Here is a 57,671-nt window from a genome sequence, read left to right on the forward strand (position 1 = left end):
TGGGTACCGGTGGGATCATCGTCCACAATTACCAGCGATACCTGCTGCTCCAGAAATACCTTCCTAATTTGATTGCTGTAGGGCCTGCTCAAGGAATCTTCAGTAGTCATCATTCGCTATTCTTTTTTATATCGGCCGGGCCAAAACCCGGGCAGGTGCTCCATCACCACCCGCAATTTTCAGGGGCATTACCATCAGTTCCACCGCATCCACCTGGATTTCGTCCAAATTACAAATCCCCTCAACAATAATGACCTGACCAGAAAACAAAATGCGGTGAATCAAGGTGACTTCTTGCAGGTCATTGACGTTGGCTACGGAGGGAGGTTCTACTGCCAAAATTTTTACCTTCTTTTCTACCAGCCAGTTTGCCAGCTCCTCACTGATTCTGGGCAGCTGGTTGCGGTATTTACCGGGATCTGAACGGGAGAATTTACTCCAACCCGTCTTGATTACCAGGCTGTCGCCGCTGTTCAAATGCTCCTCAAGGTGTCCCAGGTCCGCAATAGTGATCCGTGCCGAGGGTGCAATACCAGTCAGATCGAGGACTTTGGCAACGCCAAAGAGGCTTTCCAGAGGCATTTGATCAATGGTGGGCCCCTCCACCCCAAAATGAATGGGGGCATCCATGTGCGTGCCGGCATGGCTGTAAATCTCTAGGTTTACCGCATTCCACCCATCCCGCTCCAGATTTTTCGCTTCGCTCAGGGCCACACCGGGCATCCCCGGACCAATGATCTGTGTAAGGTCTATCCAATCCATCCTTACTGGTTCAGCGCCTGAATCACCTGCTCGGCAAACTCCTCCGTCCGCGCAGTACCTCCCAGGTCAACGGTTTTTATCCCTTGTTGAAATACGGCTTCGATAGCGCCTACAATGTCTCCCGCTGCCGCAGTTTCTCCCAGATGCTCCAGCAAAAGCGCCCCGGACCAAATGGTCCCCACGGGGTTGGCAATGCCCTTTCCCGCAATATCCGGTGCCGACCCGTGTATGGGTTCGAACATGGAGGGAAATTCCTTTTCTGGATTGATATTTCCACTTCCCCCCAGTCCAAGGCTTCCCATGATACCTCCTCCCAGGTCACTCAGGATGTCGCCAAACAAGTTGGTGGTGAGGATCACATCAAAGTATTCCGGGTGTAAGATGAAGTTGGCGCTGGCATTGTCGATGTACATTTTTTCCAGGGTTACGTCTTTGTACTGTTCTCCCACCTCGCTAATCACTGCATCCCAATATTTCAGGCTGTGAATCAGCGTATTGGATTTTGTCACGTTGGTGACTTTTTTACGCCTTTTTCGCGCAAGGGAAAAGGCAAAGTGGGCCACCCGTTCAATTCCTTTCCGGGTGAAAATGCTGGTATCAGTCGCCAACCCTTCGGGACTTTCGGGTCTGAAAAAGGCCCCCGATTGAACAAACTCCCCTTCGTTATTTTCCCGGATAACGACAAAATCTATTTCCTGAGATGTTTTGTTGCGAAGCGGGCTTTCCAATCCCTTAAATAGTTTTACCGGTCTGTAATTGACATATTGCTGAAAGGCGGTTCGTACCTTGAAGGTATATAACTTAGCGGGCAGGGTATCATCTACCGCTGTCAGCCCCACCGCTCCAAAAAACACGGCATCAAAGCCCTTGAGGGTGTCCAGGCCATCTTCGGGCATAAACGCCCCCTCTCTGAGGTAGCGACCCGCTCCCCAGTCATAAAACGTGTAAACCAGTTTAAAGTTAAATTTTTTAGCGGCCGCTTCCAATACCGTAAGGGCTGCGGGGATGATTTCATGACCAATGCCATCACCGGGAACAATTGCTAATCGATACGTTTTCATAAAATGTAGTTATGTATGGTATGTATTTCGTTACCTGGCAGCTCATTGCTGCTCTGGTATAAAATCAATGGTGCTTTTCCAACGGGCCCGGGCAAAACCGAACCCTTCCCCCTCCGGTACCAATCCGTTGGAATGCGGTAAAAACTCAACCTGAATCAAACTGCCTTTTTCAATGGCAACATCGGCTACCCGGACTTCATGTGGCGCGTACTCGGCGATGCCTTTTCCGTAAATGCGCGGGTTTTGAAACTCCATTACCTTTTTGTCGCCGATTCGCAGAATGTACGTACATTCTCCATCTGACTCCAACAGCGAGGTAAACCGGATGGTGTATATTCCGGTATCCTGGTCGAATACCGTAGCGGCGGCAGCCCACTGGTCGGTCGGTTGTTCGACGGTATTGATGGCAATGGCTCCCCTGACTTTGTCGTAGTAGGCCGGTGAGAACCCTTCTAGGGTCCAATTCCACTTCTCGGGCTGCTGACTATTATTGAAATCGGCCGGGAAAATACTAATTTCCTGACGCAAAATGTCAAAACCACCGTTTTTATCCCCGAATCGCCAGGGTGTTTTTGCCCAATCCGACGCGAGTACCAACGAAAAGAGTATAGCTAGTTGAACGGGTAATTGCTTCATTTGAATCCGATTTAGTTGTCTATCTTACAAGGGCTCCTCCAGGGAGCGACTACTGCGTTGCTCCGGTAATTTCCCGGACCAGGTTAAAAAAACCTTGTTTCCGTTCGGAATGGATGCCCCAATCTACGGGCACGCTTTGGAATCCCTCTTCGTACGGTTCTCCATCGCGTCGGTAGTCAAAGAAGCCCCAGGAAACATAGTTTTCTACGGCGACGGTAAAATTGTTTCGTTCCTGATCAAAATCGTAGTGATCGTCTTCGTTGATTACCACCGGCATGGGACGGTATCCCTCCACCTGCCGGGTATCCGCGATCAGCTTCTCCATTTTCTCCAGGGTATTCACGCCGTTTCCGTGTATCAAAATATAGTCGGAGGATTTGACGACGTTTGGCTTGGGAGGCGTATTCCCTTTGTAGCTGGTGCTAACCAATAAGCGGTTTCCTTCGTACTCCATGCTTTTGACCAGGTCAATGAGCTCGTGTACCCGGGCCGGTTTCAGTATCTCGTGATCGTAGGCATTGACATCGCATTCGTTGTTAACTTCGATCAACACGTTTCGGTACCCTTCCTGCAATACCCAGTTCACGGAATTTCTTACCGCCTCGATTACCGCAGCTTCGTCGTCCAGGTTTTGGTCCTGCCCAAAGTAGAAAATGCCCAGCATCACCACCATCTCCAACTCATCCGCCTTGTCCAGCACCAATTTCAACCGGTCCATGTATTCAGGTCGGAGCCGGCCGTCGGAAAAGAAGGCTGAATTGTACCAATCCTTATTCCCATATCCAATGGGACTCCCGCCCTGCAAGTTGATGGTAAATGCGTTTAGCCCGTAGGCGTTCCACTCCTCCATGGCGGCCACAAATTCGGCTGTATTTCTATCCGGGTCCCATTCGCCGGTATCCGGATATCCAAAAAGCGGGCGGGTTTCGGGATTCAAATCATCAAAAATTCCCTGCACCATCCTGGAGTTCATCAGCAATCCTTCGATGGTAGTACCCTTCCAGGTCCTTCCCTCGTAGGTAGGTTTTCCGTTCACATAAAAGGCCTCGCCTTCTATGGTGACCACCGTTCGTTGTTCCGCCGTTTCGCAGGCGACCAAGCCAAGCCATAGCAGGCTACAGGCATAAAACATAAAATAGGTTCTCTTTTTCATACGATTCGTTTTCTAACAGTTAATAATAAGAAACCGCCGCTTGCCCGGCATTCCTCACCGGATGCCGGTATTTTGCTCGTAGGGATGGTTTCCAGCCAGCGTCGGGTAAAGGGTAGCAATTATTCCTGGAACCCACACCCGCTGCTGAAGGAAATCCGCCCGGACTGCCTGCGCAGCTTCACCACGCATGTACCGGTACGGTAGGGCCGTGCCTCGTTATTTTTTTCGAACCAAAATCACCCAATCCTCTTTTGGATCTGCAGGAGGCATTCCGAGGTTTACCCAACCGGGTCCGGATACTTCGGTTACGTTTCCTCCCTGCACCCGAGGCTTTTTTATGGTAGGCAAGGCCGATAACACGGAGGCAGGCTCCCGGGAATACGTCTGCTCAATGACCATTTCCTTGCCTTTTTGAAGCGCTCCACCAGTCCGGGGATTGTACCAGTCCACCGTATACGTACCCGCATGCTCCTGCAGGTTAAGTGCGGCACCGCCGCCGGCCGGCAGGTAGATTACGTACAGCTCCCCGTTTTCCGCAAATACGAAATCCCGTTCACTCCGGGTTAGGGCGTTGGCATTTTCCATTTCCCAGAAAGGGATCCGGTTGGTTTTAAAGAAATCCATGGCATGCCGGGTATAGTCCCACAGGGCATCCCTGCTCCGCCAATCTTCCATGTTCAGGTCATTTTGTTCCTCGGCGTAGCCAAAGTACCATTCCACGCCGTCACCTCCTGCGGCGATGGTCGCCCAATAAGTAGCCCTGGCTTCGTCCTGGTTGTAATTATCGTCGTAATCATCGGTGGTGACCCCGAGCGCGCCAGTGCCCGCTTCGTCCATGGATACGTTCCACTTTCTACCCGTCTGCCGGGATGCGTTTACCCAATACGAAATGACCTCAAAGTTGTGCCAGGGACGCATGCTATTGGTCTGGATGGAAGGACCCTCAAAATACTCGTAACCCAACAAGGGGGTGTAGCTTTGTTGGTATTGATTGGGAAAGGTATGCGTCACGACGGGATGGTCGTAAGGATCCAGGCTATGTAGGTACATGGCATCCGCTTTGGCATTTAGTTGCTCCGGATCGTTCAATTCATCCCATAGGTCGTGCTCCTCACCCAAATTCCAGTTCAATGCGTGGTGGTGGGAAAAGCGGGCGATCAGCTCCCGGTAATACAGTTTTCTTTCAGGTCCCAGCTTTCCGCCGTTTAGCAGCTGATCGTTTTCATTTTCGTGGGTTTTAAAATGCAGAAACAATCCCAGCTTGTCCGCATGGGAAAACACGGTTTCCCATTGGTCCAACTTGGAAACATCGTATCGGTCTACCTCTGTATGGCTGATCCAGGGCCAGGTGTTTTTTCCATCCCCCCCGGCGGATAGGGTCAGAAAAGAGACGGCATTCATCCCTTTTGCTGACAGGTAGTTGAGCCCGCCGATCAAACCTTTTCCTTTTGTACCTTGCCAAACCGGGTCTCCCTCCTTCCAGTCCCGCACATGGGCTTCGTACTTTTTAAGCGGTGTCGCGCCCCGCCCGTCTTTGTGTTGGGTCGTTCCCCAAATTAAAACATCACCCGCATCCTTCGAAAGGCCGGTATGGGTATAGGTGCCATCAAAGTCTGTATACCCCAATAGCGTTTCCGGCGCATCGGCGCCTCCTTTCATAAACCATTCTCCATTGTCAAATCGCAGGTAATGTTCGCCAACGTACCTGAGAACCCCTTTCCCACGATGGTCTACGCCGGATTTATCCGTATCGGCAATAGAAAAGGTCCCGGTAGCTCCGTTGAAGGAAACCGGTTCTCCAGCGGTTGAGCTCGCATTTACTGCGATGTTTTCTCCCATTCGGAAAGAAGCCTGGTAGCTCCACTGCCCGGTTTGGGGCACATTGAAATGTACCCGCCATTTGTTTCCAGAAGTAGCGCTGGTCTCTCCGGCATTTCCATCTGCAGCGAAATATCCAGGCACCTGGTATACTAGTTCTCCGCCCTCGTGCCGGAAAGTAACGTTTAAGCGATAGCCCATAAACGGATTGTACGCATCGGTTTCACTGACCTCAGGTCCATCAAATGTAATCGATATGGGGTGCCATTTTTTAAGCTCTCCATCTATCTGGCCCGTCGTCTGTGCAACTAGAAAACCCTGATAGGTAAGTAGCAAAAGTACAACGTTGGTTATGCGTGTCATTTTTTTCATGGTTATTGGTTTTTATTGTTGCAATTCTGTTTTGTTTTTTCTCACATCCGATAATGCCTCCCCGATTTTCGCAATAAATTGATTGGAAATGGCATCGGTAATTACCCGATCGCTTTGGTCAAGGCCCAACCGTACGACAACCATGTTCCATTCGGGAATAACGAAAACGTAGTTGTTGTTATGTCCCCAGGCGGCAAAGGTACCGGTAGGTGCATCCGGCCATTTTCTCTCCCCAGTTGGACGAATCCCGTTCACCCACCAATTTAAGCCGTAGGCGCCACTTCCTGTCAGCACACTCCCGGTGTGGCCCAGGGGAAGCGTGGAGGGCACCTGTACGGAACAGGCCTGCCGAACCCATTCGCGGGGGAGTAGTTGTTTGCCCTCCCAGGCGCCGTGATTTAAAAATAACAGACCGAAGCGTGCGATTTCTCGCGCGGAAATAAAAACATGCTTACCGCCATTGCCAGCACCACCATTGATTCGGTATCCGCCGGTTTCACCGAAATCCCCCCAATGCCATTGATCCGGATTCATACCAATTGGATCCAGTAGGCGACGTTTGAGCAAGGCATCCAATGGCTCTGCTGCCATCTGGGTCAGGATGTAGGCAAACTGATTCATCGCCGAATCCCAGTAGGCATATTTTGACCCGGGAGGTGTAAACAAGGGCGGTCCCGGAATAAACGGGGTAGTGCTCGGTCCATGGGTATACAAACCACGGGGCTCATCCCCCTCTGCGCGGTATCCGGATGTCATGGTCGCAAAATGAGCAAGCGTGACCTGGGGGTAATGCTCGCCCATATCGGGAGCAATTTCATGCGCCAGGGTAGCTAGCGAGGCTTTTCCATCAGCGATCAGTAAACCCAATGCCGTACTGGTAAACGACTTGGTTACCGACCAAACGCCGTGGACCTTATCGACCGCCTCCCCTTCCCAAACCAGGTACCCGTTCCGGACGATTAGTAGCTCTTTTACACCATCGGATCCCGAGTTTTCCTCTAAATACCGAATGGCTTCCGTTAACCTACCCGAGTGAAGCCCCTGCGACTCCGGCGATGCAAGCGCCCAGTGCTCACCGGGAAAAACGGTCGTTGTTCGTTGTCCTGCCTCGCCTTGAACCAAATCGTTGACCTCCGGGAACCGATCGGTACCATTGCCTGATTTTTGACTCAGGGCCTGGGTAGAAATCATCAAAAAATGGCACAAAATCAGGTAGTACGTCGCAGAAATCATCAAGCCAGTAATTTAGTTAAACTCTCTATTCAAATACAATCGCCCTACTCTGGGCAGCGGTTGCCGACACAAACAGCAACCCACTCCGGGGACGTATAAACCAGCTAGTCTATTGGTTTAAAGGGTGCTTCAAGGCGTGCACGAATAAAGTTACTGATTTGTGTATGCCCCATTGACTTATCCAAAAACCCAAAAACAGCTACTGCATCGGTGTTGCGCAATGCGTGCTTATCGTCATCTCTTCCAAAACTAAATATCGCCATGTTATCCGGTTGGGCCCATCCCTCGTCTCCTCCCCCGCCAACACCACTGGCTCCTACATATAGGACCTGATCGGCATCTTCATCCAGGAAATAAAAGAAGGGAGAGGGGAAGTTGTTGCCAAATTCAGGATTGAGGTAACCCAGCCCCTTGCCGTGTTCAAACGGGCGTTTGACACCGTCCTCAAGCAGGTAATGCTGTTTCTCAATGGCCATTTTTCCACCGACGGGCCCTTCCCATAGAAAAGCGAATAAATCCTTCGCTTCGAGTACTTCAATAGCGGCATGGCTGCTAAAAAAGTGATAGCGGACCCGGTATTTCTCGTTGCTTGATTCCAGCATCAAGTGGTTTCCTCGAAGGGTATCGCCAATAGCTACCGGATCCCCCGTGGCGTCTATCCATCTGGAGGTCCCTCCGCCTCCCCGGCAGGGATGCCCAAATCCGTCCGAAGCAAAATTGGGCCATCCCCGCCATTCCCGATTGGCTACACAATCGTTGGCGATCCAATCAAGGCCTTGCTTGTCGATCGCCGAATTGAATCCGGTAGCGGTTTCACCCGTTTCGGCCTGGGCTCGTTGAAAGTGCCAGGTGCCGTTTGCTGCTTCAATCTTCCAGGTCAGGTAATCAAAACGCTGCGCCTCGGTGACGGTAACGTCCAAAAGCTGTTCCACACCTTCCTCGCAAGAGAAAAGTAATGCAACGATAAGAAGATAGTGTTTGCGAAATTTCATACCTGCTGGTTCCTGTGTGTTATTACTCTTGAACTTATCCATTCACGGCTATTCAGCGAATCCTTCGGTAGGAACCCGGTGGATCGTTTTGTGAATCATCTGGGTTAATTCGGTTCCGTCTTCCGTTGCGATCTGGTAGCTTATTGACATCACCCAGCCCAGTGAGGTTTCGATCATGTCCGGCAGTTCCTCCAGTGTACCAAGGGAAGCGTTCACCGCACCGGGTTTCAGGGAGGGGATCTCCAAAAAAACCACCTTCCCATCCGCCGACAAGCGGATAGATGCCACCTGTACCGCGTCGGGCTTGGTTTGTCCGGGGTTGTCCACCGAATAGACCTTCCCCCGGCTGCCGTACTGACTGGTCCAGGGATAGGTCCATTTCTGCAAGCGGAAATTGTCCATCGAGGTGGCGATCCCGGGATCCAGTTTTTGGTTAAAATGAAGTTCAATACCACCGGCCTTGGTGTTGACAGCCACCGGCAGGGTCAATGGTTGCCCGGTATACCTAACGCGATGAAACGAGCCCCAGTCTTCTCCTATGGATTGCCAGCTGGTCATCCCGGCTAGATACAGATGTCCATCTGTATGAAAGCGTCCGCGTTCCAGGCCGGATTTAAATACCAATGGCAGGTTTACGTGCGCTCCCTGCCAGACCCCATCCACCTCTTCTTTCAGTATCAGCGAAAGGGATGCACGCCCGTAAGAAACCAACAAGAGATCGTCCTGCAATTCTTTGGGCCAGTGCGTACTCCTGATGAAAAGGGGTTTGGCCGGAGAGTTATCGAGGTAATGCGGAGTCCAGATCATCGGAGGCTCAAAAGACTCCGGCGTTTCGGATTGGTGCGCAGCCGGGATAAATCCGTGGAATTTACCTTCTTTGATGCGGTGCACCTTGCTGGTAGGTACCCAGTTTCCTTCGTTATCTGCATAGATCATTTCCCCGTCCGGACCGATATCCAACCCGTTGGGATTCCGCAGACCCGTTGCGATGGTTTCCAAGCGTTCCCCATCCGGTGATAGCCGAAACAGTACCCCATGATGCGGGGTTATTTCCGCGTTGGCTGGAGGCCCGTTTCTTCGGAGATAGGGTGGCCAGGGAGTCGATTTGGCGAAATAAAAGTTTCCCTGTGAATCGGTTTCCAGGTTCATGGTAAAGGCATGAAAATTCGTGGATGCCATGATCTCATTGTTGAAATTCTCGTAGAAATCGGCAAATCCATCCTCATTCAAATCGTGTAACCGCGTGATTTGATCGCGGCCGGTCACGTAAATCTGGTCGTCGACTACCTTTACACCGCCTGGCTGAAACAAACCCGTAGCAAATCGATGCCAGTGTAGCGTACCCAACTTTTCGCCGATCCCTTCGACCAGCCAAACATCGCCACTAAGGGATACCACCACTGCCCTGCCGTCGGATAAAAAATCCACATCCATCAAGCGAATAAATGATTTCCAGGGATTGTCCGCCGGTAGGGCAAGCTCATCTACGGTAAACGGCCCCTCGTCCTTTCCCATCACCGCCTCTGTCTGCAGGGTTTCCCATAGATCAGGGCCGGGTTGGGTGTATTCGGACAGGTCTGGGAGGTCTTCCGCCTGTTCCAGGTAGGCCTGCATGTAGCTGGAGGTTTCGCCAGGCAGTACCGGCCCGATAGCCAGGCAAAACGTCAGTGGTTCGCCGATTTGGGGAAGATCCAGTACAAGGTGCCGGTTTTGGATGCGCCATTCTGCGGCTGAATCGAAAATTCCCTGTATGCCAAGCATGCGTGTGCTGCTACCCACCCGAATGCGCAGGTATCCCCGGGAATCGGCAAGCGGTATGCGTTCGATTTCCGCATTTTCCGGGACCTGTAGCACCCGCAAAGACAGGGTTTCTTCCGTGGGACTCAAAGTAAACGTCCGGGTAAAAACAGGCCGATCCTCCACCTGCGAAAATCCGGGTAGTTCAAGAACCTGACTTTTGCCAACGGTATAAGAAAAAAGAACCTTTTCTCCGTGCATATACAGTCCCTTGTAATGTGCTTGTTCCTTCGGGATGGGTCCATAGGGCCAGTTTCTTGGATCCTCAAACTCTCCATCAAGTGACCACCCAGGGGTTTTGCTGGTTTCGAAATGGGTAATTCCATCCGGACTGGGCCAATTCTCCAGCCCGTCCCGCTCCAGGTACCAATGAAGGAATCCTCCAGTCCAGGCGCTTGCAACACGCAATAAATCCGTATCAAAGGTAATGACGGCTTGCGGATCCCTTCCAACCTTGACGGCAATTCCTTTGTTTACAAACAGGCTACTCGCTACCAGCGGATCGTGCGTCATCGTGGACGTAACAAATGGCCCGTGATCCATTGGGTTCATGTTATCGGAAGGTTGAAATTGGGCCTGTAACGGCACATGGGTAAAAGAGCTCGCCGCGAGGGCAAACAAGAAACGAGATAAACGCTGTCTAATCAAATTTGTCATGGGTCTTGCGGTAATCTTCCTTGGATCAACTGCCAAAAAGATTCCCTTTTTCGCAGTTGTTTGGTTTTAGTTTTTAGTCAGTTGGTATGCCAGAAAGTAAGGGTAAACGCTTGCAGAAAGCAGCCCAGGTGAATTCCGGTAACAAAGGAGCACGGAAAGATGCATGTCAATCAAGAATCGATTTATTTTCAAGAAACAAAACAAAGGCTTTGCCCCCCAGCGCGTTGTCATCGGAAGGGCTCCAGGGCTTTCCAACGATATCTAGCATTCCGTCTCCCGTGACATCCCCAAATACAATCTCATGACCACCTAGATTTACGTCGGCAATTACATGCTCCTTCCACTCCACTTTCGGATTATTGGACCAGGAGGGACCTACGCCAAGGTTTTCCCAGAGGTAATACCGCGGGTTTTCCTCGCCCTTTGCTCCCGGGCGCGCCCGCTGCCAGTCTTGTTCCGCCGTGATGACATCAAGTTTGCCATTTCCGGTAAAATCCGCCACGCCAAGGGAGTGCAAACCGCCCATGATACGGTCCCATCCAGCGATTTCGTGCCGGAACCATTGAATCGTTCCCCCGGAATCGGGACCGAGGTTTTCCATCCACCATACCCTGCCACCGCGCATTTCCTCAACGGTCTGTACCACGTCCAGCCTCCCATCCTGGTTGATGTCCGCAACCCAGGACCTGGCTGCTTTATCCGCCCAGCTTGGTTCCCCCTCCGGCAACGGCATAAAGGGTCCCAAATCGTGTTTTTTCCACCTGGTGCCGCTGCCATCCAAATTTTCAAACCATACATCCGTCCGCACAATGTCTGTATCCCCGTCACCGTCCAGGTCGCCATGTCCCTTTGGCGCAACCCCACCGTGTACCGCAGCACCAATGTCCTGCCTTTTCCAGGGATCCTTCGGGTTATCAGGAATGGTGTACCAGCGAAGATTGTTTCGATCCGACATGGTAATCACGTCCATGTGCCCGTCTCCATTAACATCGGCGACTACCTGATCGTGGATGGAACCATCCAGGATGTCGTCATCGAATACAATCCGCTCGTAGGGAGTCTGCAGGTCACCGGAATTTCGGTACCAGGCGCCCCCGACAAGGTAGTCCGGCAATCCGTCACCATCTACGTCCAGTACCGCGCCACCGGCATCGGTGGGTGGGTTTTCACCCACAATGTACCGGGACCAATGGCCAGGCTCATGGTATTTGTAAACGTAGATTTTTCCCGTTCCGCGCGAACTCATGATGTACTCCAACTTTCCGTCGCCGTCCATATCGGCCAGCCCGGTATTCGAAAAAGCACCTCCTATCAGGGAATCGTCTATAATGTGCGTCCTAAATTGAATTGTTTTAACACTCCCCTGGGCCCAACTGGCATCCATAGAAACCGAAAAGATCACGAGCAGCAGGCAGGCCAGGCCAAACGAACTGCATAACGATTTATTCTTATTTTTTAACTTCATCTTTTGTCTGTTTGCGTAGTTTTCGAAATACACGATTCTTGCCGGCCAATTGACGGGCATATTAGCCGCTTACTCGGTTGAAATCAACCTCCCCTGCATTTGTGTCCAGTGCGCCGAATAAGTACATATGTACGGATAGGTACCCGGCGGAGGAACGTTGAAGGAAAGCACGACGGTATCCCCTGAATAGGCCAGATCGCTGTAGGCGAGGATCCGGTGCATTTCCTTTTCCGGGATCCAGTCCGTCGCCATGGCCTGAAGCGCGGCAATACCTACCGGTCGGATATCTGCTTCTTCCCGTACCAGGACGATATTGTGACTCATGTCGCTCTCGTTGATATACCGGATACGCAGCACCTCTCCCGCCTTGGCACGTATCTCTGACACCGAGTAACTTAGCTCTACTCCTTTGGAAACGATCTCTATTTCCGTGGTGTCGGCAGATGCGGTGTATTTTTCTCCCACCGATCCGGCGGAATCAACGAATGGGGCTATCCGAGCCCAACCGGAATCCGGAGGGACGAGGAAGAAAACGGTGATGAGAATACTACCTAAACATGCGAGAGCAATACCTTTCATAAAGCACAAATTACGTTACGGTGAAAATTAATAATTGCGGTCGTCCATCGGACTTGTTTTTTTTATTTTTGGTTCAGACCCCGTTTTGGAAACGTTTCCTCCATATTCGGCAGATCTTTCGTCATTTCCAAGAAGATTCCCCCCACAAAAGGTCCTACTTCTTCCGTTTCACCCCAATCCGATTTCGGATTGTTGTGGGAAATCGTACCCCGGGGCCTACCCGTTCCGGCATTGCATCGCGTTGCGGGTAGCCCGGGCGATTTATCCGTTTCGCGAAATTAAGGAGCCGGAATTACAATCGGCAGGCTATGGTTCCAATCCGTGGTTTGATCGGACCGGGCTGCAATGCGAATGTGTAAATTACCCCCTCCCCGTTCGCGGGACATTGCCAGGAGGTTGGCATCCAGTGTTACCGTCGCCGTACCCGAATTTTCCGGCAGCTCCAGCTCCCGGGTTTGCCACCGCGGACCATTCCCCGTATTGACCCCCACTTTTGCTACCGTGCTTACCAGCACTACCCTTTCCTGAACACCATGCCCTTGACTGGGGGAAATGGAATAATTGACCTGTACTTCTCCCCCGGAAACAGAGACCGTGGGTGGGGGAATGACGAGAAATGGGTTTACGGTAATGTGCTGCTCAACGGGACGACCCCTGAGGTCCACGGTCAGTTCCCCCTGTCCGGGACCATCCACCGGGCCTTCCACCCATACTGTGTAGTTTTGCGGATACAGGTGCAAATTCGCGTAAGAACCATCTCCATTGACCCGCAATTCCAGCGGTACCCGGTCCTCCTCTCCTAAAACGAATACCGTAAATGCCGGATTTGAGGCATCACCGGATACCGGATCTCCGTTTTGATCCAGAATCAGTCCGCTGATTTGCCCATCAAAACCGAAGTCCGTGACAATCTCTTCGCATCCCGAAAAGACCGCAAGGGAGACTGGCATTGCTACCAGCATCAAATATTTTTTAAATGCTAAACCATTCATTGTTATCGAATTTTAATATCAACTAATTTCATTTGAGCGTAAAACAACCCTTTCTCTAGTAACCGGGGTTCTCCACCAGGTCGCCATTGGTTTCGAGTCGGGCGTTCGTGATCGGATTGTAATAATGCTCCGGTCGAAACTCCCGCTGAACGGTTTCCCCGTCAATAACCAGGAAATAATACTGTCCGGAATCGTCGTGGTAAATCACACGAACGCCTTTTACGATTTGTCCGTCCAGGACATCCAGAGCCGTTCTCCACCGGCGTAGGTCGTCCCAGCGGTGCCCTTCGTAAATCAACTCGCTGGTTCGCTCGATGCGCACCCGATCCCGGGTGATGGTCCCTTCCGTCAAAGGAATGAGTCCCACCCGCTCACGGGTAAAGTTGAGGTACATGGCTGCTTCGGCTGGGTTACCCAACTCAAACTCGCTCTCTGCAACGATTAGGTACATTTCGGCCAGCCGCAATTCCTTCCAGTTGTTGGATTCCGTCCCGGCGGGTATCAGCGGAGTTTCTGCGATGTATTTCTCGAGTAAAAATCCCGTAGACGGAAAGAATTGATTGGCTTGTCTTCGGCTGGCACTACCTACCGAGTTTTTTCCGTTGTAGGTGACGCCCACCTCCGAAATGATTGCATCTGGATTGGTACCTCCGACGGTGGGGTCAATACCTTCGTACAATTCCACCAAATTCCCGGCATAAAAATCTCCCTCAAAGAGTACCGTCGCATACAGCCTGGGATCTTTGTTTGCCCAGGGACTGACTCCACTCGGGTACAGGTGGTCCGGACCCAAATCGGGCGCGCTAAAGGTACCGTCCAGGTTTTCGTACTGATTGACAAGTTCCAGTGTGGGGTTCATCTGCGATCCCTGCCCCTCAGAAAAAGGAGTAGGTTGATTCTGGTGCGCAAACTGATGCCGGATTTCAACGCCGTTGTAAATGCGTTCAAAGATGACTTCGTCGTTTGCGTCTTCAACGAAAACACTCCAGTACGTTCGCTCCGGGTCACTGCTTTGTAGCAAGGAATACCTTCCGGAATCAATCACCTGCCTGGCAGCTGCACTCGCTTTGCTGTAGAATTCATTGGCCCTGCCTGCGGGAATACCCGTTAGCCGGTTGTCTGCCAGTGTTCCAAAATGGGCAATGGAGGCCGACCAGAGATTTGCCCGGGCTTTGTAGGCATAGGCCGTCCATCGATTGACCCGACCGGTTTCTTCCGGATTTTCCGTCAACATTCCTGCCGCCATTTCCAATTCGGTGTCAATAAAGTCAGCAAGCGCTTCCTCACTGCTTCGAACCCGGTATTGCTCGGGAACATCCTCAAAAGGATCCAGCACCACGTTTACCAGCGGTACTCCACCGTAGCGTTTTTGCATCTTGAAGAATACAGCCGCCCGCAACACCCGAACCTCGCCTTCGCGCTGCCGTTTGAAGCTCTCGGATAAGGGGGATTCCCGGATACTTTCGATAAAGAAGTTCAGCTCCCGGATGTATTCGTAATCCCACAAGCCTTCACAATCGCTATTGATGTCCATTCCGCCGTGGGTTCGGCAGCTAGTGAAGCCGCCCCCCCGCTGGGTACCCAGATCGTGGTGACCAAGCATGCCGTCAAAATCGTCAAAGCTGGTAAAGGGAAATCCGGCATACAAGTCGGCAACCAATGCATCGGCAAACGCCTCATTCTGAAATACCTGATCCGCATTTACCAGGTCTCTTGGAACCTCATTGAGGTTTAAAAGGTCGTCGCAGGAAACCAATGACACCAGCAAAAGCGAGAGAAAAGGTGTCAAGGCACGGTATAGATAATTGCTTTGTTTCATAACTGAGAAAATAAATGTCGTTATCAAATGAATTTTGTCTTAGAAATCGATCTCAAGCCCAAGGTTGATCACCCGTGTCTGTGGATGGTAGTTTCCAAAAAACTGCCTGGGATTTTCGTCGATCTCCGGATCGAGAAAATCGATGTCCGAAAACGTCAACAAATTGGTCCCTCCGGCGTACAACTTCACCCTGCGCAAACCAAGACCGTCAATTAGTTGCTGCGGGAGGGTATACCCGAGTTGCAGCTGCTTGAGGCGCAGGTAGGTGCCGTCGATCAGAAACATATCGTAGTTATTATTGAACCGTCCCGAGGCCCTTGGCCATCGGGCATCTGCGGCGCTTACGGCTGGAAGCCCAAATTCATTTTCCGGGATGTAGGAATCACTGATGTGTCCCTGCAAAGCGACCCCATTGGCTGGAAAAGGAGCCTCGAACTCACTCCAGGCAAGATTCCAACCAAATCGGGAAGCTCCCTGCCAGAAGGAGACCAGCTCGAGTCCCTTCCAGGCAATCCGGGTTTGAAAACCAAAGGTCAACCTGGGCTGGGTTCCGGATGTGGCAATGTACTGGTCCTCGTTGGTAATGCGTCCATCCCCGTTTCGGTCGATAACACGCGCGTCACCAATTTGGATGGAGCGGTTTCCGTTGCCATCGATGTCTGCCCAACTGTCGATTTCTTCCTGAGAAGAGAATAGCCCGTCGGTTTCCAGGTAGAAAATATTGACGTTATTTCGACCACCGGTGACCACCCGCCGACCGATTTGTTTTTCCCGGCGTTCCACTTCCTTGTTAATAAAGTCGGGTTCGTCGGTATTGACAACGATTTCCTCAAAAATCCCAAAATTACCTCCGATGGAATAATTCCAGTTGCTATTGGCAATGGTGTTCGTATGTTGCAAACTGAGCTCCATGCCGCGGTTTTGAAACTCCTGAAAGTTTTGCCGGGGCAAAACCGCTCCTACCACAGGAGATACATCCAGTATCCGTTGACCCAGTACATCAAACCGGTTTCGTTGAAATACATCGAAGGTGCCTTCCAACTTTCCGTCCCAAAAGGAGGCATCCAAACCAAAATTGACGATATCCATTTTTTCCCAGGTAATATCGGGATTGGGCAGCCCGTCCGTGCTGATCGTTCGCTGCAGGGTTGACCCTTCAAAGATGTAAAAATCGTCAAACGAGAACGTGGACAGAAACTGAAAATCGCCTGCCGCATCGAAGCCGAGTCGTCCCCAGGAACCCCGAAGCTTCATAAAGGTCAGGACATTCGACAGGCCAAGATTTTGCATAAACGATTCCTCTGTAATATTCCAGGCTCCCGAAAAGGAAGGGAAAAAACCCCATCGGGAATTCTCCGGAAAACGCATCGATCCGTCGTAGCGCGCACTTACCTCCAAGGAGTATTTATCGGCATAGTTGTAACTGGCCCGGCCAATATGCCCTATTCGTTTGTTTCGGTTGATGAAATCGTTGTTGAATTGCTGGCTGGGCGGACCGGCGCTCAATTGGGCAATGGGGAAATCGTAAAGAATTCGGCTGGCATCAATTCGCTCAAAATGCCGCTCGATAAATTCAAACACATACATAGTGGTCAGGGAATGCTTCTTTCCAAACGTATGATCGCCATTCAGAAAATATTGGAAGTTTAGATTTTCTGTTTGACTATTGCTTCGCACCACCCGGGTGTCCGCATTCAGGGCACGGACAAACTCATGTGTTTCTGTAGTCGGATTGTAGCGGTATTCGGGGCCTCTTTTTTGAAACATCTTTTCCTGCAAATTGGTCCCCTGGTAATTGATGGTGGCACGGGTACTCAATCCCGGAAGCAGTTGGTACTCCCCGCCTAGCTTAAAATCAATGAATCCACGCTGAAACTCCTGGGTTCCCCCGATAGCGGCACTGGCCAAATTCAGTGGATTGACCGTCTGTCCTTCGGGGGCTCCCCTGGGAAAATCCAGATGCCCGCCAGGTAATTCTTCGATGGAATGAAAGGGGCGCCATCGTCCGGCCCGGGCGAAAATCCCTTGTCCCTGCGACCAGGTAGTCCCTTCAAAAGCATTTCTGGGACCGGTAAAATCCTGCAGGTTGTAACTCATGTCAAAGTTAAAGGTGAACTTTTCGGAAACATCCACATCCACGTTTCCACGAATATTGTAGCGTTTAAACCGGGTATCATTTCCACCAAATACGTTGCGCTCCAGACCGGTCTGATCAAACACGTTTCCAGATACAAAATAGCGAACCTTTTCGCTACCTCCCCTAAGCGATAAATCGTGTGTAAACATCGGCGCAGCATCCCTGGCGATTAAATCATACATTTGAACGCTGGGAAAATTTTCCGGGTCCGATCCATCCGTATGCGCCTTGAATTGCTCGACCGTCTCGGGAGTCCAGCGAAAACCCAAACCCCGGTCCAGGTTTCGCATATTAAACAGCGTCATGTATTCCCAGGATTCAATGACATCCGGCACCATGGTAAGCCCCTGAAATCCAACGTCTCCCCGGTAGGAAAATTGAACATCGCCCGTACTTCCTCTTTTTGTTGTCACCAGGACAACGCCGTTGCCCGCTCTCGCCCCGTACACGGCCGCGGCTGCCGCGTCTTTCAGTACCGTGAGTTCTTCAATGTCGTTTGGATTTAAATTTGAGAAAACCGCCTCATCTACAGGCAATCCATCGATGATGTACAGGGGCTCCCCAAAACCACGTATATTGATAGCCGTCTTGTTTTGTCCGGGCTGGCCGTTTTGATTTTTGATGAATACACCCGCTACGCGTCCTTGCAATGCCTGGCCCACGGTAGGGGTCGATACCCTCGCCATGTCTTCCGGATCGGCTCTTGCCATACTTCCCGTAAGGCGGGATTCGATTTGCGTTCCGTACCCAACCACGATCACCTCATCGAGCGAAGTTTGGTCTTCGCTCAATACAATGGTATACTGGGTTTGACTTCCTACAGTAATTCGCTCGGATTTATAGCCAATAAACGAGATGACAATCACGGCTCCCTCGTCCGCATCAATGCTAAACTTGCCGTCGATATCCGATACGGTTCCCTGACTGGAACCCTCAACAACGACCGTGGCACCGGGTATCGGTTCCCCATTGGGATCGGTGACGGTACCGCTGATGGTAGCCAAAAAATCCGCCTTTGTTGGCAGGGACGCATGGTTGGTGATGGGATGATTAACGAGGCGCTCTGCTACGTAAGGCGTCGAAAATTCCGACGAGATTCCCCTCCCCGAGGAGGAAAAGGCCAAGCCAAAGCAAAAAAGAAAGCACCAAGGCAGCCAAAAGATTGCCTTAAGTAATAAATTTTTCATAATTTTAAGGGTTTATTGAATGAAAGACTTCAATGAATAGCGGTCTTATGAGAAGTACATTCCCCAATGAGCATTATCATACGACCATGCCGGTTGGTATTTTACCAATCGGCTTTTTTTAACAGAACGGGATTTTTATCATACACAAAACGGTTTAGTTATACTTATCCTCTATAGCTGGTTGCCGGCTCCTTAACCGGTACCTATTGCATTTGCAGCATCCTACGGATTCACGTTAACCCAAGCCAAATTTTGCATTTTTTTTGGCTTGATTGAATTTTTTTGCGAGTCAAAAACCGCTTTCCTAAAAAGTTTATAGTCAATTCATTAAATCAAAAAACCCTCAATTTTTTACCCGATTTTTTTGAATACCGTATACATTTTTACAATCGAATAAAGCTATATATTTTTTTCTATTTATCCTTCCTTTTTATTGACAAAAATCAGGTTTTATGAATATTTAATGTAATATTTTTAAATTGATATTTTCATGTCTTTTTTATTTGGTTTAGATCCAAATAGTACCCGAATACATATATTTTATTTTACAAAACGAAACAAAAAAAACTTGTTGGTATACAGGTTTTCCATGCGGCTCTGATTTCGATCAGCACGGCTGTAGTCCAGGCTAGAGATTATCCGGTGCCTAAGCTCCGAAAAATCAGTGGGCAAAATGCACGCTGCTCATATGCCGCACCTAGCCCCACAAAAGCAAGTAGTTCTACACAACGCAATCGCACAAAACCCTAAAAAATAAGCACTCCCATGTTCTGGTCTGGGCGTTTTAAGCGTTGATTGAACCGTTTTTTTTGGCTTCAAAAAAAACCGGTACCTCGCCGATTGATTATCCCGGTCCTTGCCGATTAATAAATGGATCCGAAGGAAGCCCCGCAATATATCGCCCCGGCGATTTCTCCGGTGGAATAGCAAAGGTAGGCCGGTGTAACGGGTGCAAATCCGGTGATCGGCTTGCCGCATCTCAGAACGCGTTCGTACTTCCATTCGGTTTTCCGGTGCGAAAGCGACCATGCCGACTTTCTTTACAAAATTGATTTACCGCCGCTTTTCGTTGCAAACTCCTGACGGCGGATTTATTGGATGCGCCTGCCCCGTAGTCTACCGGGTAGAAAGCGGCGGTATTCACATCAGAAGCGGTTAGGTTAAACCCGTGCGATTTCTTTCCGAGCACATGGGTTAATGCCGTAAAAAATTGTTCGAAAACCATTAGCCATTTGTGAAATTTGTCTACTGGAGTGTGGTATTTTGTAAGGTGCGATGCAAGTCGCTCAACGTATGTTTTAGAAAAGGGAATGCCGGCAAAATCAATCCGGAAGGTTCACCTCAAACCGGGCGTACCGACCCGGCTCGGACTCGATCTTTAGCCTTCCTCCCATTCCGTCGATTAAATGCTTGACCAACGGCAACCCAAAACCAAACCCTTTTTCCCCAAGGCTTCCTTTCGTTGTTTTTCCGTCTCCTTGTAGGATCGAATCTATCTGTTCCCTGCGCATACCTGCGCCGGTATCTTTAACGATGACCGATAACTCTCTACGCTGACCTTTTTCAAAAATATCGAGGCTTACCGATACCTTACCGCCTGCAGGCGTAAACTTGATGGCGTTTGATACCAGGTTACCGATGATTTGGAGTAGTTTTGCTTTCGGGAAGGTCAACTCGCTTTTGCAGGAATTTACTTCCACCGCTAAATCAATGTTTTTCTGCTTCCCTTGGATCTCGTAAAGGTTTTTCAGTTTATTTTTCAGGATAGACAGGCTGCATTCATTTTCGGCCGGAGCACTCGGTCTTACTTTTAGGGCATCCTTACTCGATAGAATCTCATCCGCAAGATCCAACAAGGATTTACTGCTGGTTTGAATGACCTTGATAAACTCCAGTACTTCGTCCAATCGATTCTGATCACCCTGTTCATTGACGATCTGGGCCAGACCTATGATTCCTCCGAGAGGTCCCCGAATGTCGTGCGCAATCTGTTTTTGCTTTTCTTCGGAATGCTGTAGCTTGGATCGTAAGGAAGCCACGGTTTTAGAGATTTTCAGTCGATTAACAATCTCGTCGGCAATGATTTCCAATAAAGCCACCTTCTCGGGACTAATTTCTTTGGCCGTTTTGTCCAACACACAAAGCGCACCCAAATTTAAGCCGGCCTCACTTGTCAATGGAACGCCCCAATAATACCGCAAATGGGGGTCATCCGTTACATAAAATTTTCGATTGAACCGCTCGTCTTTGGATAAATCCCGAACCTCAAAAGGCTGATCACCCATGATGGTGTATTGGCAAACGGAATCCTCCCTGTCCATCTGCATCACCGGTATGCCCTCACTCGCAACACTCCATTGCGTGAACGCATCTATCAGATTAACCAGCGATATTTCCGTCCCGGCTACCTTCGCCGCCAGTTTGGCAAGATCCTGTAATTGGGTTTCCAGCTCTGCGGCATCCAAGTCGTATTCCGCTAAATGCACCAATCGATCAAATTCATTTTCTGGTATCATAGGTTCTACCTTGTAAATTACCGGCAATTTAGAGGGTAGTAAGACAAAATCCTATTGAAAAATCAATAAAAAAACCGGTAAAATTTATATGACAAAATCCTGTACCAAAGCAGCAAAAAACACCATTGAAACCGGGATGAAAACAAAATATTTAATAGAAAAACCTTGATACCGAAAGCGATTTACCCCATTCCGTGACTCCCGTCAGGTTACCCACGGACCGGGACTTTACATCCCGCGAATGAAAAATGACAAAAAACTACCGGTAAAGCGAATCCACAAACCCCGCAATGTATGCCGCCTGAGCGGCACGGGTTTCCTCTCCGAAGTGTACGTGATCAATGAACCGATCATTGCCCAGGTTTTCTGTAAAACCATGTAGATCGATGATTGGAACGTTTCGGGATGTAAAAACGACATCGGCCACCGCATTGTACACGGCTACATCGGCTGAATACCGGTGAAAGGACTGCTGCCGCGAATTGTGGGTCTCATCGTCTACCGGGGTGGTGCGTATCCAGACCATGCGAATATCCTTTTGCTGCAATAGTGCGTAAATTTCTTCCAAATTGGCCCGATAGGCATCCAATGACACCTGCTTCTCACCCGTCTGCACATTGGTCTTGATGTCGTGCAACCCGCAATTGATCAGCACCAGATCCGGCCGAAATGCCGGGTCTTGCACTTTCCGCTGAAGGTAGGCCAAAACCATACCCGAATCGCCTCCATTTGCTCCGGCGGGATTGTCCAGGTTTGAGGAGTCGGCGCCCTCGTTTCGTTTGCGATCATAGGCCCATTTTCTCTCCAGGTACTGCTCCAGGTAGGGGCCATACTGCATGGAAATGCTGTCGCCAATTACAAACAATTCCGGTAGCTGCCTCCTATCGGCAGCGGTCACCAATAGTACCAGCAAAACTACTACCGATAGTCGCTTTATTTTGATTCCTTTGTTTTGCATACGATTTATTTATCAACGCCTATTTCGATACATTTGCATACCGGGTTTTGTTCTTTTGCAAAGCGCTTTCCCTGACGCCACCATTTCTTCATTTGATATGGATCAAAAATCAATGAATTTTCCGTCAATACCGCAGGCGGATAATAAAAGTTAAGGTTTACCCGGCGTCTTTTTCCCAGTAATTCACCAATTTTGATGTCATCGCTGGAGATTTGATCCAGCATAAAATCAAAGGCCCTTGTGGTAAGTTCCAGGGCATTCCGAACGGGCCGCTTCATTTCCCTTCCTGCCCGGGCTTTTAGAACGATGACGTCTACTTCATTTGCTCCCCGGTAGATGGCCTCGGAAATTGGTACCAAATCCGCAAAACCCCCATCGGCATATTCACAACCGTCTTTTTCCAACAAACTCATGAAGGGTATCAGGTTGGACGATGCCCATATCCACTCACAAAAATCGTCGTATGCGCAATCCTTTAGCCGCTTGTATTCCACGGTATTGGTACTGAGGTTCGAAACGGTTATGTAGATCTCTGCCGTATTGGTTTTCATCCGATCAAAATCCGCCGGAGTAATGATCCTTTTAATCAAATGAAACAGGTTTTTGCTTTCTCCAAAGGTCTTTTTTCCCTTCAAAAACATTTTGATGGTGCTAAAATGATTGATCCGGGTTTTGTATACGCCGTTTTTTTTGGAGATAATAAAGGGATTGGTGCTGAATATGCAATCCTGTGTGACGGAAGTATAGATGGCCTTTATCTTTTCAATCTCATTGATCGACAACAAAGGCACCAACAGGCTCCCTGTAGACGTTCCAACAAAAATGTCGTAGTTCATCTGACAATCCCGAATCAGGTATTCAGCGATCCCTCCCCCAAAGGCTCCCTTGCTCCCTCCACCGGAAATGACAAGCGCTCGTTTTTTTTCCATCCTGCCTAAATTAGCCGGCATCATCCACCTGAATATTTTCCAACAGAATTTCTGAAAGTAATTCAAGCGATCCCGCTTCGTACAAGGCCTGTATTTCCTCTAATGGGACCGTTTCGTCCGCGGGTTTGTAATTGTCGTAATCCTGAAACAGAATACCTGAGATTTCCCGCTGATTTTTGGCCTTCCGAAAACGCAAGCCTCCCCCATCCGTGTGGTAGGTATACGCCAAAAAATCCATTCGGAAGTTTTCTTTATTGATCCAATACAAAAATTCATCGTCGTAATCCTCGCCCCCACCGTTTTTCTGAAAAGTGACTTTGACTAATTCGTAGGTTTTTCCATCCAATTGCGTTTCTCCCAGGTAGGTTTTGATTACCGCAGGGTCATTCAGTCCATAAGGTAAAAAGGCAAAATAGGCCACCGAGTTCACCGAGTTGGAATACGCATTGCGGTCCTTATCGGACAGGTTCACCACTTCCCCATTGATTTTGCGGGTAAACCCCTCGTTATCCAATTCATCCACTACCTGCCCGGATTCGTCAACAAAGGACCGGACGTACCGAAACCGTTCAGGCGATTTGGCTATCTCATAGGACCGCTCCCTAAAATCAAAACGAATGGTGGACGATGCGAACCGGTCGCCTCCATGCGCTTCAATGGATTGATCAATGATGCGATCCGCCTCAGTTTTCGGGGAACAGGCGATCCACCCGCTCAGGAGGATGCAACCGTAAAGAAAATTTTTCATGCGATGAACCGTAATTTTTTTCATGGTATCAAATTAACCTAATATTAACTAATTACTCGGAATTATCACAACGATTCGCTTTTTGCGGAGCTAGCTGAAGAAAGTCTCCGCCTGCTTGCGAAATGCCGGTAAGCAGTGAGCACGATGACGATGGCCAGCAAGAGGTATTCGGTCGCGGCCATTCCCATGGACTCGGTGTATTCCGGCCGGGCGTAAACGTGATAGGACAGAAATACCAGCCCACTCCATGCAACAAAAATCCGGTTAGTCGTGAGCACACTGATCCCCACTGCTGGAATCAGGTACCAGGGGTGTATGGTGGTTTGAAGCAAGAAAAAAACCAGGTACATCCATACCATTTTAGAAACAAGTGCTTCCCGTGTAAATGTCCGCTGGTACAACCCCATCGTAAGCAAAGCTATAGCTGCCAGCCCCTGAAGTGCCGGCCCCACGTAGGCGATGGGGTTGTAGTCCACAAAGTAACCGGAAGCGGCCCGAATCAGGTAATATAGCGAGGCATTGAATTCAAATTTACTTTGGTACAGGCGGAAACTTTGGAAAAAGTTTTCGGCCCCACCTGCGATCACAATGGGACTTAACAGCAGCAAGACAACAAGTACTGACACCAGGGTGAATTTCCAAAATTGGTGCTTGCCCCAGAAACGAATCCAGACCGGCGCCAGTAGTAGTGGGGTCAGTTTCAGCCCAATGCTTGCCGCCCAGCTCAGCCCTGCCCAGGGTGGCTTTTGTACATCGTAGGCGTACACCGCGAAAAGCAGGCCGGTTAAGACCCACCCTTCAAAGTGGAGGTTTCCCGTAAGCTCCAGAATTACCAGGGGATTGAAGGCATACCAGGAAAGTCGGTAGGATGGCATGCGCCACCGAAAAAGCAGCTTTTGGATCAACCAGAGATTGATTCCTTCGGCCAACAATACGGTTGCCCGCAAGACAAGTACATTAAGGAACAGGTTTTCTCCCGGCAGCGCCGCCAACCAGAAGAAAAACTGGTGCAAGGGGGGATACAGCGAGAAATACGCTGGAGAATTCATCCTATCCAGCAAGGTTTCCCAGTACGGGTTTTCAGGCAGCAGCCCCGAATCGCACACCGTTAGGGGCAATTCCAGGTACGGATTGATTCCATTTGCCAGCAACTGCCCGTCAAAAATGTACCGGTAAAAATCATCCGATAACTCCGGCCAGGCTCCCAGCAAAAGCACGCGCAATCCCAGAGCCATGCTTAGCAGTATCAGGGGCGAGAGCGCTTGCTTTTTTTGCACCGACAGCAGGTACAAATAGCTCAGAAAGGCCAGCACGTACAAGCCCAGCAGGGTTGGGAAATCCGTTCTTGGGACCCCATAGGCTATTCCCACCAGCCCAATGGCAATCCCCATAAAACCCAGAAACGTTTTCAAGGGGGCGGGATTTATGGATTGAGGTTCAATTCATTTCGTAAAAATTCATCTTCCAGTGCATTCCGGTTCCAGTAGTCGATGACCTTCATTCCTTTGCGTGTAGCTTTGGTTATTTCTTTTTCTCCGTTTTCCTTGGTGTGGGTTTCCTCCCAGCCCAGGATAGCGTGGGGAAACTCTTTTTCAAAGTCAATGGTCAACTCCCTGCGGTCGGAGCTGTAGGTTACCTCCAACTGCCTACGGGAATCGCTGATATCCCGAAGTCGGATAAATGCCTCTTCCGCAATAAAATCGGCATGGGTCAATCGCTGATAGATAAGGGAGGGCCACATTTGCACACTTCCCGTTGGCACCTGCTCGGGATGAATCCGAATCAGGTTCCATAAATCGTCCTCCGCCATCCCGTTCAGGGAAAAACTTTTGTCGCCCTCTGCTTCAAAATACGAGAACAGCTCCCCGGAATAGGAGTCCCCTCCGGATAAATTTACCTGGGCAAATGCTTGCCCGCACCATTCCTGAGAAGATACCGTGAACTTGAGCCCCTGAGACGCTTCTTTGGTAGGAGTAAAGGCCGAAAGCATCATGTGGTAGGGATAGATTCCCGTAACAAAATCCCTGGTCTGGTTCATCTTGATCACCGAGATTTTGTCCCTACCAGCCGAAGCCGGGTCATCCAGCTTCACCTGCTCACTCCTGGAAAAATCCTCCGTTACAAAAATTAATACCGCTTCACCTTGGCGGGGCTGTCCATACCGGTACTGAACCAGATCAAAACTGCTGATCTCAGCGGTTCCCTGAAACCAATAGTCTCCCCATGCATCAAAATCCACGCCCTCTCTTTCGGGACGGCTACAAGATAGGGCCAACAAAATTCCGGTAAACAAGAGCAATCGATTTTTCATAGTGGCTGATTTTTAGTGGTAATTTAACGAAAATATAGGACAGTTTCCGTTTTCTGGTCAGTCGATTCCCAAAACCTTACCGGTATTTCCACAGGCTCCATAAGATTTTGTAACCGGCACCAATGACGCCGCGCAGGGTGCCGCTCACCTTGGATTTTCCTATTCGCTGCCGATAGGTGACCGGCACCTCGGTGTATTTCAACCCATGTTTGACGGCCTTTAGCTGCATTTCTATGGTCCACCCGTAATTCTCGTCCTCCATATGCAGGGAGCGTAACTTTTCCCAACGTATGGCCCGAAAGGGGCCAAGATCAGAGAAATCCGCCGAAAACAGCTTTCGCATCAAGCGGGTGGCCAGCCAGTTCCCGAATACTTGCGGCAGTGTCATGGAGCCCCTCTCCCGTTCGCCCCTTGCCCTGGAACCGATCACCAAATCGTACCCTTCCTGAATCAAGGGAGCGAGGAGCATTTCCATCTCCTCCGGATAGTCGCTGTAGTCGGCGTCCAGGAATACCAGAATATCGGGAGGAACCGGCTGCTGCGTCACATAGGCCATGCCGGTCAAACAAGCCTTTCCGTATCCACGTGTGGGCTCGTCGACCACTACCGCCCCGGCAGCCGCGGCCACCTTTCGGGTAGCGTCGTTTGAATTGTTGTTTACCACGACCACGTTTCGGACAAAGTCTGGAATGTCACCAATGACCTTACCCACGGCATTTTCTTCGTTAAAAGCGGGGATAATAACATCTATCACAAAGGAACTTCCGTCGTTGGTATTCATGGGATATTGGTTTTGGAGTCAGGCTCCATGCGTACGTGTAATTAGTCCAGGCGAGGATCGTTAATGTTGGTGCAGGGTTTCGGGTAGCCACCGAGCACCTGCCTTTCCAATGCATTTTTTTTTTGAAAACCGGTTGAAGTCGGGTGCTGCTGTCTGCGCTAGCCCGAGGCCGGGCGACCCATGCTCCGAAAAGAAGCCAGGCTTACCATGCCAAATCCCGAAGCCAACATGCCATGGAAAAGGATCATCTCATACGTTCCGGTGTAGATGGACAATCCAACCACCAACAGAAAAATCAGCGCGAGTACGCCCTCCACATAGCTGGTAGCCGGCACGTTTCGAAGATGGTAGGCATTGGCAAACCAGCCCAAATCTTTCTCCTTTAGGTTGTACTTCGGCGTTCGGATAAAGGGAGATTTGATACCGGTAAGTCCTTCCCAGACGGCCTGGCCATTGTGAACGGATAGCCCCATGGACACCGAAAGGAACACGGGCAATTCCCACAAATACCGAAAGAATCCCTTTCGGGAATAGCCTGCCAACTGTAAATTGGCAAAGAAATAAACGGCAGCAATTACCACAAAGCCAACCAAAAAAAGCGCTGCTGCCTGGAAAAATTCCGCGGGAATGAGTCCTTTGTAAAACCCCCACCAAACCGGCAAACTACTCAGACTGACCAGCAAAATGGCAATAAATAACAATGAATTTAACAAATGGGCCGCTGCATGGATCTTGACAGCAAAGGAAAACGGCCCTTTCAGCACCTGTTTGAGGTGCTTGACTGCACACTCGGCTCCACCCTTGGTCCAGCGAAACTGCTGGGATTTGATGGCAGACATCACTGGTGGCAATTCGGCCGGTGAGACCACATCCGGACGATAAAGAAATTTCCAACCCTTTTGCTGGGCCCGGTAGCTCAGGTCCAGGTCTTCGGTAAGGGTATCGGCTTCCCAATCGCCTGCGTCCAGGATGCAGGATTTTCTCCAGATACCACCGGTACCGTTAAAATTAATGAAGGCTTGTTGTGCATTTCGGCCCATCTGCTCCACCATGAAATGCGCGTCCAGGGCAAAGGCTTGCAGCCGGGTGAACAGGGAGTAGTCTTCGTTTAAATGTCCCCAGCGCGACTGAACCATACCTATTTTCTTGTCAGTAAAATGAGGCACCGTTTTTAGTAGAAATTTGGGATCCGGGACAAAATCGGCATCAAAGATGGCGAGCAACTCGCCCGACGCCCTGGCCAATCCCTCCTTCAGGGCTCCTGCTTTGAATCCGGTCCTGATTTTCCGATGTAGGTGGCGAATGTGAATTTCCGGATAATCCCGAATGGCAGTTTGAACCAAGTCGAATGTTTCGTCCGTACTATCGTCCAGGATCTGGATCTCCAGCTTTTCGGCAGGATATTCCAGGCGGCAAACGGCATCGATCAGCCTTTGTACCACGTATTTTTCATTAAAAACCGGCAACTGTACCGTTACCTTGGGCAGGTCCGGATCGAGCAGAGACGCCGGCGGTACGGTATTTTTCTTGAATCGAAAAAAATGCCACAGCAGGTTTGCCTGCGCAAAACTGTACAACAATATGAAGGTCATGGCCAAACCATACACACCCAAAAACAGATAAATCCACATGATTACGTGTTCAAATTGATCGAATCGTTGCCAATGATAATTGGCAAATCGTTAATTCTTCCGGATTCCTCGCCATTTTCCAGTTTCAGCACGCCACGCGGGCAGACGGCCGAACACACCCCGCATCCCACACAGGAGGAACGGACGATGTTTTGCCCTCGCTGCGCATACCAGCGCACGTCAATACCCATTTCGCAATAGGTGGAACAGTTGCCACAGGAGATGCACTGCCCCCCATTCGTGGTAATGCGGAACCTGGACTTGAATCGCTGTACCATACCCAGGTAGGCTGCTAAGGGACAACCGAAGCGACACCAGACCCGGTTCCCCATAAAGGGATAAAATCCCGTTCCAATAACCCCTGCAAAAGCCGATCCAATTGCAAAACCGTAGAACGAATGCAGCTGATCGGTAGCCTGTCCAAGTAGGCTGAATTCCATGAAATAATTGAGCAAGGTTACGCCCGTCATCACCACTGCCAGCACCAGCACTCCATGAATCAGGTACCGTTCAATTTGCCAGGATTTTAGGGACTTATCGGATAGCTGCCGATAGGGGTCGCCCAGCGTTTCGGCCAAGCCTCCACAGCCGCAAACCCAACTGCAGTACCAGCGCTTGCCGTAAAAATAGGTGATTACCGGTACACCAATGACGATGAGTAGGATCCCCCATACCAGCATAAACATTCCCAGAGCTCCGGAATTCACCATGCCATCGATTCGGTATTCGTAAAAAAAAGTATAGTCCAATGGCCAGATATTTTTAAAATCGTGCCAGGGCATGTTGAATAAAACCAGTATTTCGGGTATCAGAAAGGCAAAAGCCAATTGAAAGAACATAACCGACACGGTTCGAATGGTTTGGTAGTTGTTTCCCCTGTACTTGCGAAACATTCGGATACCCATAACCAAGATGGCCAAGGTGTACACCAATCCGTAGAGAAACCACTGACTAGCCGGCCCGCCGGACAAGGCTTGACTTATGGGATCCACCATGATTACCGAATTACTCAGGTATTCGGGGTACCAATACAGAATCACGTAAAACAGGATCAGATAGGTTCCCGTAACCATGCCCAACCAACCCCGGGCCTTCATGGACGAAAAATAAATGCCGTCGTTTTTGATACCGGCCGTTTCATTCCGATGCAAGGGTAGAATGTACAGCAAACCGCCAAGAACGGTCAATCCCACGGAAAGCGCAAGAAAAAGCAGGGGATAGGCTGGCACCGGTCCCTGGGATGCAGTTTTGGTTAAGGGAAAAGCATAGTCGTCCCAAATCACCTGATCCCATTTTTCCTCCGCTTTCAAGGAGTCGTTATGGGCCTCCATGTATCCGTTGAAATCCCCTATAAAGGCAAAGGGTGACCAGTAGGATTGGCCGTACATCGGGGCCAACAAATCCACCATCACCTCCCGGTGCATGTCTTTGGTGGCCGCTTCTACCTGGGCAGACTCCAATTGCCAGGTACCCAAAAATGGGACGGCCGTAAAGATGACCAAGCCAGCCACTACCAGAATCAGGCCGATATTTTGTATGAACTTCATGCCCTTGAACCAATTAACCGTTGAATAAGTGACCTTTTCGGGAGTGGTAGTGATTTTCCTGTTTCCCGATTGTAAGCCTGGATAAATTCTGTTTGCAAATCCCGGTAAAACTCGGGATTAAAATTGGCCCGATCCAGGCGAGACACAACCTTGTCTGCCGGCCATCCCTTCCGAATCGCCTGATCAAAAAAGGCATGCCGCATGCGCCAGCCAAATGCATTGACCCCTAAGAGTTGATCTGCCTTGCTAAAAAGCAACCGTAAGGCTATTTTACCCGAGACATCCTCCCAATAAAAGGACCATTCTCCATCCCGGCGCCTGGCCGGTACGTGCCCGTAGGTCTGGTACTCGATGTCAAAAAACTTTGCCGAATTGAACCATATCCCGGGCTTATACGAAACTGGATTTTTACTTGTCAGGTTATGCGCCAGGGTTTCTCCATGCATTCGCCCAGTGTACCATACCTGTTCGATGTTTTTCCGGTCAGGCCCGGGTGGGGTTTTAAATTCCGCGCAATCACCGATGGCGTAGACATCCGGCAGGTTGGTCCGAAACCGCTCGTCGACCAAAATGCCCCGATTGGTTGCCAGTTCCGAATCGGTGAAAATGGCTATATTGGGACTTACACCTGCTGTCAACCCCACGAATTCACACGGGATCTGCTCACCGGAGCTAGTTTCCACGGCCTTTACCTTACCGGCACCGTCATCCAGAATAGCGGTCAATTCGGTCTCCATTCGCAGGTCAACGCCGTGCTCACGAATGTGCCGCCCCACCAATCCTGCTTCTTCATCCGGCAGTATGTTGTCCCAAAAGCGCTTTTCCCGAACCAGAAACGTCACGGGTATCTTTCTGGAGCTAAACATTTCTGCCATCTCCACGCCGATCAGTCCCCCTCCAACGATCACCGCTCGGGTTATAGAGGGCGTGTGTTTTTCCATGGACAGCAGATCCTGATAGCTATACAAGCCCTGCACGCCCTCGAGGTCCTGACCCGGCCAGCCAAATTTATTGGGTTTGGATCCGGTAGCCAGGATCAATGTACCGTAACGCAGCTCCTCTCCTTTCTGAAAGTGCAGCAGTCGGTTATCGAAATCCACCCGGCTTACCCAACCTGATTTTAGTTGAATAGCGTTTTTTTCCCAAAAATCATCGGCATAGGGCTTGGTGTGTTCGTATTTCATGTGGCCCATGTAAATGTACATCAACGCAGTCCGGGAAAAGAAATGTTCGGTCTCCGCAGAAATTAGCGTGATGGGAACTTCTGGATCCTTTTTTCGGACATTCCGTGCACAGGTCACCCCGGAAATACCGTTGCCAATAATAACGATGTGATTGCTTTTTTCACTCATGGAGAAAAATCCTGCCTGTATTCATTGAATTGTAACAAATCTACTACCCTAGCAGACGAAGCGCTATGCTTTTCCTGACAAGTTGGTCAAAAATATCAGGAATTAAAAAAGAAAGCAGCTGCATCAGAAAAAATCCTTTTTAAGCGGTTAGGGTAGGTTGGGAAACGTAATTGTAAACTCCGTGCCCTTCCCGGGTTTACTCTTTACCTCTATTTTTCCACCCAGGGCGGTGACATGCGCATGTACCAGGTAGAGCCCAATCCCCTGACTTTCCTTGTGGCCGTGAAACGTTTGATCAAAGCCAAATATCTTTGATTTTACCTGCGCCATGTCAAAGCCCAGCCCGTTATCCTTGAAGGAAAGCCGGGTGGTTCCGTTTTTCAGGTAAGAGCGGATTTCAATAAGGGGCTTGGTATTCGGCTGACTGTATTTGATCGCATTGGAGATCAGGTTCAGAAAAATACTCTCCAGGTACATCCGGTTAAAAACTACCTGGGGAACAGCAGAAAAATCCGGCAAAAGCACAGCGCCGGAGTTTTCAATGACTGACTGAATCGCAACCCTGGTTTGGGAATACACGTCCTTTAGCGAAATCGGCTCCACCCGAACCTGCATGACGTCGTCCTGCTTTAGGGTAGTCAAAAAGGTATCCAGCATTTGCTTTAAACTTTCCGTCGACTGTTGCAAAAGATCTACCAACTCCAGGGTTTCCGGATCCTTGATTTTCTCGGTATCCATCAGCTTAAAGACCGCCAGCAAATTATTGACGGGTGACCGTAAGTCATGGGAGGTGGTAAAGGTTAGCTGCTTAAGTTTGTCGTTGGTTTGTGTGAGGTAGCGAATCCATTCGTTTTTCTTCAGCTCGATCTCCTTCTTGGCAGTAATGTTCCGAGCAATACCGTAGATCAACTCCTCTTCCGGTACAGGAAACGATGTCCAGGAAAGCCAAATCACCTCTCCTTTTTTGGTCAGGTACCGGTTTTCGAAATTTTTTAATGGCGTACCGCCTATGATATTTTTTCGAATTTCGGCCGTAACCGACGTATCGGCACCGTAAACAAATGTGCTAACGGGGTTGGAAAACAACTCATCGGAAGTATATCCGAGTAACTTTTGAAAGGAAGGGCTGACTTTTTTGAAATACCCATCGTAGCCAGCAATGCAAAACAAGTCTGGGGAAAACTTAAAAAACAAATCCAAATCGTAATCTGTATCCTTCAACACATTTCCTAAATCTTTAACCATGTTACCACACTGTAATATAGTGAAAAACTAACGTTTTTTCCGTACTTCAAATCGACTAACCCATTGTTTATGTCGATACCTTCTCTCTCGCTCGCAACGGTTTTCACTTATGGAAGGGAACAATTACTACGCCAATAAAATGCCAATTCGGTGAAAAAAGAATTAGCCCAACAGATATCGGCACATAAATGTATTCTACCCTATTAAATTTACTCTTAATAACAGCAATTTTCGGTTATTTTTCGACTACCGACAAGTCTTCAATGGGAATGATCTGAAAAGTCATGTGCGCCTGACTGCTTTCATACAAAATACCGACGTGCCTTTCGTCGACCGTACTCAAGCAGGAATAGCCCCAGCCTTTTTCCTTATCCAATACAACCTGAGCCGATTCCGTCCAGGAAGCTCCTTGGTCCAAACTCGCCTTCAGGCTGATATTGTAGCGACCGTCCGTTGCAGCCGGATTGGAAAAAAGCAACAAATTCTCGGAAAACCGGTACAAACTACCCATGCAAACCGGCTCAATCAAACTTTTTCGACTTGTCGGATGCTCTTCCCAGGTTTTGCCCAAATCCCGGGTAATAGACACTGAACGAGCGCCTCCGCGGTTATCGCGCATGTTGAGCATCAGGCTTCCATCTGCCAATTCCGCGACCTGCGCCTCCGTGGTATTGGATTTGGCACCGGTGCCTACTTCCCAGGAGTCCCCGCCATCCTTGCTATAAATTAGGGTACTGTAAGGCATTTTGTCGGCATCTTTGTATTGGGCAGCAAAAACAAGCGTGCCGTCGTTCAGCGTGATCCCCTTACCAGGGCCATTGAAAAACAGCTGCCAGGAAGGGTCTTTCATGGGCTCAGTGATCGTAATCGGATCCGACCAGGTCTTTCCGTCATCTTCGGATTTAACCAACATCAACTGACCGGTTTCCTGCGGCGTCAATCCCCGCCCCGAACTGTTCCAGGCGGCGGTTCCTGGCTTTCCATGCATCCACAAGGCGATCACCCAGATGGTACCCGTCTGCTCATCCACCAATATGGCCGGGTCGCCGATCCCATTTTGGTCCTCTGGCAAACCTCCCCATTCTCCCATATCCATGATGATTTTCATCGGCTCCCAGGTGTTCCCACCATCGGTACTCCGACTCAGGCCCACGTCTATGTCTCCTTGTAGGTCGGAAGAATTGGCATGACGTACGTCGTATACGGCCAACAGCGTACCCTTATTGCTGGTGGCCAGACCCGGAATCCGAAAGGCGGCCACTCCGTCGTTCCCTGCATCCCGCAAGGCCTTGCCGATCCGGTAGGGAATTGATGCACCGGAATGAACGGGCTGTCGCCGGGTACCGGATAGCTCGATATAGGGTATATCCAGCGAAAACCGACCCCTCAAATCGCTATCCGAAGCCATTTTCACCTGAATGTCCAGGTGCTGTTTTCCCATAGCCAGTAAGACGCCCCCTTCCAATTGCCAACGGCCGCTCTCACTGGAAAAACTGCCGGAGAGTATCTTTTTGTCCGAAGCCTCCGCTACCAGAAATACCCTGACCGTTTCCGGTTGGACGGAACCTTCCAGAGAGATTTCCAACGCGGTCAGTTCCTGTGCCGCAGGCAGGTCCAGATTGACCCGGGCTATCCCTGTAAACCGTTCCTGGAGGACAGGTACATACACCTGCTCCAGGCTCGCGTATTCGCTCGGAGGATAGCTGGATTTGCTATCGCAATTCACAAATAAAATCAGACCAACTACGAATAGGAAAAAGCTTGTCAGGGTATGCATCGGCAGGGAGCGGGGTTAGGATGATCCATTTCGTTTATGGTTTTTAGGAATGGCAGCCATTCTTTCGCAGTCTTTTCTTTAAACAGCTAAGCGAAAATAAGGGAAAACTACGATACTTGCTAACCAGAGGGAGGTAATCATTCGATAAAGCAACCCGTCCAAAAAAACCAATCCATTCCCTGACTGAAATACACGTTTTGCCTCCCCATCGAAAATCAACGGAAATAAACCGGATTGGCTGGCCGAAGAATACCGGGGATTATAGGCGATGCGAAAGCGAGCCAATCAAATCAAAAAATCCCTGCTCAGCCAATTTGCCTTCCAATGCGTGTAGTTGCGCCGGTGTGAGGGATGCCACTGGCGCTCGAAAGGAGCCACAATCAAGCCCCGACAACTTTAAAATAGCTTTTCCGGCAGCTGGCCCGCCAAAGCTACCGTACAAGTCTACGAAATCGATGGACTTTTCCTGCAAGCGCAAGGCTTCGTCCATCCTGCCCGCATCAAACGCCTGCTGAATGGCGTGGTACAGCGGCGCGGCAAAGTTGTAGGTACTGCCCACTGCCCCTTTCGCTCCCATGGTGAGTCCGGCGAGATAGGTCTCGTCCCAACCCCATAAGGCGTCCCAACGCCCTGCTTTGTACCGCAGACACTGATTAAATTCCATTAAATTGTGATGGGTATACTTGATACCCGCAAAATTAGGGATTTTACCTGCTACGTGCTCCAGCAAGGCCAACATGGAGGGCTCCACCCGGGTGAGTAGCGGGATGTGGTAAAAATAAAAGGGAAGGCTTTCGGCGGCACGGGCAATCGGGGCCAAATAATCCGATAGTTGAATCACATCCAGGGGCCGAAAATAATACGGTGCCGTCACGGCGGTTCCGTACAGCCCCCATTTCTGGGCTTTCTTGCCCAATTGAACTGCCTCTTCCTGGGAAGTACCCCCCAACATGGCAATGACTTTAAAATCAGCGGTTTGCTCCTTTGCCCAGGCCTCCATAAGCATCAATTTTTCAGGAAAGGTCAGCGAAGAGCCTTCGCCCGTGGTTCCGTTGATGAAGACTCCCTGAATCTGGTTTTTCTGTAAAAAACGGGCATATCTTGGGATAAGCTCCGTGGCAACACGGCCCTCTTTGTCAAAGGGAGTAAAGGTGGCCGCGATAAGTCCGGTGATTTTTGAAAAATGCATGCGCTTTTTTTTAATTCAAGGTAAGCGATTGTTCCCAAAAAACAAATACCCGCTTATTGGGCATATGCGCAAATGGCTGGGCCACCCTGCCCGGTATCCGGCATTTTCTCCTTAAAATATAGCCCAACCCCAAGTTGCATGACAAAACAGGCCGCCTTCAAGTTTCCTGAAAACGGCCTGTTTATCACCTACTTTTTACCTGGGTAAGAAATCAGCTTTCCTCCAACTCGTTTTCCAACCGTTCCAGGGTGGACGATACCTTGTTTTCCAATTTATCGATCTCCTTTTTAATTTGTTCCCTTCGTTGCTCGCTAGCCGCTTCGAATTCCCTGGCTTTGATTTCGAGGTCTTGTATCCCCTCGTCTATTTGTGTCAGGTACCGGTTTATGGCCGAGTCTGCGGGTTCCAATTGATCTTCCTGGATTTCCTCCCGGAGTTGGTTGGCCTCTCTTTTGAGTTCGGCCGTTTCCTCGGAAAGTTCATTGCGGGTATTGGAAAAGGCCTCATTCACTTCTTCTTTTACGTCCCCGGCTAATTCCTCAAGCTCGCTTTCCGCTTCCTGCCGGTTCTCATTTCCCGATTGGTTGCTGTCGCAACTGGCAGCCACTAAAGTGAAAGCCATTCCTGCGATTACATACATGCTGGTTCGTTTCATGGTATACGTTGGTTTGGTAATACATTGCATTTACTGGTCGCGAACCAATGGCCTGGTAATAAAAAGCCATGGAAGTTCGCCACCGCAGCTAGTGGTCCAAAAAAAATGCCAAACTCCAGGATTCATTTCTTCATCCGAAAGCTTTGTTTACAGATTCTTGAATATGACCATCCAAATTAGTAGTTTGCACATGAACCAATGAGTGCGTTTGGCAGCAAAAACAACACATCGCATGAACAAAAAACTATACCGATCCAAACAAAATAAAACCATCGCTGGTGTATGCGGCGGACTGGCCGAACACCTGGGATGGGATGCCGATAAGCTGCGAATTGGGTACGTAGTATTATCCGTATTGAGTGCTGCTTTTCCCGGATTGCTTGTATACCTGGTGTTGTGGTTTGTCATTCCCGAAAATCCGGCACAGGTCTGATCGATCTCTTTCCTTTGGAAGGAGCGCAATTCTTTTGAACATATCGCTGCTTAATTGCGTTTCTAAGGAAAATTTAACAACACACGTAGCATGAATTATTCGATTCAATCCATTATCGGGCTTATGGTCCTTTTTTCCGTCAGCTTCACGGCTTGCCACGCATCGAATCAATCCGATGAAAATACGAATGGGGAGGAAGTGGTAACCTATCAGGGAAAAACCGAAAAAGCCACCTTTGCCGGTGGCTGTTTCTGGTGTATTGAATCTCCTTATGAAGGGATCGATGGGATTGTATCCGTTGTCTCCGGCTACGCAGGGGGAAAGGAAAAAAATCCTACCTATGGTCAAGTATCATCCGGACAAACCAGCCACAAAGAAGCCGTTCAAGTGACATTCGATCCGGATGTAATCAGTTACAGCGAGATCATCGATATTTTTTGGAAGCTTTTTGACCCCACCGATGCTGGAGGGAGCTTTTATGACCGCGGCACGCAGTACCAATCGGCGATTTTCTATCACAACATGGACCAGAAAAAAGTAGCCGAATCCAGCAAAGAAGCGCTGGACCGTGCAGGCATATTCGAAAAACCCATCGTCACGCCAATCGTTAAATTCACAAACTTCTACGCTGCCGAAGCGTATCACCAGGATTACTACAAAAAGAAACCAAACGATTACAAAGCGTACCGGACCGGTTCCGGACGCGATCGGTTTATTGCCAATTATTGGGAAGTACCCGCCCAGGAAAATTACAAAAAGCCGTCAAAAAGTGAATTGAAAGCCAGCCTTACCAACTTGCAGTACCAGGTAACGATGGAGGACGCAACCGAGCGGGCTTTTGATAACCCGTACAACGGTAATAAGGAAAAAGGGCTGTACGTTTGCGTCGTTTCCGGTGCCCCATTATTTAGTTCGCGCGACAAATACGAGTCCTACTCCGGCTGGCCAAGTTTTACCAAACCCATCGATGCGCGCTACCTGGAAAAACCGGTAGATCGAAGCCTGGGAATGGTGCGGGTAGAAGTACGTTCAAAGTTTGGTGATTCCCATTTGGGCCACGTATTTAACGACGGCCCTGCACCTACCGGCCTGAGGTATTGCATGAATTCCGCTGCCATGAAATTTATCCCGGTAGAAGATATGGAACGTGAAGGCTACGGAGATTTCCTATACGCTGTGGAATAATCCTGCGCTGCTGGCGATCTTTCGGATCGCTATGATTCGCGAATGCTTACTGAATCCATTTGTTGATAAACTGAAGGAACGATTCCTTGTATCCTTCGCCTACCGTAATGGTGACGATGCCCATGTTCACCGTGCTTTTGCTAATGGATTGAATGTGCTCCAGCGAGATGATGTAGGAGCGGTGTACACGCATAAATTGTCTTTGCGGAAGCATTTCCTCCATCGCTTTCAGCGTAGTAAGTGATAAAAGCGGAGCATTTTTTCCGGAGAGATGTACCTTGACGTAATCTTTGTACCCTTCGACCAATACAATGTCTTTGAGCAGTACCTTTACCAACTGGTATTCCACTTTTAAAAAAATGTAATCATCGGTAGCGGTACTCGCCTGACTGGCCGCCGTTTCGAAGTGGCGTAGCGCTTTCTGGCTTGCCGTAAGAAATTCTTCGTAGCTGAACGGCTTCAGCAGGTAGTCCAGGGCATCGACTTTGTAGCCCTCAATCGCAAACTGATTGTAGGCGGTAGTAAAAATGACTTTGGGTGAGATTTGTCCTTTTCTTCCTTCCAGTACCCGAGCCAATTCCATGCCCGTCAAGTCGGGCATTTGGATATCCAGGAACATCAGGTCTACCTCGTGGGAATTGATGTAGGCCAGGGCTTCCAGCGCACTGTCGAATCTTGCTTCCAGCTGTAAAAAACCGGTTTTCTCCACAAATTTGCAAACCATCTCCAGCGCCAAGGGCTCGTCATCGACTACGATACTCCTGATTTTCATGCCAGATTCAATGTTAAATGTACGCGGTATTCGTTGAGGGGATTGTCCTGATCCATGGTAAGCTGGTGCTTTTCTCCATAAATCAACGCCAATCTTCTCTTGGTGTTGCTGAGCCCGATGCCACTCCCTACATGTTCTTTACTATTGGGATTGACCGGGACAATGGGGTTTCGGGTTTTCAGGTGCAGCGTTTTATCCCGCAGGGCTATGGATATTTCGATGGTACTTTCCGTCTTTGCGCTGATCCCGTGCTTGAAGCAATTTTCAATAAAAGGCAATAAAAGCATGGGCGCAATGGGCAAGTCCTCCACCTTTTCCTGAATGACGATGGCCAAGATCACTTTTTCGGAAAGGCGTAGGCGCATCAATTCGATGTAATCCTTTATAAAATCCAACTCCTTACTTACAAGGGTTAGGTCTTTGTCTGTTTCGTAGAGTACGTAGCGCATCATTCGGGACAGTTTGAGCAGGGCCTGCTGGGCCCGGTCCACATCGATGGTGGTCAGGGCGTAGATATTATTGAGCGTGTTGAAGAAGAAGTGCGGATTGATTTGCGCCTTTAGGTAAGAAAGCTCGGAGGATATTTTTTCCTGTTCCATTTGTTGGCGCAAGGCCATATCCGCTTGCCATTTTTGCACGGCCACCACGCTGGTACTGATACCAAAGCCAAAAAGCAGCAGCAGAATGGTAAACATGTCGTAACTGAAATTTCGGGGTCGGGGTTCGTAGGGGACGTTCGGCCGAAAGGCATAATGCATCAATTCAGGCAAATTGACCAGGTTTTCGTATTGAATAATAAGGATCAAACTTAAGAACGTGAAGCCAAAGGCTATCAGGACAAAAAGCAGGTTTTTTCCCTTGAAGAGAATTTTCGGAACCAGAAGCTTCATGTTTAGGTAAAAAAGCAAAATCAAAAACAACAAAACGAGGCCTTGCTTGAACCAATACTCCACCGGCAGGTCCACCTTCCAGGAGAGTGGACTGACGACAAAAATCACGATGGCTATAAAAATCCATGCCAATACATGGATCAGTAAGGTAATTCTTTTGGAATGATTTGAGTACGTCATACGCTTACAATAGGGCTAAATACCCCGACTGGATATCCGTTGCCAGTATAAACATAAAGTAAAGAAAACGAAAGAACCAAAAGAATCTACCAAAATAGGGTATTAACCGTCCAATCCGGGTTGCCGCTCTACCAAATCAGCCTCGGCTACCCAGTAAAAAATTGGTCCGATGTTTTCCCGGTTTTGTCGATGGTTCACGGCTACCTATCTATTGTGTTTTTTACTGCGTGAATAAATATTTTTCTTTGTTCCGGATATTGACTCAACCGTTATTTAACACAATCTACTTCCATAATGAAAAGGCTTATTTATTTACTTGTATGTGCAACGTTCTTTCTGGCAACAGCTTCTCTGGAGCTGTATGCGCAGGGGAATACGGAGAAAAAAGAATTTAAGATTTCCGGAAAAGTACTGGATAAAGACTCCGGAGAGCCGGTACCTTATGCTACGGCTATGTTGAAAGAAGATGGCACCGATGCCACCGTGGCCGGAGGAGTGGCCGACGATGCCGGCGAATTCTTTTTTAACGTAAAATCCGCCGGTAGGTACAAGGTGGAACTAAGCTACGTGGGGTACGATCCCGTGACGCGGGAAGACATCGTAGTCGGTCCAAATACTCCTAATGTATTTTTGGGAAACCTGATTATCGGTGAGTCTTCGGTTGCCTTGCAGGAAGTTACCGTCCAGGGTCAGCGAAGCCTGATTGAGGAAAAAGTGGACCGGACCATATACAATGCCGAGAACGATAAAACCACCATTGGTGGCGATGCCTCCGATGTATTGAGACGCGTTCCCATGCTTACGGTAGACCTGGATGGAAATGTCTCCATGCGCGGAAGTAGTAACATACTGGTATTGATCGACAACAAGCAATCGGCCATTGTGGCCAACAACATCGCTGACGCCCTGAAGCAAATACCTGCCGAAGAAATCAAATCAGTGGAAGTGATTACGTCCCCATCTGCCAAATACGATGCGGAAGGAACCGGTGGCGTGATCAATATCGTGACCAAGAAAAACAAACTCCAGGGCGCCTCACTGAATATCAACACCAGCGCCGGAATCAGGGGTTCCAACCTGGGGCTAAACGCCGCGTTGAAAAAAGGAAAGATGGGTTTCTCTCTGGGTGGTTTCGGTCGTGCGGGATACAATATTTTGGGAAGTTTTGAAAACGAACAAACCCTTCTTTCCGCTGACAGGCCTGCCACGCGCATTTTGCAGGCGGCTGATACGCGAAACAACATGATGTTTGGCAGGTATAATTTTGGATGGGATTATGAAATCAATAAGTATAATTTCATGACCACCTCCGTTAGCTTTGGCTTGAGAAACATGCGGATGAATCAGGACGAGCTGACCACCGAAACTTACGTGGAAGACATGCTGGTGAGTGAGCTGCTAAGGGATGTAACTACGGACAACCTCTCCAATAGCCTGGATGTGAGTTATAACTACACCCGAACTTTTGAGAAAAAAGGAAAAGAATTCAGTGTTTCCGGTTTGTACAGCCGAAGTGACCGGACCAACGATTTCGTAAATAGCCTGTACAACGATTCGTTTGACCAAATCGTGAGCCGTTTGAAAAACGACAACAGCAATCTGAACGAAGAATTTACTGTACAAGTGGATTACGTCAGCCCTATGGGTTCAGGCGACAACCAAATACTGGAATACGGAGCAAAAAATATCTTAAGAAAAGCGGTCAGTGATTTTGCCTACTTTCGCGCAGAGGGGCCGAATGCCGAATTTGAGGAAATCGACGATGTCAACCTTTCCAATCAATTTACCTACGATCAAAACGTAACTGCTGGATACCTGTCGTATACGCTAGGATTCCTGGAGCATTATACCCTCAAGACAGGCCTGCGCTACGAATACACCAATATTGAAGCGGACTTTCGCTCTTCGGAACTTCCCGCAGAGATACCTTCCTACGGAACATTGGTTCCCAACATGAACTTCGGCCGGAAATTGGGCAACGGAAACATGCTGAAAGCAGCCTATAACCGCAGGATACAGCGGCCTTCGCTAAACTTCCTCAACCCAAACATCGAGGCGGCCAATCCCCAGCAAATCACGCAGGGAAACCCGGTATTGGACCCGGAGCTCACCGACAACTACGAATTATCGTACAGTACCTTTATTAATGGAACCTCGCTGAATTTCACCTCGTACCTGCGAAACACCACGGGTTCCATACAACCGGTGCGGACGGTACAGGATGACGACATCATCTTTACCACCTACGAAAATATTGGGAACGAGCGCGCATACGGACTAGGAGTCTTCTCGAATATTAACGTATCCGGCAAAATCTCCCTGAATGGATCCATCGACACCTATTACGCCCAATTGGATAATGGATTGGAAGACCCACAATACGCCGCACAAAACGAGGGCTTTGTGGTGAGTGGCCGACTGTTTGGCAACTACACGCTACCCAATAACTGGCAACTACAGGCCTTTAGTTTCTACCGGGGCCGTCGGGTACAGTTGCAGGGTTCCGCTGGCGGTTTTGGTATCTACAGTCTGAGCATCAACAAACAATTTGCTGAGAAACGCGGCAGCATCGGGTTTGGTGCAGAAAACTTCTTTACCACTGAATTTCGAATCCGAAATGAATTGATCACGCCCACTATCATGCAACAAAGTGTAACCGGGATGCGAAACATGAATTTTAAAATTAACTTTTCCTACCGCATCGGCAAGTTGAGTGTAGACGGTGGCCGAAGGAAAAAACGAGGTGTCACCAATGAAGACCTGAAAGAAGGAGATGGCGGCGGTGCCGGCGGTGCCATGATGAATGGCCCCAATTGATCTAACCGTGTGAAAAACCGCTAACGAGTGTTAATTCTCTCGATTAACAGAACCCCGGCAAATACCTGAAAAGGATTTCAGCCGGGGTTCCTTTGTTTTTGCCGCTCAAAAGCCCCGCTTATTCCTCGTATACGGCCACGGCAATTTTTGAATCGGCTGTTCCGTAATACAAAAACCATTTCCCCTGATAGGGAACCATGCCTTCGATAAAACAGACCAGGTTGACCTGCCCTTCGATTTCATAAGGTTCCTCGGGTGTCATAAAATAGGTCTCCGAACGATCAATCAAACGAGAAGGATCCTCTGCGGCAAACAAAGCCTGACCGGCAGAATACGCGCCGGGTGGAAGCGAGGGATCACGTTCCTGTCCTTCGTCCAGGTTCATCCCGTTGTACAATAGGACAATTCCCTCCTCCCGCAACAAGGCGTAGGGCCCCGATTCTACCAGGCGGCTATCAAAATAACCCGGGCGGGGCTTCATGACGGATTGAAGTGTACCGTTTTCTTCCAGGGGTATCCACTGAACCAAATCTTCGGAGTGGGCCAAAAAAAGATCCGTATCCCCAAAATACATCCAATATTTACCATGAATCTTTTTTGCGAGAATGCGGTCTCCTTCCTGCTCGGCCACAATGGCCCCGGCTTTGCTCCAGGTATCGCGGTACGGTCCATTTAGCACGCGCCCATATTTGGTCCAGTGCTTCAAATCATCCGAGGATGCCAGCATTAGCCGGGCCACCTTACCGTCGTAGCTGGTATAGGTCATGAAATAGCGCCCCTCTTCCGTTTCCACGATGCGTGGATCCTCCACGCCACCGTCCCACTCCAAGGGTTTCAGGCGGTCGTTTTCGGGATAAAAAACCGGCTCGGGCAGCTTGTCAAAATTCAAACCGTCCCCACTGATAGCCAGACCGATCCGCGATGTGCCGTTGTTACTACCCAGGAAATCCTCCGCCCGGTAAAGCAAATGGATGGCGCCATCCCGTACCACGGCGGCGGGGTTAAAAACGTCTTTCTCTTCCCACTTGACCGGTTTTTGTAAAATCGGGCAGACAAACTCCAGGTCTCCGGCAGCTAGTACCGGATTGGCCCCGTGCTGCTTCAGAAATGGACCCATTTCCCAGTGTTTATGACCGGACCAGGTAGTGGCCGCTTCCGAGGTACTGCGCGTCCTTTCCGCACAGGAAGCGACTAAAACCAGAAAAAGAAGGACGCTGAAGCAGCCTGTGATTCTATTAGTGTTCGTTTTTCGCATGGCGATCGGTAGTTTTGGTTATTCCAGGAGTATGATTTCTACGCGTCTGTTTTTTTCTCTTCCCGCTGCGGTCGAATTGGTGGCGATAGGCTTTGTCCCACCCCATCCATTGACCCGTATTTGCTCAAATCCAGCCCCTGCTTCTACCAAAACGTCTCGTACCTTCCGCGCCCGGTCCAGCGATAAACGTTCGTTTAGCCGGGAACTACCTCGATTGTCCGTATGCCCTTCTACGGAGATCACCCGTTTGGAATTTCGCTTTAGAAACGCTGCTACTTTCTCCAGTGCATCCAGGGAAGCCGCATCTTCGATATCATCGGAAGTTCGGTTAAAGAGTAGGTTCTTCAAAACCAGTGACTCGCCGGGCTGCAAGTCTTCTAATTGCAACGCAATATCCGGGCCAGGACTTCGCTGAGGGGAAGGTATTTCGGAAGGAGAAACGGGACGTGGAAGCAGCGTATCCGATGGGCCACCTGAATCCGTCGGTCCCTCTGTTCTCCTTTCTTCGGCTTGTTGCAAGACTAGCGGTGGGGCTGATTCGACCCAAAGAATATTTCCGTATCCATCACTCGTTCGGGTGTTGGTAAGAAAATACCGGTCTCGATTCGGGTCTTCGTAATAATACAGGTCGAATCCTTCCATTTCCGGAAGATCCACCGGACGCGGAGCGGACCATTGGGTCCATCCCTCACCTATCCGCTCGGATTGATAAACACCCAAGGATTTTCTACCCTCGTAGGCATTGCTGGAAAAATACAACGTTTGCCCATCGGCGCTAAGAAAAGGGCTCAATTCCTGGCGAAAGGTGTTGACGCTTGCTCCGAGATTTTGAGGCCGGGACCAGGAATCTCCCTGTCGAAAAGCAACGTACAGATCCTCGTTTCCATAAGAGCCGAAGGACTCCATAGCGAGCAGCATCAAGCTGCCATCGGCGGAGAGCCGCGCAGAAAAATGGTTGCCGGTAGATCGGAAACCAGGAACAAACTGTTCGTCTCCCCGTGTCCAGCCCCCATCGGTACGAAAATACCGGTAAATCACCTGCCGATTATATAGGTTTTGGTGGTAGACCAGCACCGTGTCTGGATGCAGAAAGCCAATCAACAGGTCAAAATCAGGTGTGGACAGCGCCTCGATAGGCTCCGGCTCTCCAAAACTATCGCCTCGTTCGGGTGCAAACCAGGAATCTCCAGGATCCCCTGCACCACCGGTATTCCGGGGATGGAAAGCCAGGGAGAAATACAGGTGCTTGTCAGGGCCGATAAGGGGCGCTTGTTCGTCAAATTCCAGGGAATGGGCAAACCGCACCGAATCCTGCGCCAGCACGGGTTTGAAAGCTCCTGTACAAAGGCATAGCAGAACTGCTACCCGATAACCGATGAGGTCAAATCCATACACAGGCTGCCGGATTACTGCCCCAGAACAATGGCAAAAACCAGTGGAGCGACGATGGTGGCGTCGGATTCGATGATAAACTTGGGTGTGTCCAGCCCCAATTTACCCCAGGTAATTTTTTCATTGGGTACGGCGCCGGAATACGATCCATAGGAAGTGGTACTATCGGAAATCTGGCAAAAATAACCCCATAGCGGAACGGAATCCCGCTGCAAATCCTGGTGCAACATGGGCACCACACAAATGGGGAAATCGCCCGCTATGCCACCACCAATCTGAAAAAAGCCAACTTTGCTTTCTTCCTTGGCGTTTTCGGTGTACCAATCAGCCAGGTATATCATGTATTGAATCCCACCTTTCACCGTATGCACGTCTTTAATATCTCCCGAAATGCAATGCCCGGCGTACATGTTTCCCAGCGTAGAATCTTCCCAACCGGGAACGATGATGGGAAGGTTCTTTTTCGCAGCTTCCAGTAGCCAACTGTTTTTCGGGTCTATTTGGTAATCCTTCTCCAGCTTTCCGGAAAGCAATACCTTGTAAAAAAACTCGTGCGGGAAATAATGCTCCCCCGCCTGGTCCGCCCGTTGCCACTCCTGCAGAATCACGTCTTCTATTCGCCGCATGGCTTCCATTTCCGGAATGCAGGTATCGGTAACCCGGTTCATGTGGCGGTCTAGCAGGTCCTGTTCCTGGCTGGGTGAAAGGTCCCGGTAATTTGGAATCCGCTCATAATAATCGTGGGCCACCAGGTTGAAAATATCCTCTTCCAGGTTTGCACCGGTACAGGTGATGATTTGTACTTTATCCTGCCGGATCATTTCCGCCAGGGAAATGCCTAATTCGGCGGTAGACATAGCGCCTGCCAGGGTAATCATCATTTTGCCATTGGCATCCAAATGTGCCTTGTACGCATCCGCTGCGTCGATCAATGCCGCCGCATTGAAATGTCTGTAATGGTGTTTTAGAAAATTGGTAATTTCCATGGGTACAGGTTTAAATGTATGCCTTGGTTGGAAGGACTTCTAACGTGTAAAAAAGAAAAGGTAAGGTACTAAAGGATGTGTTGATTATCAACCAAAACTAGTGAAAGCAGAAACAAAAAAGCCCGGAAATACCGGGCCATTCCTTGCTGTTTTTTTTCGTTTATTCGCCCTCGGTTGATTCCTCTTCGGAAGCAGCAGGAGCAGTTTCGGCAGGTGCTTCCCCCTTTTCGTAATCTTCGTTGATCCCTTTTACTACCGAATCGGTAATATCCAAGGATTCGTTTGCGTACCAAACTCCACCACCACGGGTGTAGGAAAGGATCATCTCCAGATCGTTTTCGGCAGCATACGTATTGAGGTATTCCTGAATCATGTCGTACACCTCGTTGTACAGCTTGTTCTCATCAGCGGAGAGCTCTTGCATGATGTTCTCACGGTACGTCACCAGGTTACGTTCTTTGGCAACCAGTTCTTCTTGCTTGGCTCTTTGCTGATTGACAGTCATATTATTAGCCGTATTCTGAAAATTCTGCACCTCCTGTTCGAAACCTCTCGCCCGGTTGGTCAATTCTCCTTCGTATTTCTTGCCTTTTTCGGCAATTGCTGCCGATTGCTCTTTGAAATAGACAAAATTGTTGATGACACTGTCGGTGACAATATAGGCCACTTTAAGATCCGAAATGTCCACGTCTTCCGTACTAACGGTGGCTTCTCCTTCCGGAATGGAGGAATTACAGGCTACTGCAATCAATCCTGCAACTGCCAACGCACTGATACTGGTAGTAATTTTTCTCACTTCTTTACGTCGTTTTTGTAGTATTGGGGCAAATATACGGATTCTAAACCTATTACAAATTTTGGTACGGGAATAAAATGGTAAAATCCGGATTTTGCCGCCAACTACCGGTGTTTCTGGCTGTCTAGTTTCACCCGGAACACCACCGCCTGCCCCACCAGGGAAACTCCGGCATTAAACACCACCAGCGCTAGTGTGCCCCATACCAGCCAATCCCAGAGCGGTGCGTTTTCCCACTTGCGGATCAACGCTTCTCCAAACAAACTAAGCCCAAAACCCGTCAGCAACAAACCGCCCACGGCATGCAACAACCACTGTTTTCTCAATTTTTTCGCACCCATTTCTCTTTATGTTTTCATTTTAGAAGAAAATCTCTTGCGCCAACCGGTAGGTATTGGCATGCGCTTCGATGATGTCACGTAGCGATTCCGAATAGCCTCCTCCCATGCAGCACATGATGGGGACTTCATTCGTTCGGGCGCTTTGCAACACCAGGCGGTCCCTTTCTTTGCATCCGGCAAGGCTCAATCCCAGCCTTCCCAGTTTATCTGAGGCCAGTACGTCAACCCCACATTGGTAGATTATAAAATCGGGGGCCTCCGCATCCATCAACCTGGGCAGTTGATCAGCCAGTAGCTCCAAATAGGTTATATCGTCCGTACGGTCTTGCAACGCAATATCCAGGTCCGATGTTTCCTTGTGTAAGGGATAATTGTGTGCTCCATGCATGCTAAAGGTAAATACTTCGGGACGTCCTGCAAACAGCGCGGCCGTGCCGTTGCCCTGATGCACATCCAGGTCCACTACCAGAACTTTTTCTATTCCCTGCGCGGCAATCAGGTAATTGGCCGCAATCGCAATGTCATTCAGCAGGCAAAAGCCCTCTCCCTTGTCGGCAAATGCATGATGGGTGCCCCCGGCGATATTCATCCCAATTCCAAATTCCAGCGCATAGCGGGCCGCCATCACCGAGCCTTGCATGATGTGCAATTCCCGATCCACCAAGGCCTGGCTTAGGGGAAAACCCGTCCGGCGAATTTCAGCGCGGCTCAGGTCCTGGTTTTTTAATCTATCCACGTATGCCGGATCATGCACCGCCGTAATCCACTGCTCATCGGCTTTCTCCGGTTCAAAGAAATTGGCCGCCGAAAGTGTCCCCTCGTAAAGCAGCTGCTCGGGAACCAATTCGTATTTTTCCATGGGAAAGCGATGTCCCTTGGGCAAGGGATGGGCATACAGGGAAGACCAGGCAACTTTTAACATAGGATCAAAACTTGCCGAACAAAAAAATGTTGCGGGCAACGAATAAAAAGGGAGGAATCAATTATCCTCCTCTTCCGACTCAAAGGTATAGAAGGTTTCGTCCAGGCTGATGCTGTCGTTATTGAATTCGGTGACAAATTTTTCGAGTACGTCTTCGTCGATGCTTTCCAGATTGAGGGCGGCGTCCAGACCAATACCGTAATCGTGATGGGTATCGATATCGATAAATTCCTGAACCTTTACCGTTCCCTCTTCCTCCATATCCATGATCAGTTCGGTAATAAACCATCCGATTTCCTCCTCTTCAGCCTTCAATGGCTTCAGGTTTCCGTTTTCATCTTCCTCGTAGCGAATTCCATGGTAATTGGGGAATTTTTTGGCTGCCTCGTGTTCCGCCAATTCGAAAAGCTCGCTTTGGTAATGCAAACGGAGGGTGTACAAAACGGCGTCGTAAATGACGTCTTTTCCTTCAAATTTCCCGATAAAATAAAAGTTGACGAATTCTTCAGAATTGTCCTCCCCGGGTACAATTTTGAAATTTTTCCCGGCTGCTTCTAGTTCTCTTTGCAGGGCTGTTATGGATTCAGGCAAAAATCCTTCATTTAGATAGTTCATTGGATTATAAGCTGGGTTTGTAAGATGAATTTCGCTGATTTTGGTTACAAATAAATAAAAAATTACTATTACTCGTGTTAACTCTCCTATAATTTACAATCTTTTACCTTTTAAAAAAATGTTTTCTCCTAAAAAGAATAATGCATGGGTCAAAAACATCGTCGCACAGCCGGAGGGATTGAACCTGGATTTCAAACAAAGCCTCACCAACCAGAGAAAAATTGCCAAAACACTGCTTTCCTTCGCAAATACGGAAGGTGGGACCATTGTCGTAGGGGTTTCCGATCAAAAAAAAATAATCGGTATCGATCCGGAAGAGGAAATGTACATGGCCAGGGAATCGTTGCAAACCTACTGTCATCCTCCCTTTCCCATCAACTTTGAGGTATACGAGGTAGAAGAATCCACCGAACCCAACCTGACAGCCGAGAAATACATCTTGCTAATCCATGTACCGAAAAGCCCTGCCGGTCTGCATTCACTATGCATACCGAACGAACGGCCGGTGTACTACAAACGTGTCCTGGACCGTTCCATCCCTTTCCAACCAGACCTCCTCTGAGGCTGTACCAGTCGTGAGAAATAGTAGACCACTAGCGCCGAAGCCCATTCCCCAGCGAAATACCCAGTATGGAGTTGACCAGGGACAATACCAAACTAAACAGCAGCGCCCACCAAAAATTATCAACGGCAAAACCTTGAATCATGGCCGCTGCCAACATAACCAGCAGTGCATTGATGACCAATAAAAACAATCCCAGTGTAAGGATGGTAATCGGAATGGTAAGAAAAATCAGTACCGGTTTGACGGTCAGGTTTAGCAGAGCCAGCAAGGCCGCAATGATAACGCCGGTTATCCAATCGTCCACCACAATGCCCGGCAACAGGTAGCCGGTAAAAATGATCACCAACCCAGCGACTGCCAGTTGAAAGAGAACGGATAAAATGTCTTTTGATTGACTCATAAGCTACTTCCTATCGTGTAAACGAAAATAAATATTTCAGCCTAAAGTAAAAAAGAACCCCGAACAATTTTTCCGGGGTTCTTGTCCAACTCAACTCCAGGTCCGATCCCAGGAGCGAATCTCGTTCCAATCATCGGTGGGTGCAAAAAACTGCTCCCCTTCGCGAAGGCGCTTTTTGACCTCGTCTTCGTTTAGTTCCAGTCCGATTCCGGGAGATTCCGGCACCTGCACGTAGCCATCCTTTACAAAAGGTTTGTCGATACCGGTCACCAAATCTTCCCACCAGGGGTTATCCACCGAGTGATGCTCCAGCCCGATAAAGTTATAGGTGGCCGCAGCTGCATGAACCGTCCCCATGAAGGTAATCGGAGAGGCTGCATGATGCAGGGCCATTCCGATTCCGTACTCTTCTGCGTAGTCCCCAATTTTCTTGGTTTGGAGGTACCCTCCGGCACTCCCCGGATCCGGGTGCACCAGGTCCACGGCTCTGGTTTCAATCAGGTCCTTGAAATTCTTTTTGTGATAGGTGTCCTCTCCTGTGAGCGTCGGAGTGGTGATGGACTCGGTAATCCGTTTCCATTGCTCCGTGTTTTGCCAGGGGATCAGATCTTCCAACCAGGCGATGTTATAGGGTTCAAACGCTTCGGCAAGTTTGATCATTTCGTTGTAGCCCATGTGTCCAAAATGGTCGATTGCCAAGGGGATTTCGTAACCCACTTTCTCCCGTGCCTTTGCGGCGTAAGCCACCATCTTTTCCAGCCCCTCCGGCGTGATCTGCACATGCGTAAACTGATGCGGCGTTTGGGTATAGCTCATGACATCCTGATCGGACCATCCCCGCAATTGTCCCCAGGGAGATGTGTTGGTCAGCGTGTCTTTTTGATCTTTGATCAGTCCGATACCAATATCCATTTTCAACATGGTGAAACCCATGTCTACGCGCTCTTTCATTTTATTGGCAAACTCATCCGGATCCTGCACGGTAGGCGTGTCCACATAAATGCGGACCTTGTCGCGAAACTTTCCTCCCATCAACTGATACAAGGGAACCCCGTAGGCCTTTCCGGCCAGATCCCAAAGCGCCATTTCCACACCGGAGACGCCCCCACCTTGCCTTCCATGCCAACCAAACTGCTCGATGCGCTTGAAAATCCGCTCAATATTGCAGGGATTTTCGCCCAGAATCCGGCTTTTTAGCATCAACGCGTAGCGCTTATCTGCTCCGTCCCGGACATCTCCCAACCCGTGGATTCCCTGGTTGGTGTAAATTTTCAACAAGGGCACATTCCCGTATTGGGCAATGCGCATGTCGGTAATTTTTAAGTCCGAGGGGTTGGAAAGGCGGTTGACTTTTGACGTGGTGTGGGCCAACGTATCTTCCATGGGAAGCATCATCATGCCACCCAGACTCAAGCCGCCCAGGGCTGCTTTTTTAAAAAAAGAACGCCGGCCATTTTCCGGATCCTGCGCCATTGGAGAGAGAGTGGTGGTTTGCAGTGCCTTTTCCCGCTTTTGGTCCAGGTAGCGTTGCTGCAGGTATTCAATGTTTTTTTTCATGGTACGGAATAGGTTTTTTTTAGGTATTGGAAAAAAGAAAATTGACAAACGAATGACAATATGTCCAAAATTAGTAGCAAAAAGAAATTTTTATTCGCAAAAAATCCATACCCATACTCGAAGCCCGGGGATTGCCGGAGGTGACACATTACCCGATCGGTTAGACTACCTTCAGCAGTATACAGCGGGACCAGAATTCCCTACCGAAGGGTAATTTGACTCCAAAAACAAGTAGTTGGTTTACTAAAAAATCAATAAAAGTAGCTATGCGACGGTTACCGGCCAGGAACCTTTACCCCTCATTTAGCGATAAATTAGACGACCGGATTGTACCAAAATCTCACTTCCTTACAAAAAAGTTCTGCCCGGCTCTAAAAATCCTACCGGTAGGAAAAACCCCCAACCAACGGGCGAAACCTACCTGGGTTGTAGCTGAGATGAGGCAGGCACGAACCCGGAAATAGTGATTCACCGAAAAACAGGCAATTGGTAATCCGGTAGCGTGGAACCCGATGGGCGTTGCTTCATTAGGTGGAAAGAATCCCAGCAATGCGCAATTCCTCCTCGTCCACCTTTTTGTCGTCCACAATGGCTCGTTTTATCGGGGTAAAGACAATTTTGTTATTGATAATGCCGACCATCACATCGTATTTTCCGTGGAGTAGGCCTTCCACGGCCGAAACGCCCAGTTTACTGGCCAGGATTCGGTCAAAGGAAGACGGGGCTCCGCCTCGCTGCAGGTGTCCCAGGATGGTAACCTTGATATCATACCCGGGAAAGATCTTTTTTACTTTGTGGGCAATCTCTTGTGCTCCTCCGCTCTTTCCGCCTTCGGCCACTATGACTACGTTGCTTTCCTTTTTTGCTTTTTCCCTAATTTTCAACCGATCAATCAATTTCTCCACCGGGAATTTTTTCTCGGGAATCAAAATGGCAGCCGCTGCACTGCCGATACCCGCATTGATCGCGATGAAGCCGGCATCCCTACCCATCACTTCCACAAAAAAGAGCCGGTCGTGCGAGGTAGCCGTATCCCGAATCTTGTCAATGGCTTCGATCGCCGTATTGCAGGCGGTATCAAAACCGATGGTCTGGTCGGTCCCAAAAAGATCATTGTCGATGGTCCCCGGCAGGCCGATAGCGGGAATGCCAAATTCCTTGTAAAACAAATGTGCACCGGTCAGAGATCCGTCGCCGCCAATTACCACGAGGGCCTGAATCCCGTGGCTTTTTAGGTTTTCGTAGGCCTTTTTCCTGCCCTCCTCTGTACGGAATTCTTCGCTTCTCGCGGATTTAAGAAATGTCCCCCCACGCTCCAGCACGTGGGCGATCGAATGGCTGTCGAGCTTCCGGATATCGTTGTTGATCATTCCTTCGTATCCTCTGTAAATGCCGAATACGTCGAGTTTGTAGTAAAATCCTGCCCGGACCACGGCCCGGATGGCTGCATTCATTCCGGGCGCGTCGCCTCCGGAAGTAAGTACCCCAATTTTTTTTATCGATAAAGGTTGGTCTAGCATGTGTCGTTTGCTGTGGTCGTTTCTTATTTCAACTGTTTGAACATCAGTTCAGCGGCCGCCAAATTGGTGGCCAGGGGTACGTTGTGCACGTCACAAATCCGCATGAGCATCTGCACATCGGGTTCGTGGGGATGCTTACCCAGGGGGTCTCGGAAGAATATTACCATATCCAGCTCTTTCTGGGCGACCATTGCGCCTATCTGAGCATCCCCGCCCAGGGGACCGGAAAGTAATTTTTGTACGTCAAAACCTGCTTTTTCTATGTGCATACCGGTGGTACCGGTGGCTACAAGGGATACCCCCTCCAGTGCCTCCTTGGATCCACTTAGAAAGTGAACCATGTCTGCCTTTTTCCCATCATGGGCAATCAATGCTACTTTCATGTCAACTGAAATTTGAAATCCTCCATTTCTATTGTTACTGGAACCCCAGCGCCTCACCATTCAACCCCGCTGCATCGCTGGCCAAAAATTCTATCTACTTCTAATCGGCTAAAAAATAAATTACCTGCCTTTCCCATTCTTCCTCCAGGCTTCCGGAGGGCTGGGGTTTGCCAGCCTTTCGGTACCAATAGGCCGCATTAGAAAGATCTCCTTCCCGGCGGTGCAGGTAGGCGTGCAAAAAGGCCGCATCGGTACCCCCCAGCGAATCAATCAGCCCATGAGCCCGGTCCCAATCACCCCGTTTCTCCAACCACAAGGCCTGCAGAAAAACCGATAGGCCCTCAGGCATTGTACCGCGTTGAATGCTTTCTTTAAAATCTGACAGGTTCATAGGTGGCGCTCTTTAAGCGAGTCCAAAATAAATACATAAACCTTAAGCCGACAAATATTCCCGTTATTTTTCAATGGAAAGTTTAGGAGCGGCATTTGTTCCCGGAAACAGCCGCGTTGATGCATGCAGCATCAACCTAAGGCGCGATGGGGAACGGTAAACGAACCAGTACCCCTATTGCTAACGGAAATCGAAAGGCGCCGGCCATGTTCCGGAGAAATATGTTTGGAATTAGCTGAAAATAGCCTGCTCCTGAAAGCGAAACAGGTATACCCAAAAGGTGGTGGAGGGGAGACGCGTTGAAAAAAAGTTAGCGCCAGGGTTAAGCGGGAAATTGGCGGGAAATTATTTTGTATGCAAACGGCATACAATTAAACTTCCGAGCGGTCAATATGGGCCAGGGAGCCCATGGAATGGCTTTCCATGGAATACCGTTCCCGGTAGGTAGAAAAATGTTCCAGGACGATTTTGACTTCTTCCAGGCTTTGATCGGGGTGTTGGGCAAGGTTGTGGGGATGCCACCACAGATGATACATTTCACCCTTTCTGGCAGCAGAAAGCATTTCCTCGTTTATCCGGCGCAGCTTCATCCGGTTTAGCCAGGAAATCCGATCCTGGTAGGGTCTAAAAAAGCGGGAAGCAGGAAGGAGTGTCGGAAATCCTGCCGCAGGAGCTTCCGGCAAAAACGATGTTTTTTTTCCCAAAGGCAGCAGGGAATCCGATGCCCGAAATCCTTTTTTTACCCATCCATCTACCTCCGGTCGCTCCCAAAACCAATCCTCGGGATTGGTTCGCACCACCCGAAACCCCGTTTCCCGGGCAATTTTCAGTGCATCGGGATGGTATTGGTTGCGAGGAAAGACCAGGGATTGAAGATCCAGGCCAAACTTCTCCGCAGCAATGTGCCTGGCAGCTTGCAAATCCGCGCGGAATTCATCCGTATGCTGACCCGGTACCCGGGTGTAGTAATGCGAAAACGTATGACTCCCTAGTTCCTGCCCCGGGGTTCGGATAATTTCCTGAATTAGATCGGGGGCAAAAAGGCAGTTTGGGTCCAAACGGGACGTCCTAAACCAACGGTAGGCAGAAAAAGCCTCTTGGTAAAATCCGGGAGTAAGCGATGGACTAAACTGCTCCCATTCCTCAACATCCCGGGCCATCAACATGCCTACAGTGGCCCAGGTGGCTTTTATTTGATACTGTTCAAAAAGCGCCAGCAGCCGGGGTATTACTTCCCGAGTTCGGTAATAGTACGCCTCATTTCCTTTCAGCGGAACCTTATCAAAACGGCCCCAGTGGAGTTCAAAATCCAACGAAATGATTAACCCCGCCTGCCTCATGTTGAAAAAGTCCTGTTGGACCAATAGTAAGCGATTCGTTCGTAAAAGAAACACAGCACCAGCAAGCTGTAAATGCTTTTCATGCGCATGAGTATGCCCAGGTTGGTTAAGGTAAAGGCAAATAGAAGGGAAAGCAGCAAGCCATATACCAGCGAAATTCGGTAGAACACCGGCACGGGCAAACGTCCTTTCGTACGGAACCAGGCCCATCCTCCCCCAAGCATTCCCAGTAAAAACACGGTATTTTCTAGCGAAGCAGCAAGGGTCCAAAAACCGGCTGCTTCCCAAATGAATGGTCTGAATAACACCGTTGCCAGTTTCTCAACCAGGGAATAGTCGGACATGGGTACACTACTAGTTCCGCCAAATGACGCCAGGTACTGCTGCTGCCAGTGAAGTAGTTCGCCAATCCAGCGGAAATGAAATCCATACACCAGGGAACCCTGTATCCAGCGGTACACCCCAATCCCTAGAATCAACGCTGCAGCCAAGGGCACCAGGTACCGGCGGTGTTGCCGAAGTGCCGGATGAAAAGGCAGCACTCCGAAAACAGATACACAAAGAACCAATCCCTGAATAGGCCGAACCATCAGGGAAAGCAGCAGTCCCAGCACCAGGTAGCCCCACTTGTGGGAAATCGCATCGGCACCTACCAGCACCAGGATCAACCCCAGCCACAAAAATGCCTCTTTTCCCACCCCTACTGTCCAGAAATGAGCGTTTGGCAAAAACAACAACAGCATGCCGGCAATGCCGATACGAGCCGAGGGCACTGGTAGAAACCGATCGGCCATCCACTCGGCCAGCAGCAGGAACCCAACGAAGGAAAGCATCGCGTAACCCACCGTTCCCGAAAGGAAGCCGAGTGCGAAACCCTGAGAGAAAGGGTAGTTGACCCATTGTACAAAGGCCGTTCCCAGGCCCCAGTGAGCCAACCAGCCCGCTGCCTGTTCTACGGGAAGACTACGCAGTTCCCAGTAACGCAGGCTGTCTCCCCCCTGATGCATTAGGTAGCGATAATATACATACGCGATGACCAGGTGATACCCCCACAAAGCAAACAAGAAAGCCCGGAGTTGCCTGGGATGGTTCTTTTTCGCAGCGCGCCGGTGAATCCAAAGGAAAACCCAGACAAGCACAATCCCAATAAAAAGCACATCAGGTAGGAACATCGAAGTTAGCAATGTTGCAGGGCGTGTATGTAGTCTTCAAGGCTTTGTTGCAGGCCAAAGTACCGTTCTCCCACCGCACGTATATCCTTCGTTGACAGGGTCTTGGTTTGGTCAAGCCAGGTTTGGAACCCGGTCGTGTTATTGCGGTAAATAAAGCAGGCCTTTTCTCTGGCCAGCAAATCCGACAAGTCTCCAATTCCCTCCGAAAGGAGTACCGGAAGGCCCGAAAGTAGGTATTCCCCGATCTTGATCGGAGCCAATCCTGCCAGACTAGGGGCCTGTTTTCTCAGGCTGATGCCCAAGTCTGCCGCGGCATAATAGTCCGGAACCCGGGAAAAGGGCACGGTTTCTATAAGAACCAATTGCTTCAGGTGTTCAGGAATACTTGTGCGAAGGGACTCCCTGTTTCGGACCAGAAACAAAAACCGGTGAAGGGGATTTTCCTGGTAGCAGGACCAAAACAACTGCAGCATTTCCGGTACCAGGTACTGGGGACCGATACTGCCGGAATACAGCCAAAGCCGGGTACTGTCCGAAACGCCCAATTCCTGCCGGATGGCGTTTCGGATGGCAGGATTGGGCCGGAAAACCGCCGGGTTCCGCCCATTACACACCCGGTAAAACTTCCCCCCCTGCCCTTCTCCACTCCGTTTCAGGTGGATGGCGATTGCTTTTTCGGAACGGGTCAACACCCGGTTGGCTTGCTGCACCATGCGGGATTCCACCTGCTTCAGCCAGCGGCAGTGCAAACTTCCGGATTTTAGTCCGGCAAAATCGATTCGCTCCTGTATGGGAAAGCCATCCGCATCGAAAACGACCGGCAAGGCACGGGCTTGCAGCCAGTGAGTAAGGCGCAGCACCATCCAGGCAGGAAGCGTGGACCGGGGCATGAGGCAATCTATGTTGTGGGATAAAAGGTAGTCCTTGATCTTCCGACTACCGGTGCTCAGCGTTCGTAGCGATCCTACTGTTGGCGTTGGCCGGCGGGAAACCGGAACCTGGGTGTACCGAATGCCGGAGGCTTCCGCCAAAAGGCGAATACGGTCCACTTCCGTAGCCTCTGCCCAGGAGAATTGCATGACGTGAAATTGCCAGGTAGTCGTTTGCTGCAGGCCCTGGAATATCGGAAAAAACAGGTTTTCCAGGTAGTTGGTCTGATCGGAATCCCAGGAAATAAACAAGATATTCATGAACCTCGCTGGTTTTGTCGTTGCCTGGCAGGGAAGGTGCTTATAGGAAAGCCGTTAGGCATTTTCAGGCTTTTGATTTTCTGGTGTATGCAGCAAGCGATGCATGACGCTGAAATTGTGTTGCAGGGTATAGCGTTCCCTAACCACCTGGTAGCCCTTCTCACCCATTGCCTTTCGCAGGCCACAATCGTGTATCAGCAGGCTCAATGCATCTACCCATTCGTCTTCAGATTGTGCCAGAAAGCCGTTGACGCCGTGCCTCACTACTTC

The 57,671-nt window shown here is 49.6% G+C and carries 51 protein-coding genes (2 of these 51 cut by a window edge); 4 read left to right on the forward strand and 47 right to left on the reverse strand.

Annotated features, from left to right (window positions below):
- The 29 genes from BMW71_RS17520 to BMW71_RS17660 all read right to left on the reverse strand — a co-directional run.
- A protein-coding gene (locus BMW71_RS17520; protein ID WP_092177022.1) for a four-carbon acid sugar kinase family protein crosses the window boundary here: on the reverse strand, nucleotides 1-113 show its 5' portion. It extends 1,267 nt beyond the left edge of the window; 113 of the gene's 1,380 nt are visible here — the first part of the coding sequence; it begins with the start codon at nucleotides 111-113; its stop codon lies off the left edge, out of view.
- A 13-nt stretch (nucleotides 114-126) separates the two neighbouring features.
- Nucleotides 127-762, reverse strand: a complete 636-nt coding sequence (locus tag BMW71_RS17525; RefSeq protein WP_092177025.1) for a cyclase family protein — start codon at nucleotides 760-762, stop codon at nucleotides 127-129.
- A gap of 2 nt (nucleotides 763-764) precedes the next feature.
- Nucleotides 765-1,823, reverse strand: a complete 1,059-nt coding sequence (locus BMW71_RS17530; RefSeq protein ID WP_092177028.1) for an isocitrate/isopropylmalate dehydrogenase family protein — start codon at nucleotides 1,821-1,823, stop codon at nucleotides 765-767.
- 42 nt (nucleotides 1,824-1,865) lie between these two features.
- A complete protein-coding gene (locus BMW71_RS17535; protein ID WP_143057669.1) occupies nucleotides 1,866-2,459 on the reverse strand; it encodes a hypothetical protein in 594 nt (197 codons plus the stop codon).
- 49 nt (nucleotides 2,460-2,508) lie between these two features.
- Entirely contained in the window at nucleotides 2,509-3,612 is a 1,104-nt protein-coding gene (locus BMW71_RS17540; RefSeq protein ID WP_244891211.1) for a hypothetical protein, read from the reverse strand.
- 54 nt (nucleotides 3,613-3,666) lie between these two features.
- Nucleotides 3,667-3,801, reverse strand: a complete 135-nt coding sequence (locus BMW71_RS24020) for a hypothetical protein (RefSeq protein WP_262485676.1) — start codon at nucleotides 3,799-3,801, stop codon at nucleotides 3,667-3,669.
- A gap of 27 nt (nucleotides 3,802-3,828) precedes the next feature.
- Nucleotides 3,829-5,802: a DUF5060 domain-containing protein gene (locus tag BMW71_RS17545; RefSeq protein ID WP_092177037.1), complete on the reverse strand. Its 1,974-nt coding sequence runs from the start codon at nucleotides 5,800-5,802 to the stop codon at nucleotides 3,829-3,831.
- A 12-nt stretch (nucleotides 5,803-5,814) separates the two neighbouring features.
- Nucleotides 5,815-7,035 carry a serine hydrolase domain-containing protein gene (locus tag BMW71_RS17550; protein WP_092177039.1) on the reverse strand — a complete coding sequence of 407 codons (1,221 nt, stop codon included), beginning with the start codon at nucleotides 7,033-7,035 and terminating at the stop codon, nucleotides 5,815-5,817.
- Nucleotides 7,036-7,139: 104 nt separating this feature from the next.
- On the reverse strand, nucleotides 7,140-8,027 hold the full coding sequence (locus BMW71_RS17555) for a hypothetical protein (protein ID WP_143057670.1): 888 nt from the start codon (nucleotides 8,025-8,027) through the stop codon (nucleotides 7,140-7,142).
- A gap of 48 nt (nucleotides 8,028-8,075) precedes the next feature.
- Nucleotides 8,076-10,481 (reverse strand): DUF6797 domain-containing protein, encoded by a 2,406-nt coding sequence (locus BMW71_RS17560; protein WP_143057671.1) that lies wholly within the window; start codon nucleotides 10,479-10,481, stop codon nucleotides 8,076-8,078.
- 166 nt (nucleotides 10,482-10,647) lie between these two features.
- On the reverse strand, nucleotides 10,648-11,946 hold the full coding sequence (locus BMW71_RS17565; RefSeq protein ID WP_177179697.1) for an FG-GAP repeat domain-containing protein: 1,299 nt from the start codon (nucleotides 11,944-11,946) through the stop codon (nucleotides 10,648-10,650).
- A 69-nt stretch (nucleotides 11,947-12,015) separates the two neighbouring features.
- Complete coding sequence (locus BMW71_RS17570; protein WP_092177047.1) at nucleotides 12,016-12,525, reverse strand: plastocyanin/azurin family copper-binding protein; 510 nt, start codon at nucleotides 12,523-12,525, stop codon at nucleotides 12,016-12,018.
- A 278-nt stretch (nucleotides 12,526-12,803) separates the two neighbouring features.
- Nucleotides 12,804-13,517, reverse strand: a complete 714-nt coding sequence (locus BMW71_RS17575; RefSeq protein WP_092177049.1) for a DUF3823 domain-containing protein — start codon at nucleotides 13,515-13,517, stop codon at nucleotides 12,804-12,806.
- A 55-nt stretch (nucleotides 13,518-13,572) separates the two neighbouring features.
- The gene (locus tag BMW71_RS17580) at nucleotides 13,573-15,336 is read right to left on the reverse strand and encodes a RagB/SusD family nutrient uptake outer membrane protein (protein ID WP_092177051.1); all 1,764 of its coding nucleotides are present in this window, start codon (nucleotides 15,334-15,336) and stop codon (nucleotides 13,573-13,575) included.
- A gap of 39 nt (nucleotides 15,337-15,375) precedes the next feature.
- On the reverse strand, nucleotides 15,376-18,660 hold the full coding sequence (locus tag BMW71_RS17585; RefSeq protein WP_092177053.1) for a SusC/RagA family TonB-linked outer membrane protein: 3,285 nt from the start codon (nucleotides 18,658-18,660) through the stop codon (nucleotides 15,376-15,378).
- Between the two features lie 1,322 nt (nucleotides 18,661-19,982).
- Nucleotides 19,983-21,176, reverse strand: coding sequence for a GAF domain-containing sensor histidine kinase (locus BMW71_RS17595; RefSeq protein ID WP_092177333.1), 1,194 nt, complete (start codon nucleotides 21,174-21,176; stop codon nucleotides 19,983-19,985).
- A gap of 259 nt (nucleotides 21,177-21,435) precedes the next feature.
- Nucleotides 21,436-22,134: an SGNH/GDSL hydrolase family protein gene (locus BMW71_RS17600; protein WP_092177057.1), complete on the reverse strand. Its 699-nt coding sequence runs from the start codon at nucleotides 22,132-22,134 to the stop codon at nucleotides 21,436-21,438.
- A gap of 5 nt (nucleotides 22,135-22,139) precedes the next feature.
- Nucleotides 22,140-23,063, reverse strand: a complete 924-nt coding sequence (locus BMW71_RS17605) for a patatin-like phospholipase family protein (protein ID WP_092177059.1) — start codon at nucleotides 23,061-23,063, stop codon at nucleotides 22,140-22,142.
- Nucleotides 23,064-23,073: 10 nt separating this feature from the next.
- Entirely contained in the window at nucleotides 23,074-23,811 is a 738-nt protein-coding gene (locus tag BMW71_RS17610; protein ID WP_092177336.1) for a DUF6503 family protein, read from the reverse strand.
- 65 nt (nucleotides 23,812-23,876) lie between these two features.
- Nucleotides 23,877-25,223, reverse strand: coding sequence for an MptA/MptB family glycosyltransferase (locus BMW71_RS17615; RefSeq protein ID WP_092177061.1), 1,347 nt, complete (start codon nucleotides 25,221-25,223; stop codon nucleotides 23,877-23,879).
- Between the two features lie 11 nt (nucleotides 25,224-25,234).
- The gene (locus BMW71_RS17620) at nucleotides 25,235-26,122 is read right to left on the reverse strand and encodes a hypothetical protein (RefSeq protein ID WP_092177063.1); all 888 of its coding nucleotides are present in this window, start codon (nucleotides 26,120-26,122) and stop codon (nucleotides 25,235-25,237) included.
- Nucleotides 26,123-26,198: 76 nt separating this feature from the next.
- Nucleotides 26,199-26,903 carry a glycosyltransferase family 2 protein gene (locus BMW71_RS17625; protein WP_092177065.1) on the reverse strand — a complete coding sequence of 235 codons (705 nt, stop codon included), beginning with the start codon at nucleotides 26,901-26,903 and terminating at the stop codon, nucleotides 26,199-26,201.
- Nucleotides 26,904-27,061: 158 nt separating this feature from the next.
- Nucleotides 27,062-28,537 (reverse strand): cellulose synthase family protein, encoded by a 1,476-nt coding sequence (locus BMW71_RS17630; RefSeq protein WP_092177067.1) that lies wholly within the window; start codon nucleotides 28,535-28,537, stop codon nucleotides 27,062-27,064.
- Complete coding sequence (locus tag BMW71_RS17635; protein ID WP_092177069.1) at nucleotides 28,537-30,081, reverse strand: 4Fe-4S binding protein; 1,545 nt, start codon at nucleotides 30,079-30,081, stop codon at nucleotides 28,537-28,539. Before BMW71_RS17635 ends, BMW71_RS17630 begins: the two co-directional genes overlap by 1 nt.
- A complete protein-coding gene (locus BMW71_RS17640; RefSeq protein WP_092177071.1) occupies nucleotides 30,078-31,433 on the reverse strand; it encodes an NAD(P)/FAD-dependent oxidoreductase in 1,356 nt (451 codons plus the stop codon). The genes BMW71_RS17635 and BMW71_RS17640 overlap by 4 nt, the downstream gene beginning before the upstream one ends.
- A 147-nt stretch (nucleotides 31,434-31,580) precedes the next feature.
- Nucleotides 31,581-32,678: a PAS domain-containing sensor histidine kinase gene (locus BMW71_RS17645; protein WP_177179698.1), complete on the reverse strand. Its 1,098-nt coding sequence runs from the start codon at nucleotides 32,676-32,678 to the stop codon at nucleotides 31,581-31,583.
- A gap of 235 nt (nucleotides 32,679-32,913) precedes the next feature.
- On the reverse strand, nucleotides 32,914-34,455 hold the full coding sequence (locus BMW71_RS17650) for a sialidase family protein (RefSeq protein WP_092177073.1): 1,542 nt from the start codon (nucleotides 34,453-34,455) through the stop codon (nucleotides 32,914-32,916).
- Between the two features lie 259 nt (nucleotides 34,456-34,714).
- Nucleotides 34,715-35,644 carry a dihydrodipicolinate synthase family protein gene (locus BMW71_RS17655; protein WP_092177075.1) on the reverse strand — a complete coding sequence of 310 codons (930 nt, stop codon included), beginning with the start codon at nucleotides 35,642-35,644 and terminating at the stop codon, nucleotides 34,715-34,717.
- A gap of 211 nt (nucleotides 35,645-35,855) precedes the next feature.
- Complete coding sequence (locus BMW71_RS17660; RefSeq protein WP_143057672.1) at nucleotides 35,856-36,299, reverse strand: hypothetical protein; 444 nt, start codon at nucleotides 36,297-36,299, stop codon at nucleotides 35,856-35,858.
- A gap of 232 nt (nucleotides 36,300-36,531) precedes the next feature.
- Here BMW71_RS17660 and BMW71_RS17665 point away from each other — a divergent pair, with 232 nt between their 5' ends.
- A complete protein-coding gene (locus BMW71_RS17665; protein ID WP_092177079.1) occupies nucleotides 36,532-36,732 on the forward strand; it encodes a PspC domain-containing protein in 201 nt (66 codons plus the stop codon).
- 90 nt (nucleotides 36,733-36,822) lie between these two features.
- Nucleotides 36,823-37,917, forward strand: coding sequence for a peptide-methionine (S)-S-oxide reductase MsrA (gene msrA / locus BMW71_RS17670; RefSeq protein ID WP_092177081.1), 1,095 nt, complete (start codon nucleotides 36,823-36,825; stop codon nucleotides 37,915-37,917).
- Nucleotides 37,918-37,963: 46 nt separating this feature from the next.
- On the opposite strand, the gene BMW71_RS17675 is transcribed toward msrA, so the two are convergent.
- Complete coding sequence (locus tag BMW71_RS17675; RefSeq protein WP_092177083.1) at nucleotides 37,964-38,689, reverse strand: LytR/AlgR family response regulator transcription factor; 726 nt, start codon at nucleotides 38,687-38,689, stop codon at nucleotides 37,964-37,966.
- Nucleotides 38,686-39,759, reverse strand: coding sequence for a sensor histidine kinase (locus tag BMW71_RS17680; RefSeq protein ID WP_092177085.1), 1,074 nt, complete (start codon nucleotides 39,757-39,759; stop codon nucleotides 38,686-38,688). The genes BMW71_RS17675 and BMW71_RS17680 overlap by 4 nt, the downstream gene beginning before the upstream one ends.
- Nucleotides 39,760-40,053: 294 nt before the next feature.
- Between BMW71_RS17680 and BMW71_RS17685 the strand changes: the two genes are divergently transcribed.
- Nucleotides 40,054-42,576 (forward strand): TonB-dependent receptor, encoded by a 2,523-nt coding sequence (locus BMW71_RS17685; RefSeq protein WP_092177087.1) that lies wholly within the window; start codon nucleotides 40,054-40,056, stop codon nucleotides 42,574-42,576.
- A 118-nt stretch (nucleotides 42,577-42,694) separates the two neighbouring features.
- Here BMW71_RS17685 and BMW71_RS17690 read toward each other — a convergent pair whose 3' ends face one another.
- From BMW71_RS17690 to BMW71_RS17720, 7 genes are all read right to left on the reverse strand, one after another.
- The gene (locus tag BMW71_RS17690; RefSeq protein WP_092177089.1) at nucleotides 42,695-43,831 is read right to left on the reverse strand and encodes a glycoside hydrolase family 130 protein; all 1,137 of its coding nucleotides are present in this window, start codon (nucleotides 43,829-43,831) and stop codon (nucleotides 42,695-42,697) included.
- Nucleotides 43,832-43,849: 18 nt separating this feature from the next.
- Nucleotides 43,850-45,154 carry an OmpA family protein gene (locus tag BMW71_RS17695; protein ID WP_143057673.1) on the reverse strand — a complete coding sequence of 435 codons (1,305 nt, stop codon included), beginning with the start codon at nucleotides 45,152-45,154 and terminating at the stop codon, nucleotides 43,850-43,852.
- A gap of 83 nt (nucleotides 45,155-45,237) precedes the next feature.
- A complete protein-coding gene (locus BMW71_RS17700; protein WP_092177096.1) occupies nucleotides 45,238-46,209 on the reverse strand; it encodes a deoxyhypusine synthase family protein in 972 nt (323 codons plus the stop codon).
- Between the two features lie 160 nt (nucleotides 46,210-46,369).
- Entirely contained in the window at nucleotides 46,370-47,005 is a 636-nt protein-coding gene (locus tag BMW71_RS17705) for an OmpH/Skp family outer membrane protein (protein WP_092177099.1), read from the reverse strand.
- Nucleotides 47,006-47,109: 104 nt separating this feature from the next.
- Nucleotides 47,110-47,346 (reverse strand): hypothetical protein, encoded by a 237-nt coding sequence (locus tag BMW71_RS17710; RefSeq protein ID WP_092177102.1) that lies wholly within the window; start codon nucleotides 47,344-47,346, stop codon nucleotides 47,110-47,112.
- 19 nt (nucleotides 47,347-47,365) lie between these two features.
- Nucleotides 47,366-48,268, reverse strand: a complete 903-nt coding sequence (locus BMW71_RS17715; protein ID WP_092177105.1) for a histone deacetylase family protein — start codon at nucleotides 48,266-48,268, stop codon at nucleotides 47,366-47,368.
- A 57-nt stretch (nucleotides 48,269-48,325) separates the two neighbouring features.
- Entirely contained in the window at nucleotides 48,326-48,883 is a 558-nt protein-coding gene (locus BMW71_RS17720; protein WP_092177108.1) for a hypothetical protein, read from the reverse strand.
- Nucleotides 48,884-49,001: 118 nt separating this feature from the next.
- Between BMW71_RS17720 and BMW71_RS17725 the strand changes: the two genes are divergently transcribed.
- Nucleotides 49,002-49,445: an AlbA family DNA-binding domain-containing protein gene (locus BMW71_RS17725; RefSeq protein ID WP_092177111.1), complete on the forward strand. Its 444-nt coding sequence runs from the start codon at nucleotides 49,002-49,004 to the stop codon at nucleotides 49,443-49,445.
- Between the two features lie 31 nt (nucleotides 49,446-49,476).
- Here the strand turns inward: BMW71_RS17725 and BMW71_RS17730 are convergent, their stop codons facing one another.
- The 9 genes from BMW71_RS17730 to BMW71_RS17775 all read right to left on the reverse strand — a co-directional run.
- The gene (locus BMW71_RS17730; RefSeq protein ID WP_092177114.1) at nucleotides 49,477-49,848 is read right to left on the reverse strand and encodes a phage holin family protein; all 372 of its coding nucleotides are present in this window, start codon (nucleotides 49,846-49,848) and stop codon (nucleotides 49,477-49,479) included.
- A gap of 90 nt (nucleotides 49,849-49,938) precedes the next feature.
- Nucleotides 49,939-51,405: a mandelate racemase/muconate lactonizing enzyme family protein gene (locus BMW71_RS17735; RefSeq protein ID WP_092177116.1), complete on the reverse strand. Its 1,467-nt coding sequence runs from the start codon at nucleotides 51,403-51,405 to the stop codon at nucleotides 49,939-49,941.
- 527 nt (nucleotides 51,406-51,932) lie between these two features.
- The gene (pfkA, locus tag BMW71_RS17745; RefSeq protein WP_092177121.1) at nucleotides 51,933-52,925 is read right to left on the reverse strand and encodes a 6-phosphofructokinase; all 993 of its coding nucleotides are present in this window, start codon (nucleotides 52,923-52,925) and stop codon (nucleotides 51,933-51,935) included.
- Nucleotides 52,926-52,948: 23 nt separating this feature from the next.
- Nucleotides 52,949-53,308 carry a methylglyoxal synthase gene (locus BMW71_RS17750; protein ID WP_092177340.1) on the reverse strand — a complete coding sequence of 120 codons (360 nt, stop codon included), beginning with the start codon at nucleotides 53,306-53,308 and terminating at the stop codon, nucleotides 52,949-52,951.
- 100 nt (nucleotides 53,309-53,408) lie between these two features.
- Nucleotides 53,409-53,699, reverse strand: coding sequence for a hypothetical protein (locus BMW71_RS17755; protein WP_092177123.1), 291 nt, complete (start codon nucleotides 53,697-53,699; stop codon nucleotides 53,409-53,411).
- Nucleotides 53,700-54,070: 371 nt separating this feature from the next.
- Complete coding sequence (locus BMW71_RS17760; RefSeq protein WP_092177126.1) at nucleotides 54,071-55,039, reverse strand: polysaccharide deacetylase family protein; 969 nt, start codon at nucleotides 55,037-55,039, stop codon at nucleotides 54,071-54,073.
- Complete coding sequence (locus BMW71_RS17765) at nucleotides 55,036-56,211, reverse strand: hypothetical protein (protein WP_092177129.1); 1,176 nt, start codon at nucleotides 56,209-56,211, stop codon at nucleotides 55,036-55,038. The genes BMW71_RS17760 and BMW71_RS17765 overlap by 4 nt, the downstream gene beginning before the upstream one ends.
- 5 nt (nucleotides 56,212-56,216) lie before the next feature.
- The gene (locus tag BMW71_RS17770) at nucleotides 56,217-57,401 is read right to left on the reverse strand and encodes a glycosyltransferase family protein (protein WP_092177132.1); all 1,185 of its coding nucleotides are present in this window, start codon (nucleotides 57,399-57,401) and stop codon (nucleotides 56,217-56,219) included.
- A gap of 54 nt (nucleotides 57,402-57,455) precedes the next feature.
- Nucleotides 57,456-57,671: the 3' portion of a glycosyltransferase family 4 protein gene (locus BMW71_RS17775; protein ID WP_092177134.1), read on the reverse strand. Its footprint extends 879 nt past the window's final position; the window shows 216 of its 1,095 coding nt (coding positions 880-1,095); the start codon falls outside the window, past its right edge; the stop codon is at nucleotides 57,456-57,458.

Origin of the sequence: Cyclobacterium xiamenense, from assembly GCF_900109255.1 — a bacterium.
GTDB classification, from domain to species: domain Bacteria; phylum Bacteroidota; class Bacteroidia; order Cytophagales; family Cyclobacteriaceae; genus Cyclobacterium; species Cyclobacterium xiamenense.

What these genes read in the sequence shown, in the direction of transcription:
- BMW71_RS17675 (WP_092177083.1), bottom strand. Translation starts at nt 38,689, where the DNA reads ATGAAAATCAGGAGTATCGTAGTCGATGACGAGCCCTTGGCGCTGGAG.
- BMW71_RS17565 (WP_177179697.1), bottom strand. Translation starts at nt 11,946, where the DNA reads ATGAAGTTAAAAAATAAGAATAAATCGTTATGCAGTTCGTTTGGCCTG.
- BMW71_RS17660 (WP_143057672.1), bottom strand. Translation starts at nt 36,299, where the DNA reads ATGAAACGAACCAGCATGTATGTAATCGCAGGAATGGCTTTCACTTTA.
- BMW71_RS17620 (WP_092177063.1), bottom strand. Translation starts at nt 26,122, where the DNA reads ATGAAAAATCGATTGCTCTTGTTTACCGGAATTTTGTTGGCCCTATCT.
- BMW71_RS17710 (WP_092177102.1), bottom strand. Translation starts at nt 47,346, where the DNA reads ATGGGTGCGAAAAAATTGAGAAAACAGTGGTTGTTGCATGCCGTGGGC.
- BMW71_RS17655 (WP_092177075.1), bottom strand. Translation starts at nt 35,644, where the DNA reads ATGCATTTTTCAAAAATCACCGGACTTATCGCGGCCACCTTTACTCCC.
- BMW71_RS17600 (WP_092177057.1), bottom strand. Translation starts at nt 22,134, where the DNA reads ATGCAAAACAAAGGAATCAAAATAAAGCGACTATCGGTAGTAGTTTTG.
- BMW71_RS17770 (WP_092177132.1), bottom strand. Translation starts at nt 57,401, where the DNA reads ATGAATATCTTGTTTATTTCCTGGGATTCCGATCAGACCAACTACCTG.
- BMW71_RS17535 (WP_143057669.1), bottom strand. Translation starts at nt 2,459, where the DNA reads ATGAAGCAATTACCCGTTCAACTAGCTATACTCTTTTCGTTGGTACTC.
- BMW71_RS17730 (WP_092177114.1), bottom strand. Translation starts at nt 49,848, where the DNA reads ATGAGTCAATCAAAAGACATTTTATCCGTTCTCTTTCAACTGGCAGTC.
- BMW71_RS17715 (WP_092177105.1), bottom strand. Translation starts at nt 48,268, where the DNA reads ATGTTAAAAGTTGCCTGGTCTTCCCTGTATGCCCATCCCTTGCCCAAG.
- BMW71_RS24020 (WP_262485676.1), bottom strand. Translation starts at nt 3,801, where the DNA reads ATGCGTGGTGAAGCTGCGCAGGCAGTCCGGGCGGATTTCCTTCAGCAG.
- BMW71_RS17555 (WP_143057670.1), bottom strand. Translation starts at nt 8,027, where the DNA reads ATGAAATTTCGCAAACACTATCTTCTTATCGTTGCATTACTTTTCTCT.
- BMW71_RS17735 (WP_092177116.1), bottom strand. Translation starts at nt 51,405, where the DNA reads ATGAAAAAAAACATTGAATACCTGCAGCAACGCTACCTGGACCAAAAG.
- BMW71_RS17605 (WP_092177059.1), bottom strand. Translation starts at nt 23,063, where the DNA reads ATGGAAAAAAAACGAGCGCTTGTCATTTCCGGTGGAGGGAGCAAGGGA.
- BMW71_RS17760 (WP_092177126.1), bottom strand. Translation starts at nt 55,039, where the DNA reads ATGAGGCAGGCGGGGTTAATCATTTCGTTGGATTTTGAACTCCACTGG.
- pfkA (WP_092177121.1), bottom strand. Translation starts at nt 52,925, where the DNA reads ATGCTAGACCAACCTTTATCGATAAAAAAAATTGGGGTACTTACTTCC.
- BMW71_RS17580 (WP_092177051.1), bottom strand. Translation starts at nt 15,336, where the DNA reads ATGAAACAAAGCAATTATCTATACCGTGCCTTGACACCTTTTCTCTCG.
- BMW71_RS17700 (WP_092177096.1), bottom strand. Translation starts at nt 46,209, where the DNA reads ATGGAAATTACCAATTTTCTAAAACACCATTACAGACATTTCAATGCG.
- BMW71_RS17540 (WP_244891211.1), bottom strand. Translation starts at nt 3,612, where the DNA reads ATGAAAAAGAGAACCTATTTTATGTTTTATGCCTGTAGCCTGCTATGG.
- BMW71_RS17650 (WP_092177073.1), bottom strand. Translation starts at nt 34,455, where the DNA reads ATGCATACCCTGACAAGCTTTTTCCTATTCGTAGTTGGTCTGATTTTA.
- BMW71_RS17645 (WP_177179698.1), bottom strand. Translation starts at nt 32,678, where the DNA reads ATGGTTAAAGATTTAGGAAATGTGTTGAAGGATACAGATTACGATTTG.
- BMW71_RS17665 (WP_092177079.1), top strand. Translation starts at nt 36,532, where the DNA reads ATGAACAAAAAACTATACCGATCCAAACAAAATAAAACCATCGCTGGT.
- BMW71_RS17625 (WP_092177065.1), bottom strand. Translation starts at nt 26,903, where the DNA reads ATGAATACCAACGACGGAAGTTCCTTTGTGATAGATGTTATTATCCCC.
- BMW71_RS17765 (WP_092177129.1), bottom strand. Translation starts at nt 56,211, where the DNA reads ATGTTCCTACCTGATGTGCTTTTTATTGGGATTGTGCTTGTCTGGGTT.
- BMW71_RS17720 (WP_092177108.1), bottom strand. Translation starts at nt 48,883, where the DNA reads ATGAACTATCTAAATGAAGGATTTTTGCCTGAATCCATAACAGCCCTG.
- BMW71_RS17690 (WP_092177089.1), bottom strand. Translation starts at nt 43,831, where the DNA reads ATGCGAAAAACGAACACTAATAGAATCACAGGCTGCTTCAGCGTCCTT.
- BMW71_RS17570 (WP_092177047.1), bottom strand. Translation starts at nt 12,525, where the DNA reads ATGAAAGGTATTGCTCTCGCATGTTTAGGTAGTATTCTCATCACCGTT.
- BMW71_RS17595 (WP_092177333.1), bottom strand. Translation starts at nt 21,176, where the DNA reads ATGATACCAGAAAATGAATTTGATCGATTGGTGCATTTAGCGGAATAC.
- BMW71_RS17545 (WP_092177037.1), bottom strand. Translation starts at nt 5,802, where the DNA reads ATGAAAAAAATGACACGCATAACCAACGTTGTACTTTTGCTACTTACC.
- BMW71_RS17585 (WP_092177053.1), bottom strand. Translation starts at nt 18,660, where the DNA reads ATGAAAAATTTATTACTTAAGGCAATCTTTTGGCTGCCTTGGTGCTTT.
- BMW71_RS17560 (WP_143057671.1), bottom strand. Translation starts at nt 10,481, where the DNA reads ATGACAAATTTGATTAGACAGCGTTTATCTCGTTTCTTGTTTGCCCTC.
- BMW71_RS17530 (WP_092177028.1), bottom strand. Translation starts at nt 1,823, where the DNA reads ATGAAAACGTATCGATTAGCAATTGTTCCCGGTGATGGCATTGGTCAT.
- BMW71_RS17635 (WP_092177069.1), bottom strand. Translation starts at nt 30,081, where the DNA reads ATGAAGTTCATACAAAATATCGGCCTGATTCTGGTAGTGGCTGGCTTG.
- BMW71_RS17725 (WP_092177111.1), top strand. Translation starts at nt 49,002, where the DNA reads ATGTTTTCTCCTAAAAAGAATAATGCATGGGTCAAAAACATCGTCGCA.
- BMW71_RS17755 (WP_092177123.1), bottom strand. Translation starts at nt 53,699, where the DNA reads ATGAACCTGTCAGATTTTAAAGAAAGCATTCAACGCGGTACAATGCCT.
- BMW71_RS17640 (WP_092177071.1), bottom strand. Translation starts at nt 31,433, where the DNA reads ATGAGTGAAAAAAGCAATCACATCGTTATTATTGGCAACGGTATTTCC.
- BMW71_RS17610 (WP_092177336.1), bottom strand. Translation starts at nt 23,811, where the DNA reads ATGAAAAATTTTCTTTACGGTTGCATCCTCCTGAGCGGGTGGATCGCC.
- BMW71_RS17680 (WP_092177085.1), bottom strand. Translation starts at nt 39,759, where the DNA reads ATGACGTACTCAAATCATTCCAAAAGAATTACCTTACTGATCCATGTA.
- BMW71_RS17685 (WP_092177087.1), top strand. Translation starts at nt 40,054, where the DNA reads ATGAAAAGGCTTATTTATTTACTTGTATGTGCAACGTTCTTTCTGGCA.
- BMW71_RS17550 (WP_092177039.1), bottom strand. Translation starts at nt 7,035, where the DNA reads ATGATTTCTGCGACGTACTACCTGATTTTGTGCCATTTTTTGATGATT.
- BMW71_RS17575 (WP_092177049.1), bottom strand. Translation starts at nt 13,517, where the DNA reads ATGAATGGTTTAGCATTTAAAAAATATTTGATGCTGGTAGCAATGCCA.
- msrA (WP_092177081.1), top strand. Translation starts at nt 36,823, where the DNA reads ATGAATTATTCGATTCAATCCATTATCGGGCTTATGGTCCTTTTTTCC.
- BMW71_RS17750 (WP_092177340.1), bottom strand. Translation starts at nt 53,308, where the DNA reads ATGAAAGTAGCATTGATTGCCCATGATGGGAAAAAGGCAGACATGGTT.
- BMW71_RS17525 (WP_092177025.1), bottom strand. Translation starts at nt 762, where the DNA reads ATGGATTGGATAGACCTTACACAGATCATTGGTCCGGGGATGCCCGGT.